Genomic DNA, 50,583 nt, shown 5'->3' on the forward strand with positions numbered 1-50,583 from the left:
ATAAGAACCAAGCTTATTTTTAGCACCCACTATAAGATGTTTTACCCGTATAAGATCAATAATTTTTTACTCGTTTTATACAAAAAAATCACATTATCAGTATTATTTTTTAATCACTTCGCTAATCCCCTTAAAGGGGATTAGTTTTTCATTTTTTCTTTACTTTAGATGTCATGAAAAAACCACCTATTGATATTCAATTTTCAACACACCCGTTGAAGTAAACAAACCCAAATCAATCTTCTTAGCTGTATTTAAAACAGGCGAAACGGTAAGTAATGGTTTTTATTGTACGTGAAATTACGATATTCTTCGGGTAATAACATTTTATTATCCGCTTGAATTTTCAGACCTAAATTCACATTAGATGTTCTGACTAAATCAGTATTAAATTCTGCACTTAAACTCTCAAATTTTAGTTTAAAATTTGAATTACTGGGCGATTGAGAGCCACAATCAAAAGGATAATCAATATTTTTGGTATATCTTTCATTCGTAAATTCGCTCACATTTATCTCGCCAAATGAAACCTCAATAGGATGACCGGTTCCATTTCCCCCATACACGTCGCATGTTCTTCCAATCACATTGACTTTAATCGCTAACGTATAGGTTTCTGAAATACAAAAATGACTAAAGAAAAAAACATTGAACGCTAAAAAAACAAACACCATTTTATTATTCTTTCAATATCAAACACCATAATTATTCAAACTCCAAAATAAATACCCCATCATATAGAGTTAAAAAAGCTAAAGTTTCTATTAATTGATAATAATCGTTTTAATCTATATACCACGAGCTTCATTAACTCGCGGTGAAATAATATTTTCTACTTTTAATTATATGCTAACGTAAAATTAGTCATTGCTTGGAATTTCCCTGGTTTTACAGGAATAATTTTACTCTGCGCATCAACTTGCTGAACGCCAATAAGTGATGCTTGAAATCTCAACGTATTACTTCCTTCAACATAGTTCTGTTTGGCACTAGAGTTAATTTTAATATGAGAACCTGATGCATTCATTATCTTTACTGCTGCACCGCTTGTATCGCCCGTAATTTGTATATAGCCTGTATTTTTTCCTGCGTCTGTTCCTTTGAAAGTGACTGCGACTTGGTTATCACCTTTTAGATTACAACCTTCTAATTTAATCTGGAATGGTTGCGCGGATAATTCGTCACCATTATCAAATATCATATTCGACACTTGACCCAATGGAACTTCTTGATTTTCCTCACCAGGGGCAATTGAGCATGGTGCTTCAATAATAGAACCAGAAAAAATCACAGTCCCACTACCAGCATCAACGTCCATAGCTGATGTACCCATTGCACTAAAAATGAGTGTTGATAGAATAGTTTTTTTCATATTATCCTCCTGTAATAAACATAGATAAAATAATTTATTAAAATAAATTAATAAAAATAAACAGTATCAGACGCAGATATTTTGTTTTTCAATTCAGTCGCATCATCTGAAGGCGATTTCTGTAATTCTAGGATGATGAATTTAATTATTCTCTCAAAAGGTATATCAAGAGCCACACTAATATTAAATAACATATCAAGACTAAATTTAGTTATTCCAAGCTCATAACGTGACATTTGCTGCTGTGAGATATTTATCTTTTTTGCTAACTCATGTGCAGAAATACCATTTTCTTTGCGTATTTTCCTTATAATTAAACCACAATAAAAAGATAATAAATTATCTCTCCCCTCATATTTAGAAGCACTTAATTTATTTTTATTCATAATAAAAATTCAAATCTCAAATTAATAAGAATTTAATTGAAATGTTTAATTTCTCGCTGAATGATTAAAATTATAAGAGTGCTATTTTTAAATATCAAATAATAGAAACATAACACTTCATAGAAATAATTATATTTACATTTCTTACAATTAGGTTATTTCACTTACATAACAGCCAATTATATAACTAATCCTCTGATTCATTTTTAAAAATAAATATCTGACATTAATTAACTAGTTTTTTAATCTATTTTTCAAATAAAAATAATACATTCATCTAAAATTAATCCTTTTTAACAACCACTCACATATAGTAACAAAAATCGCAATTTCAACTCAAAAAACCCACATATGGAGTAATCGGAAGTGTTAAAAACAAGCAAAATCTCAATAAAATAACTAATAATCAACAAGATATAAAAAACCCATTTTATGGGTATGATTTACGCAAAATAATCTAGATAAGCAAAAGAAGGGATTGTTTTATTGATTTAAAAACAAAGCGTGTCGGTCTAATGGGCTAAAAAAAAATGATAAATAGCATCCCACTGCGCATGCTGACAATGCCACGATTCACCTTACGACATCCAATTTTCATGTGGTCACCCCCATGTGAGTCAGAGATAGAGACACATTGTATCCCTTTCACCCTCCCAGACAGAATGGTGTATACTTGCTGACAAGAAATTTATTCACGGTTAATTAATAATGAAAGAAATCGAAAAAACACAGATCAAACTTCTGAGCGACCGCTTAGATCTTATTCGTCACCAGATGGCAAGTCTGCAACTGTCGACCCAAGCTGAAAAGTACGCTGAACTTGAAAAAGAAAAAGCGACACTGGAAGCCGAAATTGCTCACCAGAAGGAAAAACGTAGTAAGAAGCTCAGCAAAGAAGCGCAAAAGTTGATGGATATGCCATTCAAGCGTGCTATCACTAAGAAAGAACAAGCTGATCTTGGCAAACTGAAGAAATCTGTACGAGGTCTGATAATTGTCCATCCCATGACGGCATTAGGTCGCGAAATGGAATTGGATGATATGACTGGTTTTTCTAAGACTGATTTTTAGCTAAAAAATCTCCGCAACTAAAATCTGTTATGAACCACGAATACAAAGCGATTTTAACTGTACCTTTCACAGTTATCCGCCATTAGTGAATCATTTGCTGTATCTGCTTCTGACTGTGGATTCAATAGATAGATGTAAAAATTACGGGTGGCCCAGACCACCCTCGATATACTATTACGTTAATCTTATCTGTTTACCAAACCTGATTTTCTTTTTGCAGTGGCAGTACTAAATTCATGTCATTTTTAATATTGGTATCCAGAGTTCCGGCAATCTGCTTAAGAATTTCCCGATCACCATCAATCTTAGCTTTACCATTGGCGATTAAGTCATCCATATCCAGTGCAATGGTGTGGTTACCCAGTGTCCTCGCTTTAATCTAATCTGACACCATGCGATATAAAAAATCAGTATTTCTAGCAGCAGTGCTGCGATAACGTTAGGAGATGTGGTGCTCAGTTTATTCGGTACTCTCCCCCGTGTGCAGTGCGTATGCCCAAGACAAGCATATGAGGTATATGTTGCGATAAAGCACCGTTTCTTACTGGTAGCCTAACTGTTCCAACGTACCTACCAGCAGATAGTTGATATCTTTGTTACTCACGCTGTAAGCAACAATCTTGTTAAGTAAGTCTGCTTCGAAGCGATAATCGCTTTTGTTATAACTCTGAACCGCAAGCTTAACGGGGTTCAGGGCACCTTACATCCACTTTGACCATGAATATTCTCCGAGATAAATACCCTATATTACCAATTGAATACATGACTGAATCTGTAGGTATGTTTATTTTTCAATGAGTAACTGTAAATCAATGCAAATTAAAAAATTAGAATAATTATAGATATTAGGTGGTTATTTAACATAATACGATAATTTTTTATTATTATTGTAATTTTTACAATTGGAAGTGTATGAACAAGTTAACTACCGTAAGTTAAATGTATATTTTTCTTATTTTTCAATATGATAAACATGACTATAGTCACGTGGTTTATTTTATTTTTACTCGTATTACGCGATAATGTTAACGTTATCATTTGATATTACGAAGAGATTGAGAAGAAATAACACTGATATTTTTTATTGCCCAATAAAATGTAGATATTTTGTTAACACTCAAACTTTTTGTGTTATTAATTATTTCATTTTATGTCAATGTAATTTTTTATTACTGTAAAAAAGTAAGTGAATTAACGGAGATATGCTGAAAAAGAAATCAACATACTCAATATAAGTGTATTTGAGAAATAGTTGATGTTTGTTAAACCCAATAGAATAAATTAAATTAGTTTTACTTACCTAATATGAATAATCTATTTAATTATTTTTTGAATTATATTAATTAACATTAGAGATTCTGGTGATAAAAATGAACTTTACAGATGAAATGTTAAATGATGTTGCATCCTCATTTTTAAGGAGGATAAGAAAGCAGAATGGCATTACCGAAGGAGAATTGGCAGTATTACTGAAAATAAGCCAACAGCAAGTATCTAGATATGAAAATGGAAAGACGATGTTAACTATAGGACGTATTAATCAATATCTGAATGTTTTTGGTTTAAATTGGGAATGCTTTACCAATGAAATAATTAAAAGCACAGGAAAACCTCAAGATATTTAATATTATTTAATAATATTTTTTTATGAATACGGTTGCTCTGTATGAATAATTATTTTTTATTTTAAATAAATATATTAATTTGGAGTATATATGAATATTAATAAAAAAATTGCTATGTTGTCTGTTGCTATTTCCTCTATTATTTGTAGTGCTGCATTTGCAGAAAATGAGCCGCTTCCTGCGCAAGTAGTTAATGGTGGTAATATTACATTTAATGGGGAAGTAACATCGGGACCATGTGCAGTTTCCAGTGCAGATACTGATAAAATTGTTACATTAGATACTGTTAAGTCTACAGTATTTACAGCTGCTGACCAATTAGCAAACGCAAGTAAACCATTTAATATCAATTTACTTGAATGTGATACAGACGTTCGTAAATCAGTTCAAGTTACATTTAATGGGCAAACAGTAGAAGGTAAACCTGGTTTATTAGCTAATACTGCGGGTGTAGGTTCAGCTAAAAATGTTGCGCTACAATTATTCAACCCAGATGGTAGTGCATTAGACATTGGTGCATTAAGTTCTAAAGTCAATTTAGCTGAAACAACGACTATTCCATTATCTGTAGATTATAAATCAACAGCAGCCGCAGTTACAGCTGGTAAAGTTCAATCTGTTGCTAACTTCACATTGACATACAATTAATTTTATTTAAATGCAATAAACTGATGATTAATCATAATGGTTAATCATCAGTCATGGAGTTTTTATGTTAAAAAAAACATATTTATTTTTTTGTCTTTTATTTTTCACTCAATATGTTTATGCGGGAGGAGTATCCTTAAGCGCAACTCGATTAATCTACCCTTCGGATAAAAATCAAATATCACTAAAATTATATAATAGTGATAAAGATGGAAGTTATCTTATCCAATCATGGGTGTCAGATGAAAATGGAAATAAGGTGTCTGATTTTATTGTCACTCCTCCATTATTTGTTATAAAACCTAATTCAGATAGTTTATTAAACATAGTCTATAGTGGAGATAAAAATAAATTACCTAATGATAGAGAGAAAATATTTTTCCTAAATTCAAAAGTTATACCTTCGTTGACAGAAGAAGAACAGAAGTTAGATAATGCATTATTAATTTCCACAACAACAAAAATAAAATTATTTAGTAGACCTAGTTCAATTACCGAGAGCTCATTTAACTCTTATGAAAAATTAAAATGTTCTTATGAAAAGAACAAGTTAAAGATTGAAAACCCTACGGCTTTTTATATGAATTTAAGCTCATTATATATTAGTGGAAATGAAATATCTAAAGCCGAAACGATACCACCTAAGTCAGATATTTATTTAGATTTAACAAATGATAACAAAAGTAAAATTCTAAATTTCAATTTTATTAATGACTATGGCGTTCAAATAAAAAACAAAGAATGTGTTTTTTAATTAAATTTGGAAATATATCTATGTGCCAAATAAAAAAAATATTTTTTTTATTATTTTTAGCTAATGTCAATAATTCATATGCGCAAGATTATTTCAATCCATTATTTTTAGGTTCTGATGTCGATTCAATCCAAGATTTATCGTATTTATCGGCAGGTAATAATGTTACTCCGGGTAAATATTTTTTAAATGTTAATATAAATGATAATTTCATTAAAAATATTAACATTGTATTTATAGAAGAAAAAAACAAGAAAGTTACGCCATGTTTTACTACAGAAATTATTAATGCCATTCCTTTTAATAAGGATGTATTAAATAAATTAAAATCATTGCCAGATAATGAATGCATAGATATAAGTAAGTATATAAATAATTTTAGTTATGATGTTGATTTATCTAAATTAACATTAACTTTATCAATACCTCAAATTTATCTTAAATCTATTAGATCAACATTAGCTGATGAATCTGATTGGGATGATGGCATCCCAATGTTTATGATGAATTATAATTTAAATGGCTCATTTGCGAAAAATAAAAATATGGATGATTATTCATCACTTTTTTTAAATTTAAATAATAGATTAAATCTAGGGTCATGGCGGATACAATCAAATTTATATTATAACAAAAATAAAGTTGGCTCTCGTACATATGATGACTGGAAATCTAATAACTCCTCAATATCAAGAAATATAAATTCAATAAAAAGTAATCTCATTGTTGGTCAGAGTGTTTTAGGCTCAATGCTATTTGATTCAGTTTCATATACAGGCATTACGCTCGCTACAGCTAATGAGATGCTACCTGATAGTGAAAGAGGATATAGTCCAACGATTAAAGGTATTGTAGACTCAAGATCTAAGCTCACTATTAGACAGAATGGCAATATATTATATCAGGAATACATCAACCCTGGCCCTTATAATATTGATAATTTAAATTCAGTAGGAACAAGTGGTGATTATGAAGTCGAATTAACCGCAGCCGATGGAGCTATCGTAAAATATAACGTTCCTTATTCTTCGTTACCAAACTTATTACGTAAAGATAGTTTTAATTATTCTGTGAGTTTAGGACAATTAGATATTACGTCAGCCAAAAGAAATAAATTTTCTCAAGGTACACTAGGCTTAGGATTGCCTTTAGATAGTACAATCTATACCGGTTATCAAATTGCTGATGATTACTTTTCTGCTGGATTAGGTTTAGGAACGGATATGGGAAAACTTGGTGCATTATCAATTGATGCTATGCAAGCGCAAGCTAAAATATATGACAAAAGTTATACTGGTGGCTCATATCGAATTTTATACGCAAAATCATTCAGTGACTCAGGAACTAATATTCAATTAACAGGCTACCGATATTCGACATCTAATTATTATACATTTACTGAAGCAAGCTATAGGAATAACTATAAAAATAATTTCAGCGATGAACTATTTAATTATAATGAAAGAAAAAAGAATAGCTTTCAATTGAATTTATCTCAAAATCTAGGTGATTATGGTCAACTATATTTATGGGGTAATGTAAATTCATATTGGAATAGCAATTATAAGTCTAAAAACATCCAAGCTGGATGGAATAAAACACTTCCAGAATTTAACAATATAATTATATCTACTAGTTATAATAAAAATACCTATATAAACAACACTGAAGATATTTTATATTTATCAATATCAGTTCCATTATCTAATGCAATAGATAAAAATACAGTATATTTAACCAATAGCACAAACTATAACAAATCTAAATATAATAATTTGACTAGTTTATATGGTTCAGCTTTAGACAATAAATTAAATTACAATTTTTATCAAACTGTGAGTAATAATAGTGAGAATAAATCAAATTTAAATTTACGTTATAAAGCAAATATTGCCGAATTTAGTACGGGTACATCTTATTCTAGCACTACAAAAGAATTTGATTATGGAGTTACTGGTTCTATACTTGCTCATCAAGATGGAATTATATTTGCAAGAGAAGCAAATGATACCGCAATATTAGTAAAAGCAATAGGAGCAAGTGGCGCTAGGATTGATAAATCCGGAGAAAATATCACTATTGGTGATAACGGATATGCTCTTATTCCTTACGCTACCGCATACCACTATAATGATGTCGGGCTTTTCCCTGAAACATTTGGTATGGGTTACGATATAGATGGAAAAGTGATGAAAGTAGCGCCAACTAGAGGTGCTGTAAGTAAAGTTGTTTTTGATGTACGTAAAGGATATAACTTTTTAGTATCACTTAACTATCAAGGAAAAAAAATAAAGTTTGGAACTCTTGTTATAAATAATGATGATAAAATGACATCAATAGTAAATGATGATAGTACAGTTTATTTAACTGGCGTTAAATCAAACTCAAGCTATACCGTTAAAATAGATAAGAGTACCAGTTGTCAATTTACTATTAATTATAATAAGAATAATGCGATGAATAACATTAATAAAGAAAGCGTCATTTGCAAATAATGGAATACTCAGAATGAAAAAGAAATTTATTTTATTCATACTTTGCTTTTTTTGTTTTTCTGCATATTCTTCAGATGTAACATTAAATATTAACGGAGCTATATTAGGACAAAGTTGTAATATTTCCAGTAATGATTTAATTAAAAATGTTAATTTTCAAGATTTAAATCCAGGCGATTTTAATAATATAGGTGATGTGAGTCCTGAAAAATCAGTTTCAATACATTTAAAAAATTGTAGTGGTAATGTAAATAATATGATGTATCAATTTTCAGGGGAAGCAGATGCAAATGATACCACATTATTAAAGATTATAGGAAAATCAGGTAGCTCTATAGATGGGGTAGCTACAGGGCTCGCAATAGAAATACTAAATAAAAATAAAGATAGAATCAAATTAAATTCAAAAAAATTTTTGAATGAAACTATTACTACAACGAGTTATGATTTTACATTCTATTTAAGATATATATCAACAAACCAAAATGTTAGTTCAGGTGATGCATCTTCACTACTCTATCTGGATATCTATTATGAATAAAATAGTCTTGTTTTTTTTTACATTATTAATATTTCCAAGGTTAAGTATGAGTGATCGAATCACTATTAATATTAATGCGAATGTTATTGAGAAAAGTTGCACAATTTCAAAAAGTTTATCAAATTTAACAATTACATTAGGAACAAACGATTTAAGAGATAAAAAAATTGGAGTTCCATTTGGAGAAACTCCTTTTACAATAAGTCTAGAAGATTGTCCTACAAATATCTCTACTGCATATATTAAATTTACAGGAGAAAGTGATTTAGTAATGAGCAACTTGCTAAAAAATAATAATAATACAAATGAAGGAGCGAAATCAATTTCTATAGGGCTATATGATGTCAATAAAAAAAATATTGACATTAAAAACAATAAGACATCACTTAATATAAATTATAATGAAAATAATAATATATTCCATTTTTTTGCTTATTACATTAAAACTAGCCAAAATTCATCTCCAGGAAAAATAACAAGTATCGTAGACTTTGAGATATTTTATGATTAATAAAGTTATAGTACTTTTTTTTATTTTATTTTTGAATCCTGCATTTAGTGGGATCACTATTGTTGGAACTAGATTTAATATAGATCAGAATGATAATCATACTAACATTAAAATTATTAATGATAATGAAAACGAATATTTGATAAAGAGTGTTATTGATGATGATAATTTTATTATTTCTCCACCTTTGTTTTTGATCTCAAAGGATAATAGTAGAAATATAACCATTATCCCAACTAATAAATTAAACTATCACACTGATAAAATCATAAACTTAACAATTATAGCAATACCGAAATCAGAATTTGATGACAATATATCATCCATATCTTTAGCTATAAGAAGTCATTTTAAATTGATTTTTCGTCATACCGAGTTAAAAGAGAATGATTTTAAATCAATTAATATAGTAAAAGAAAATAATAAATACTTTTTATTTAATGAATCTAAACATGTATTTACCATCTCAATCTCGAAGAAAAAAACTACTGAAAATGAAAAAATATTTAGCATTTCCCCTAATGATAAATTTGAAATAAATAATATATGTGGAAATTCAAACCGTTGTGATTTTTTCATTCATTTCTATAATGAAAACAATGATGTAGTAAAGGTAACAAACTTATCATATAAATAAATTCAGGATTAAAATATGCAATTTTTTAATATAAAACATATGGTGTTTTTCATTATGCTATTACATATAAATTATTCTTTTGCCATGCCAGAGATTACTTATACTACAAATTCTTTTGGTTATGTTGATATTTCAGGACCTGCTGACAGAATAACTTATGGCTCAGTTATTGCAAACACGGGCAGCTGGAGCGCTTTAAAGATCTGTAATAATAGCGATATTAATTATACGCTAAGCAGAATAGATTATGAGCCTATTGCGCAATGGACCGGACAAACATTTCAATCTACGAGTGCACATCCAGTGATTTATTTATTTGAAACTGGAGTTACTGGATTTTCATTCGCTCCATTAGGGGGGTTTAGTTATACTACAAATGATTTTCGACCCTTGCCTGGTATAACAACTACTGTTTGGCAAGGAAGCATAAATAATAGCTTGCGTATATCGTCTCCTAAGCTTGTGACTATCGGGGCTTATATTTATAAAGGTCCTGATAGAATTGTAGGGAGTACTGTTTTACCGTCTATGAAAATGTATCGCTATGTTTGCTACGATGAAGCGGGAAAAGCACGAGAAGCAGCCAATGTACAGTATAATGCAGTGACTATTAATGGTGCCGTTACTGGTTGTGAGCCAACGAGCAAAGTAATGGCATTAGATATGGATAAGATCCCAGCGAGTTCTATTGAGAATTCTGATGCATCCTCAAATATACGAACGAAACAACAAACATTTTCATTGCAATGTGATCCGAATATTGACGTTCTTGTCTCTTTTGTTGATTTAACTGATACAACGAACAATACCAGTGTCGCACATTTAACATCTGATTCTACTGCATCGGGAGTTGGTTTTGCAGTTACTAGTGGAAGTGGCCAGCGATTTTTATTTGGGCCTGATGGTTCTGCTGCAGGCATTCCTGGGCAGAAAAAGTATTATGTACAGCGATCTGGAACTGCAAATAAAAACAACCCGATGAGCTTTACGATAGGTTTCAGCTATGTCAGAAAACCGGAAGAAACATTTAAGACTGGGTCGGCTAAAGCGATGATTGGTTTAACTTATTCTTATCAGTGATGTATGAGCCCTCATTTAGAAAACCGCTAAACGACATATCCTAACTAGTTTGAAATTGAGTATCAGAGAGCTTTAAAGAGAGAATGATCGGATATCATTAAATATCCGATTTAGATCGACAGCATAAAAACGCTCACCTGGAGAATTGTTCTCACTGGAGGGTATTTTTATTTAGCGAATAGACATTATTTCAGTTCTACTGAGAGGTTGTAATGCAAAGTATTACGATTAACTTGCCGATTACCTTCTTGCCGAACTTGTAAGAAAGACTCACAAGTTGAATTTTGAACAAACTCACCCTCTTCGTAGATAACTTTAACATGTTGAGTTATTGCTTGAGGAGTTACCTGATAAAGGTTGGCAATTTCAGCCTGAGATAATCACAGCGTATCCGATTCAAAGCGGCATTTGACGTGAGCCTGAGTATCTTCACTGCGGAATAAAACAAATTCACCCTGTGGTGCTTCAAGAAGATTTTCACTCATCACATTACCTCCATTTGGATATTCGGAAAAAGCTTCAAAACCAACAATATACTATGTTGCACACAAAGACAGGATGGCTAGCAAGAACCATTTTAGCTCTGCATGTCTTTATCGCGAAACCGCGAGCCAAAAAAGGTAGTGAATGCCTAGCAACCTTTATAGATTAAGACAAACTACAAAAAATGGTATTGATACAAAGGTAAGAGGAGAAAAAGTGGCGGAAGATCACAGGAGTCGAACCTGCCCGGGACTGCTGGCAGCCCCAACTGGATTTGAAATCCAGCCGCCTCACCGGAGACGACGATCTTCCTCTATTTGGTAGGTGTTCGATTATAAACTGAATTATTTATTTTCCAAGGTATTGTAAGAACAACCCTACAAATTATTGACGCACGCCAATAAGTCCTGTCTCCATTCTCAAAAACTGATAACAAAAAGCACAATTGTGATATTGAGGTTTATATATTTGTCCCCATATACTTATTCATGTCCACATACGGCGCGCTGATTTCAAGAGCAATCACCCCGCCAACACTTTCATTGTCAGCACAGTAAGCCTTGGCTCCCGAGCGCAAGCCTGCATTCAAGGATGTTTTTTTATGACAAATTCATTATTAGCCAATTCAGCATTACCTCGCTTTGAACACATTGAGCCTGCACATATTTTTCCAGCTGTCGAACAAACTTTAGGCGAATATCGCCAAACCGTTGAGAAATTACTCGCCGCGAACAACCATTACACTTGGGACAATCTGTGCCAACCATTAGAAGAAGCAAGCGACAAACTTTCCCGTGTTTGGTCTCCTGTTAGCCACCTACATTCTGTGAAAAATAGCCCTGAGCTACGTGAAGCCTATGAACAATGCCTGCCATTACTGTCTGAATTCAGTACATGGATGGGGCAACATGAGCCGCTATATCAAGCCTATAAATCCCTAAAAGAAGGGGATGAATTTAAACATTTAAGCCAATCTCAGCATAAATCTATCGAAAATACACTGCGTGACTTTGAACTGTCCGGCATCGGACTACCTACTGAAAAACAGCAACGTTACGGTGAGATCGTCGCACGTTTATCGGAGATCGCCTCTAAATTTAGTAACAATGTACTCGATGCCACTATGGGTTGGAGCAAGCTTATCAAAGATGAAAGCGAGCTTGCTGGCATGCCTGAGAGTGCAATCGCCGCAGCAAAAGCCATGGCGGAATCCAAAGGTGAAGAAGGCTACTTACTGACGTTGGATATGCCAAGTTACCTGCCTGTTATGACCTATGCGGATAACGCTGAACTGCGCCGTGAAATGAGCTATGCCTATAGTACCCGAGCTTCAGACCAAGGTCCGAATGCTGGTAAATGGGATAACAGCGAACTTATTGATGAATTAATGGCGCTACGACATGAACTGGCTCAACTGCTTGGTTTTAAAAACTTCGCAGAAAAATCTCTCGCAACAAAAATGGCGGAATCCCCAGAGCAAGTGTTAGGTTTTCTGAATGACTTGGCTAACCGAGCTCATCAACAAGGTAAAGAAGAGCTCGCTGAACTCACCGCATTCGCGAAAGAAAATTATGGTGTTGAAACGCTTGAGTCATGGGACTTAGCGTATTACAGCGAAAAACAAAAACAGCATAAATTCTCACTCAGTGATGAGCAACTGCGTCCTTATTTCCCTGAACAGCGTGTATTAAATGGCTTATTTGAAGTTGTTAATCGTATTTATGGTTTAACAGCAAAAGAGCGCCATGATGTTGAAACTTGGCATAATGATGTGCGTTTCTTCGAGCTGTATGATGATACCAACACACTGCGTGGTAGCTTCTATCTGGATTTATATGCTCGTGAACACAAACGCGGTGGTGCATGGATGGATGATTGCGTGGGCCGCATGGTACATAAAGATGGCTCACTACAGAATCCAGTTGCTTACTTAACATGTAACTTTAATAAGCCATTGGGGGATAAACCTGCGTTATTCACTCATGATGAAGTTATCACCTTATTCCATGAATTTGGTCATGGTCTGCACCACATGTTAACCCAAATTGATGTTGCTGATGTGGCAGGCATCAATGGGGTTCCATGGGATGCGGTTGAACTACCAAGCCAATTTATGGAGAACTGGTGCTGGGAACCGGAAGCGCTCGAGTTTATCTCTGGTCACTATGAAACCAATGAACCTCTGCCGGCTGAAATGCTAAAAAGCATGTTAGCCGCGAAAAACTACCAGTCTGCAATGTTTGTTCTGCGCCAACTGGAGTTTGGTTTGTTCGATTTCACCTTACATGCTGAATATGACCCAGCGAAAGGTGCGCAAGTGATGCCAACACTGTATGCCATCAAAGAAAAAGTTGCAGTGGTGCCATCTCCAAAATGGGGGCGCTTCCCTCATGCATTTAGTCATATCTTTGCGGGTGGTTACGCTGCGGGTTATTACAGCTATTTATGGGCGGATGTCTTGGCTGCTGATGCCTTTTCTCGCTTCTCAGAAGAAGGTATTTTCAATCGCCAAACGGGTCAATCCTTCCTCGACAATATTTTAAGTCGCGGTGGTTCTGAAGAACCGATGGTATTGTTCGAGCGTTTCCGTGGTCGTAAACCTGAATTAGATGCGATGTTGAAGAGCTACGGTATTCATGGCTAATCACATTGCTATCCAATTAATCTGTGAAGAGGGTGCCGATGCAGGCACCCTTGCTCAACTTGCTGAAAAATGGCAACTCACTCATACGCCTGATGCTTTAATGGCATTAGTGCTAACCCCTGAAAACCTACAACTACGAAAAATGGATGAACCCAAATTAGGCGGCATTTTTGTGGATTTTGTTTCAGGTGCTATGGCACATCGCCGAAAATTTGGGGGAGGACGAGGCGAAGCTGTTGCAAAAGCCGTGGGAATTAAAAAAGAATATCTGCCTGATGTTATTGATGCGACGGCGGGTTTAGGTCGAGATGCCTTTGTACTCGCAGCATTAGGTTGTAAGGTGCGAATGTTAGAGCGTCACCCTGTGGTGGCAGCACTCCTCGATGATGGTTTACAGCGCGGTTATCACGATCCTGAAATTGGTGAATGGTTGCAATCACGTATGTCACTGATCCACGCATCAAGCATTACAGCATTAGCTGAAATCACTGAGGCGCCTGACGTTATTTACCTCGACCCGATGTACCCACATCGACAAAAAAGTGCATTGGTGAAGAAAGAGATGCGGGTGTTTCAGTCATTGGTCGGGTCTGATGATGATGCTGATTCTTTATTGGCTCCAGCAATTGCGCTGGCTAAACGCCGTGTTGTGGTTAAGCGACCTGATTACGCTGAACCGCTTGCGGGGCAAAAAGCACCTTCAGCAGTCACAACCAAAAGCCATCGATTTGATATCTATCCCTGTATTAAACACAGCGATTAAAACGTAACGGCGAAGGGCGTTTGCACGGCTTATTACAAGTACATTAGCAACAAACTTGCGCGACCGCCCTTTCGCTTACGTTTTGGGTTAAACCTTACACAACACCTTGTGCAAACATAGCATCAGCGACTTTAACAAAGCCTGCAATGTTCGCGCCTTGGACGTAGTTGGTTTGTTTGGCTTCGCCACCGAATTCAACACAGTGGTGGTGAATGTCCAACATGATGTGGTGTAAACGCGTATCCACTTTTTCTGCTTTCCAGCTTAAACGTGCTGCGTTCTGCGCCATTTCCAGACCAGAAGTTGCAACACCGCCAGCGTTTGCTGCTTTACCTGGAGCAAACAGAACGCCAGCTTCCAGGAATAACTCAGTTGCAGGAATAGTAGTTGGCATGTTTGCGCCTTCCGCGACAGCTTTAACACCGTTTTGGATCAGCACTTTAGCCGCTTCCACATCCAGTTCGTTCTGTGTTGCACATGGCAATGCGATATCCACAGGAACACCCCAAGGTTGTTTGCCCGCTAAGTAAGTCAAACCAAACTCTTTCGCGTATTCTTCAACACGGCCGTAGTTGTTTTTGATAGCTTCTAAGCGTGCTAATTTTTCAGGTGTGAAGCCTGCTTCATCGACCACTGTACCGCTGGAGTCAGATGCAGTGATGACTTTCGCGCCTAATTCCATACATTTTTCAATGGTGTATTGAGCAACGTTACCTGAGCCAGATACTGCAACACGCATCCCTTCAAAACCTAAACCGTGACGTTTAAGCATGGCGTCAGTGAAGTAAACGAGACCGTAACCGGTTGCTTCTGGACGAATTAAGCTGCCACCAAATGACAGACCTTTACCGGTGAAAACGCAAGAGGTGTCATTAGACAGTTTTTTCATCATCCCAGTCATAAAGCCAACTTCACGACCGCCCACCCCGATATCCCCAGCCGGAACGTCAGTGTCCGCGCCTAAGTGACGATAAAGTTCAGTCATTAACGCTTGGCAGAAACGCATCACTTCACCATGGCTTTTTCCTTTAGGATCAAAGTCTGAACCCCCTTTTGCACCACCCATAGGGAGGGTTGTTAGTGCATTTTTTAGGGTTTGTTCGAAACCTAAGAATTTCAGGATGGATAAGTTCACAGATGGGTGGAAACGCATGCCGCCTTTGAATGGACCAATCGCAGAGCTGAATTGTACACGCCATGCGCGGTTTACTTGCACCTTGCCTTGATCGTCCATCCAACATACACGGAACTGGATCACTCTTTCTGGCTCAACGAAGCGTTCGAGTAGTGCTTGATCGCGATATTTTGAATTTTGTTCAATGAAAGGCCAGAGAGAAGTGAATACTTCACGTACCGCTTGTAGGAATTCAGGTTGTGAAGGATCTCTTTTTTGGACAGACTCCAAGAATGAAGATAGTGTTTGCGCCATCTTTTTCTTCCTTTTTAATGTGGATATTGTTGTGAGATGCCTCACTATTTCTTATCTTTTTTTTTAGAAAATGTGAGGTCGATTTGTGTTTGCCTATTGAATATATCATTAGTTTATATTCTTAATTCAAGGTTTTTTTTTACTCATTTGAAAAAAAAATTACTTGACCTGCCAATCACTCCCTTCAGACGATTATTTTGTCACAAAAAAAACGCCTGCATAGACAGGCGTTTTTAGTGAATAGTTTTTCAATTTGACTGTAATGAATTATTCTTCTTCATCATTCAGTGGAACAATCAGCATATCCACATGAACGGTATTAATCAGCTGACGAGCAGAAGACATCAACTTACTCCAGAAATCTTGGTGATGCCCGCAAACAACGAGGTCCATGTCGTATTTCTTGATAGCATCAACTAACACTTGACCTAAATCACCACTACCACTCAGTGTTTCTTGAATATCATAGCCGGCGCCCGCTGAAAGGTCTTTTAATGAATTACGAGTTTCATCAGTGATGCGTTGCTGCATATCACCTAAATTCACATCGATAAGACCGGTGTACAGATCCGAGTAATTAACATCAACATGGATCATGGATACTTTGGCTCCGTACGGTTTCGCCATAGAGACAGCCTTATCCAGTAAAACTTTACTTTCAGGTGATAAATCAACCGCGACAAGAATATGTTTATAAGCCATAAGTAAACTCCTTCCAAATGCTGATTTAACTGGTGGTTAACGACGTTCACCAATATCTTATGAATATACTATACCTGCTAATAGCGATAATGAAGTGTCGTTTTGATCACATCTAGCAGATTAATTTTTAAGGATTAAAAGACAGAACATTTGATAAAACAATAACATCATTCATTCAATATTAATATATATCGACTCAAAATTCGAATTCCAATGATGCCTGTAAGTGTAATCAACAATCGATAAATTAACAGCTTGCAGCGAACAGTTTTTTGAGCTCAAAATTAGAACTAACTGCACTTTTTTTAAGCAACAATTTGTCCTACAATGAAAATAAATGATGTGTGTGCAGTATTTTGGCGGTATTTCCTTTAATAACAACGGGGCAATTTAGGTTCGTTCTAAGGAGGGGATTATGTTCAGTATAATCGCATTGTTTTGGGCATTATGCATTTTGTGCATCTTGAATATGATGCGCTATTTTTCTTCCATTCGCGTTTTATTATCTATTCTGCGGGACTCCGATCCCCTACTTTATCAATCCGTTGATGGTAATGGCTTTTTTACCACCCATGGGCAACTCAATAAGCAACTGCGCCTTGTTCGCTATATCAATTCTAAGCAATACCTTGAGCACTACGATCCTGATGTAATATTCCGTTGTGAACGTATTCGTAAGCAGTTTATGTTAATCAGCAGATTGAGCATTTTAGTCGTCGTGAGCTTGGCCTATATGCTAATCGCTAACTAGTTTGGCGTGGCTTATTCCCTTTATTCAAACCAAAAAAATAGTGATGACCGAAGCCGGTCATCACTATTTTAGAATGCTGATTGCACCATAGAACGTTAAATAAACGCACTATCGCTGATTAAATAATCTTCAGAGCAATCCAGTACAAGACACCCGATAAAACGATAGAAACCGGAAGGGTCAGTAACCATGCCAATGCAATGCTCTTAATGGTTTTACTCTGAACACCGCCACCGTCAACAACCATTGTCCCTGCAACCGCAGAAGAAAGGACTTGCGTTGTCGAAACAGGCATTCCCGTATAACTTGCCACGCCGATAGATACAGCCGCAGTTACCTGAGCCGATACACCTTGCGCATAAGTCATCCCTTTCTTACCGATTTTCTCACCGATAGTCACTGCCACACGCTGCCAACCGAACATGGTACCGAGAGCCAGAGCTAACGCAACAGCGACGATAATCCATAATGGAGCATATTCAACGGTATACAGCAGATCATTACTCAGTTTTTTCAGTAAGCTTGCATCTTTCGCACTCGTTTCAGGTAATTTCGCCACCGCATTCGCAGTATCCGAAATACACATTAACAAGCGACGAGTTTGGTTGCGTTGCTCTGGTGTTAACTCATCATAGCTCTGAATGCCACTCAGCATCTTCTGAGCTTGGCTTAAGATGATCGGGGTACGTGAACTATCACAATGGAACTCGCCTTCTTCAGGCTTGCTCTCAGCGACCATTGGCGTATTTTCAATCGCATGGTTTAACGCTGGTTTATGTGTTTCATAGTATTGTTGCAGGTGAACCACCGCATCATGGGTTCTCGCGATATCATAACCGTTAGAATTCATGTTAACGACGAAGCCTGCTGGCGCAACACCGATAAGTACCAGCATAATCAGACCAATACCTTTTTGCCCATCGTTCGCACCGTGAGAAAAACTCACACCAACAGCGGATAGGATCAAAGCGGTACGCGTCCAAAATGGTGGTTTGCGTTTACCATCTTTCTTCTCGCGTTCAGCTGGCGTTAAGTGAATACGGCGACGTTTTTTGGTTCCACTCCAATAACGGCGTAGCACAAAAATCATCAGCCCAGCAATCACAAAACCGATAGCAGGAGAAAGAATTAAGGACATGAAAATGCTGATCATTTTAGGAATATTCAGCGCATCAACCACCGAAGATTCAGTCACAATTGCGTTGGTCAAACCAACACCAATAATTGCACCGATCAGCGTGTGAGAACTTGATGCAGGAATCCCTAAATACCAGGTTCCAAGGTTCCAGATGATAGCTGCCAAGAGCAATGAAAAGACCATTGCAAGACCGTGAGCAGAACTCACGTTAAGGAGAAGGTCTGTTGGTAAAAGATGAACAATGGCGTATGCCACGCTCAACCCTCCCAGCAAGACACCGAAAAAGTTAAATACCCCGGCCATGACAACCGCAAACTGAGCACGCATTGCTCGGGTGTAGATCACCGTCGCGACCGCGTTAGCAGTATCATGAAAGCCATTAATCGCCTCATAGAACAGCACAAATAACAGTGCTAGAACTAACAAAAGACCTGTGTAAAATTCTAAACCTGTAAAAAGATGTAGCATAGACGTTAAGCCATTATATGTTGGACATGAACGCGGCGCATTATCAGTGACAAACGCTAGCGGTGGAAGCGAAATCTGACCTTTTTTTGATTTAAATACTAATCAAAAAAGCATCAAATACAAACTATCCCTTTAATATCATTTGGTTACCATAATTAAAGTTATTCTGAATTTTTGAAACTTTTTTATGATAATTTGTGAATATAAGGGGGAAATAGTCTTTTTTCGCGATTTTTCCTAATTATAATACGTCTACCGTACTTTTCATTAATTCTTCGTTGATCCGTTGCATTACAACCGGTGCTAAATCGCGTAAAATAGCGGTATTAATTATCGTAATTACGATTAAAATCAAATATATAGAGAATTCCAATTGTGAGAAATATCGATGTTATTATTTTAGGTGCAGGTGCTGCTGGGCTATTTTGTGCTTCACTCGCGGGTAAGCGCGGTTTAAACACCCTTGTGCTGGATAATGGCAAAAAATTAGGGCGTAAAATTTTGATGTCCGGTGGTGGTCGATGCAATTTCACCAATATGTACGCCGATCACAATAACTACCTTTCAACCAATCCTCACTTTTGTAAGTCAGCACTTGCTCGCTATACACAATGGGACTTTATTGAACTAGTCGGTAAATACCAAATTCCTTATCACGAAAAAACGCTAGGGCAGCTATTTTGCGATAATAGCGCACAAGATATTGTCGATATGCTGCAAAATGAGTGTGATTTGCCCAACATTACGATAAAACTACGTAGTGAAGTCACTCAAGTAGACAAAACAGATGAAGGTTATGTTGTTACTGTAAACGGAACTCAAGTAAGTGCTCGCTCACTTGTAGTCGCAACGGGTGGACTCTCAATGCCAGGTTTAGGTGCAACACCGTTTGGCTATCGCCTTGCTGAGCAATTTGGGCATACAATCATCCCTACCCGTGCAGCTTTAGTACCATTTACCTTACACAAACCGCTGTTAGAAGCCCTACAAGCGCTTTCCGGTGTATCTGTCGCGGCAACCGTCACTTCCGCCAGCGGTGTCCTATTCAAAGAAAACATCCTGTTCACCCACCGAGGATTATCAGGACCTGCAATTTTACAAATTTCAAATTACTGGCAACCCGGTGAGTATGTGAGTATTAACTTACTTCCAGAAATTTCTCTGGAGGACTATCTCACTACAGAAAAACAGCGACATCCTAATCAATCACTGAAAAATACATTGGCTACACAGTTGCCTAAGCGCTTAATCGAAGTCTTACAACAATTAGGGCAAATCCCCGACTGTCCGCTAAAACAACTTAACCACGCACAAATCGATTCTCTCAATGACACATTGCATAACTGGCAAGTGCAGCCGAATGGCACCGAAGGCTACCGTACTGCAGAAGTCACCCTTGGTGGCGTCGATACTCATGAAATTTCATCAAAAACGATGGAGTCCCTCAAATCATCTGGACTCTATTTCATTGGGGAAGTCCTTGATGTCACGGGTTGGCTAGGTGGCTATAATTTTCAATGGGCGTGGAGCTCAGCTTCTGCTTGTGCAGAAAGCTTACCCCATCACATGAAGTAGCCCATTTTATTTAATCCATTGAAAAATAATGGATATTATTTATTTTCAACCAAATCAGTTAGTTGAGCAGCGAGTTTAAATAAATCTAAAATTGGTTAAAAATAACCCTTTACAAACGATAGTGATAACTATTATCATTATCACATCTTCCGCAGGTGACTAACTTAGTCAGTCTCTTGTAGGAGGTACGACATTGCTCACATTGCTTCCAGTGTTTACTTTAGCCAGCTTAATGCTGGCTATTTTTTTATCTATAACTTTCTACAAATCACCTCTATTTGAACCTTTCTATAACTTGCTGACCCCCTCATTTCCATACGGCAAATAATCATTATGATACGCCTCAATCTTATTCAAATTTTTTGGATCCTATGGTTAATGACCCCTACTTTTCTCTTTCTACAATTTGGCTAAACTGTCATCAACAAGTTAAGCAAGAGCCCAATGAAAATGGGATATCCGCTTTTAAGGAGATGACTCAATGATCTATTTACGCCAAGCAAATGAACGTGGACACGCAAACCACGGTTGGTTGGACAGTTGGCACACGTTCTCATTTGCTAACTATTACGATGAAAAATTTATGGGTTTCTCAGCGTTAAGAGTCATCAATGAAGACTACATCGCTGCGGGACAAGGGTTTGGTACTCATCCCCACAAAGATATGGAAATTCTGACCTATGTTCTTGATGGTGCCGTTGAGCACAAAGATAGCATGGGGAATATGGAGCAGATCCCTGCGGGTGAATTCCAAATCATGAGTGCGGGAACAGGAGTTCGCCACTCAGAATACAATCCTGATAACGAAAAAGAACTGCGTTTATACCAAATTTGGATTATTCCAGATAAAAACGGCATTGAACCACGCTATGAGCAAAAACGTTTTGACTCAAAAAGTGGTAAACAATTGGTGTTATCACCAGATGCACGCGATGGCTCATTGAAAGTAAACCAAGATATGACGCTATGGCGTTGGGCGCTCCCTGCTAATGAGCAAAGCACCTATGACATTGCAGAAAAACGCGTTATTTGGATCCAAGTCGTCAAAGGTAATATCGAAGTGAATGGTCAAAAAGCAACCACCAGTGATGGTTTAGCGATTTGGCAAGAAAAGCAGCTGACAATTAAAGCTGATGAAGAGAGTGAAATTTTAGTCTTTGACTTACCCGCTGTGGAATAAATCCTCCGGTAAGTAAACGCTAACACCAATGGGAAAGGCTCTACATGACTGTAGAGCCTTTTTTTATACCCTATGCCCGCTATTACAGTTTAGGACCGGCTTTAACCAGTGCTGCACCTGCTGGGGTATCAGTGTACTTATCGAAGTTCTTCACGAAACGATCGGCTAAATCTTTAGATTTCTCATCCCACTGAGATTTGTCCGCGTAAGTATTACGTGGGTCAAGGATATTAGTATCCACACCCGGTAATGCGGTTGGGACTTCTAAATCAAAGACTGGCAGCTTGATAGTATCCGCTTTTTCGATATCACCACTTAAGATTGCATCGATGATTGCACGCGTATCTTTAATAGAAATACGTTTGCCTGTACCGTTCCAACCTGTGTTAACTAAGTAAGCTTTCGCTCCTGCTGCTTCCATACGTTTCACTAACACTTCAGCATATTGAGTTGGGTGCAACGATAAGAACGCCGCACCGAAACATGCAGAGAATGTTGGCGTTGGTTCAGTTACACCACGTTCTGTACCTGCTAATTTCGCAGTAAAACCAGAGAGGAAGTGATACTGAGTTTGTTCCGGCGTTAAACGAGAAACAGGTGGTAACACACCGAATGCATCCGCCGTCAGGAAGATAACTTTTGTCGCGTGACCCGCTTTAGACACAGGCTTAACGATATTCTCGATATGATAAATTGGATAAGAAACACGGGTATTCTCAGTTTTAGAACCATCATTGAAATCAACAGAACCGTCTGCCAATACCATGACGTTTTCCAGCAATGCATCACGTTTGATAGCGCCGTAAATGTCTGGCTCAGCTTCTTTAGACAGGTTGATGGTCTTCGCGTAGCAACCGCCTTCAAAGTTAAATACGCCGTCGTCATCCCAACCGTGCTCATCATCACCAATTAGCTTACGTTTTGGATCGGTAGACAGTGTCGTTTTACCTGTACCAGATAATCCGAAGAAAATGGCAACGTCGCCTTTTTCACCCACGTTTGCAGAGCAGTGCATAGACGCGATGCCTTTTAATGGCAGCAAGTAGTTCATCATAGAGAACATACCTTTCTTCATTTCGCCGCCGTACCAAGAACCGCCGATTAACTGCATACGCTCAGTTAAGTTGAAAGCAACAAAGTTCTCTGAGTTCAGACCTTGTTCTTTCCAATTTGGGTTTGTGCATTTAGCACCGTTCATCACAATAAAGTCAGGTTCGAAGCCAACTAATTCTTCATCAGATGGACGAATAAACATGTTTTTAACGAAATGAGCTTGCCACGCAACTTCAGTGATAAAGCGAACTTTTAAACGAGTGTCTGCGTTTGCACCACAAAATGCATCCACAACAAACAAACGTTTGCCTGATAACTGCTCAGTCACTAAGTGTTTTAAGCTGCTCCACACTTCTTGACTCATTGGCTTGTTATCGTTTTTACCTTTACCTTGGTCAGCCCACCAAACGGTATCGCGAGTGATATCATCGCGAACGATATATTTATCTTTTGGGGAACGTCCTGTAAAAATACCGGTATCAACAGCAACAGCACCTAATGTAGTGACGGTACCACGTTCATAACCTTCTAGACCTGGTTTGGTTTCTTCCTGAAATAACAGCTCATAACTTGGGTTATAAACGACTTCAGCGACGTCATGAATGCCGTACTTTTCGAGATCCTTCAGGGTAATGCTTTTAGCGCTCATTATATTGCTCCTGGTAAACATAGCTATTCTGCCGACGATCATAAATCTTTACGACTAATTAACAGCGATAGCTATCAAAGAATTGAAAAAGCATAATTTTTTTTAATTCATAATGAGACTTAGAGCACGTTATAATCCTTTAAAATTATAAAAAAAGGGTGCAAAATTGCACCCTCGTCACATAATTAGGTTGCTAAATCGTATCAGTGAAGTTGCTGATTTTGCTCATTATTTAACCCGATGATATCGGATTCAATAAATACATAGTGTGAGCCACAATATTCACACTCCATATCAATTTTTCCATCTTTGTGCAAAATATCCATAACATCTTCATGAGTTAACGTCGCTAGCGAAGCTTCGCAACGCTCACGTGAACATGTGCAACGAAACTCAACAGATTGTGGATCATACAGTGTGACATCTTCTTCATGATACAGACGATGCAGTACCTCTTTCACGTCTAACTCGCTCAGCTCTTTACCTTTGATAGTCGCAGTCAGTTGCACTAAGTGATCAAAGAACTCATGGCTCGATTCTCCCGCAGCAGGAAGAACTTGCAGCAGCATTCCACCCGCGATTGCTTTACCATCTTGTTCACTAACACGGATGAATAAACGAGTAGGTAACTGCTCTGATTGACGGAAATAAGCATCAATACTCTCTTCAATGCTATTGCCTTCAATTGCTACGATCCCTTGATAACGTTCACCTTGTTTTGGTGTAATTGTAATGACAATAAACCCATTACCAATCATTTGTTGTAATGTGCTACCCGCCACAACAGGACCATCAACACGGGCGACACCGCGCATTTGTTGTAAGTTATTACCGTTAATTACCGCTAACTTAACAGGGCCATCACCTTGAATTTGAACGGTAATATCACCATCGAATTTTAACGTTGCAGTGAGTAAGCTGGTCGCTACCAGTAATTCACCCAGCAGCATTTTAACGGCTTCTGGGTAATCATGATTTTCTAAAATATGATGAAAAGTCTCATCGACAGTAATCATTTCTCCACGTACCGCATGCTGTTCAAACAGGAAACGGTGGAGTTGGTCTTGTTTAGCCATAATTTCTCTCTATTACTCAGGCAGTCTATTAAGACGATTCATGGGAATTAGTTTGTTTAAATTTTAGCAAAGTCCGACGCTCTTTTTTATCTGGGCGTCGGTCAGGATGTGGCATCGTAAGTGCATTCATTTTACGTGCCATTGCCATTTTTTCGCGTTGACTAAGGCTTTCTACTGTTTCACGGTAGAGCAATTGCGCTTCTGGAGCGCCTTTACGTTGGCTGCTGATTTCCAGCACTTCGATAGTCCGTTCGTCATTACCTTGTCGCAATTTTATCATCGCGCCGAGTTCAACAATCTTTCCAGGCTTACTTCTTTGCCCATTATAGTGAACCTTACCACCATCAATCATCTCACGGGCAATGGAGCGTGTTTTATAAAAACGTGCAACCCATAGCCATTTATCAAGGCGAACTTGCTCATCAGGCGCTTGTTTTGTAGATAACGACTTCATGGTGCCTCCTCACACTTAGTTTGAATGCCAAACCAAAATGAGGCTCCATCATTGGGAAAGGATAATACTATCTAGAATCGGAAGGATTATCGGCCTCATAGCATTTATCGTAATATTCAGTGATTTTACGCAAACGCCGTTTGTTATTCAAAACTCGAATAATAATTAATGTTCCATTTACTAAGGTGCAAATGATCAAGAAAAAAACCAGCATTGAACGACAAACATATTCAGATAAAACATCTTCATCCAAGCGCTCATGAATCACCACTTGCAATGTGCCATTCGCATCTGTCGAAATATTCGTAACCACCCCTTCAACATCAAATGGCGTATTAATCAGAATACTAGACAAACGCTTTAGCTCATTCCATCGCTGAACTTGGTTCATTTCGCTCAATGTCGTCACTGGCACTAAATCTACCAATGGAAGGTTTTCATCATTGATCAACAACACACCACCTGGTGGCGGGCTATTCAGTTTGCGGACTTCGGTATCAAGTTCTTTCTTGATAAAATCATATGTGGTGTCTTCAACTAAGTTTTCCAAGGCATCCGCACTTCCTGCACGTAATAAAACATGCGCACCGCTCAATTTACCTGAAGAAGCCTTACTCACCAATACAGGCCAATCATCCGCACTTCCGCCTAAGTTAGATAGTGCGCTTTTGAGTTTAATACAATGGTCTTTTTGTTCACACAATGCATTGGTTTTTAAAACAATTTCTGAAAAATCAAAGATAATATTCATCCCTGATTTCATAATTTCACGCTGTAGTCTTGGGTTAATTCCTGGGGCATCTTTATCTGGATGTAATTGATTTTTCACACTGTTCAGCAAATCAATTGCTCGATTGACAACCTCAGATTGCGGCTCTGTAATCAGATTAATATTATTCCAATACACACCAGAACAATCGAAAGGTACAAACAGCGCTTGGTTTGCATCATTTAAATTAGGCGGGCGATAACACATACCCATACCCTTGGCTAATAAGGTATCTCCCACTCTAATTTTTCGCGATGTTAAATCAGACGGATCGACAACAGTGACTTTTTTGGCGCCCTCAAGCCACGCAAAACCTAACTTAACGGGTAAACTGATCGACTGATAAGAGAACACTAACACTAAAACGCACAATGCACTGAAAAACATCAGTATATTCTTTTTAAAGCGTTTATAAGGGTAATAACGTTCCTCTTCATGAATAGAGAGGCAGCGACCGTATTTTAAAACTTCGCCCGTCGAATAGAGATCGATATTCGTGGGATGACCGAGTTCATATTTTAGGTAGGGTAGCCAATACGTTGGGTAGTGTAAATCTACCCCCCCAATCGAAATCGTTGATGAATATTTTTTGTCTAATTCTCCGTACAGTTCCCACCGTTTAGCCTGCCCATAGATGCATTGCACATCTTGATAGGGTTTAGGAAAAAGACGTAATCGAAATAACAAAAATACCCCGATAAGAAATACCACAGCCGTGAATGTGACTCCCCACCCATGAAAAATAGGGATAGAGATAATCGTTAGGTAACCAATAAAAAAGCTGAGACTGACAACGATGGCGCCTAACCATCCTGAAGAGTTGTGTAACCGATGCTCCTCTTTGCTTTCCTTACGCATTTTCAGCAGTTGGATGGTGTTAGGTTCACCTTCATGAATAGCTGCTTCAGGTTGAGTGCGTTGGTCTTCTAACGGTGTTTCCCACTCATAGTTAAATTCTTTCAAAGAGTGGTTATTGAGCCCCACAATTAAAGGCAAATGATCCGTTTCCACAATTTCCATGACATTTTGTCGTTGTAAAAACGGTTCTAATTGAGAAGGCAGCTGCACTTCAATCGTATCAATAAAATAACGCCAACCTTGACCTTGCTCTTGGCGTAAATTGAATCGTGTAACAGCATTACAGATGGTTGCAACGGTAGCATTTTTTTTGATTTGCCGTGCAGGCTGAGAAGGCGAATGAAGATTCTTTGAGGCACTGTGATTAAGGTACTGGGTAATAGTCTGGAAATCAGACTCAATCATTTTTTTGAACGCGGGTGTCGCTAGAGAGGGTATTTGATAGACACTCGAACGCCGTCCCCGCCGAAAAAACAGAACGGAAACCATTATAATTAGGCTAGCGATGATCAAAGCCAGTATAATGACGGTGTTTAGCATTTTTTTCTCAACAGAATTGCCTACCTGAAAAGCATAGCAACACAATGCCAATCACTATATAAGCCAATTCCTATTCTCTTCTATTTTTTGTTTTATTTTACAATATGTTGTAAATAAAATATTTTACTTATTAATCCGTGTGGTTTTCATAAGTAGATTATACTAACAGCATTTTATCCACCCTATAATCTCTATCATTTTTTTTTGATATGCGTCATAGTTAAAGACAATGTAAGCTTGCCCTCATGGATCCCATTCATCTGATTCGGAAATTGTTATGACAGAGTTAAAAAAACCAAAAATCCTGAATATTCAAGACATTGCTCAATCTAAATTATTCAGTATCCAATCTGTTGATCTCGAATTCAGTAATGGTGAAAAACGTGTTTATGAAAGAATGCGCCCAGCAAAACGTGAAGCGGTTCTTATTGTTCCGATTATTGATGACCATCTTATCTTGATCCGTGAATACGCCGTTGGTATCGAAAACTATGAGTTAGGTTTTCCAAAAGGAGCCGTTGACCCTGGTGAAGCCCCTCTCGATGCTGCTCAACGCGAACTCAAAGAAGAAATCGGTTATGGAGCTCGCCAGATTACACCTCTGGCAAAACTCACCATGTCTCCATCGTACTTTTCCAGCAAGATGAACATACTTATCGCTAACGACCTATTTAGCGAAAAACTTGAGGGTGACGAGCCAGAGCCTCTGCAACAGGTCAGATGGCCAATTGCACGCATGATGGAGCTCCTCGATCATCCGGACTTCAATGAAGCCCGCAATATCAGCGCACTGTTCTACGTTGAACGCTACCTAAAAAATCACGCTAAATAACCGCTCACATATTTCCTCTTAAACAATTGCACCCCATGCCAAACGGCAATGGGGTGCAGTGTATTTGCCTATCAGACAACGGGTTAAAATAGCTCTTGGCTCGCTCCACTTTCCGTTGAAATTATCGTACCCACTTCTTGAACTGCGCGCTCTTTTGGTTCCGTGCCCTCAATGAAGTACTCATTACGAGAAGGTCCGCCTGATGACAGTTTGCCAGTACGGGTATCGATAGAGACAGAAATGACCCCTTTTGGCGGCTGCATAACTTTCACAGGGACACCGTCAAGAGCTGCTTTCATAAAATCATCCCAAATCGGCTGAGCACTTTTCGCACCAGCTTCACCGCCACTGATCCCCGTACGACCTAATGTGCGCTTGTTATCATCAAAGCCAATCCATGCGGAAGCCACGATATCAGGACCATAACCGGAAAACCACGCATCTTTTGAACTATTCGTGGTACCCGTTTTTCCGCCGATATCCCGACGACCTCCGAGGTCGCGACCCGCTCGCCAACCCGTACCCGACCAACCTGGTTCCCCATAAATATTAGTCACCATGGCATCACGAATTAAGAACGCCAGCGGTGTACTGATAACGTGCGGGGCATACTTGTCTTCTGGGCTAAGCTGTTCAGCGGTTGTAGAGAGCGCCATAGTCGGCTCTTGATTCACCGCGCTACTCTGCGACTGGGTAACTTCTTCTGTCGTGTCATCGCCTTCAGAATCGCTCAGCGCAATCGTACGCGCTGTGTCGCCATAAATCACCGGAATGTCTGTACACTCAGGGCAAGCAATTTTAGGCTTAGCTTCGAAAATCACTTCACCATTATGATTCTCAATTTTTAAAATGTAGTAAGGGTCAATAAGGTATCCGCCGTTTACCATAACCGCATAACCTCGCACCATTTGCATTGGTGTAAATGATGGCGCACCGAGGGCTAATGCTTCAGTACGGTTGATGTTCTCTTTCGGGAAACCAAAACGGAGTAAATAATCCGCAGCATAGTCAACCCCCATCGCACGCATCGCACGTACCATCACCACGTTTTTCGACTGACCTAAGCCTTGACGCAAGCGGATAGGACCATCGTAGCGTGGCGGTGAGTTTTTCGGGCGCCAGTCTGAACCAGCTCCCGCATCCCAGCGGCTAATCGGTACATCGTTAAGTAACGAAGCAAGCGTTAAGCCTTTATCCATTGCAGCGGTATACAAGAATGGCTTAATGTTTGAACCCACTTGGCGCAATGATTGCGTCACGCGGTTAAATTCACTCATATTGAAGTCAAAACCACCCACAAGAGCGATCACCGCACCATCATTTGGATTCAACGCAACAAACGCCGCATTGACATCAGGAACTTGCGCTAACCACCAGCTATCTTTTACCTGACGAACCCAAATTTGTTCACCAGGCTGTACCACTTTATTCACCGCAGATGGTGTGCCACCTTGCTGAGTATCTGAAATAAATTTACGCGCCCAGCGAACTCCTGCCAGTGTGATTTGAATTTCAGAGCCATCGGCCAGCATCACGTTAGCATCGCTATTCGTAGCTGCGGTGACCACCGCAGGAATGAGAGAACCGTAATTGGGTAACTTTTTCAGTTTTTCTATGATTTGTTCTTTATCCCACGCGGTTTGGCTTCCGCTCCAGAGCACTTCAGCAGGTCCGCGATAACCATGGCGAATATCGTAATCTATCAAATTATTACGTACCGCTTCTGTTGCCGCTAACTGGTCTTTACGCACAACCGTGGTATACACCTTGTAGCCATCGGTATAAGCATCTTCACCATATTTTTCATACATGGTTTGACGTGCCATTTCCGCTAAATAAGGCGCTGAAAAATCCACTTTAGGTGCATGATAAGAAGCAACAATTTTCTCACTCTTCGCTTGTTCATACTGGTCTTGCGTAATGTATTTCTCTTCTAACATTCGCATCAGCACGACGTTACGACGGTTTACCGCGCGTTCATAAGAATAAAGTGGGTTAAATGTTGATGGCGCTTTTGGCAAACCAGCAATCATCGCCATTTCACTCAGCGTCAATTCATTTACGGTTTTACCAAAATAAACATAAGCGGCTGCCCCCACCCCATAGGCTCGGTTACCTAAATAAATTTTATTTAGGTACAGCTCCATAATTTCATCTTTGGTAAACAATTGTTCAATACGAATTGCCAGAAATGCCTCTTTGGCTTTACGCATTAGCGTTTTTTCTGGACTTAAATAGAAATTTCTCGCCAGCTGCTGAGTAATTGTACTCGCACCTTGGGATGCATGACCCGATGAAGCCATCACAGTCACCGCACGGAAAATACCAATTGGGTCAATGCCATGGTGCTCATAGAAACGGCTATCTTCAGTGGCAATAAACGCATGCACCAACATCGGAGGAATGTCAGCTAATGGTAATGGAATACGACGTTTCTCACCATATTGGGCGATCAGTTCATTATCTGCACTGAATACCTGCATTGGCGTTTGCAGACGAATGTCTTTCATTGTTGCAACGTCAGGTAGCTCACCTTCGACATATTTATACATGCCATAAATCGAGGCGCTTCCCAAAAAAATGCAACAGAAAACCAGAATTAAAAAATATTTTACGAACTTCACCGAAGAATTCCCATACGCAACTGACAGGCGGGTTTAGATATCACTGCCGCATAGTATAAAGCTTATACAGCCCAATAGAAAACGTAATTTAATTGTTAATGATAAGGATATTATGTATGTATTCACCAAAATGGCACATTGGAATTGAGCTATCGCAACACCACATCCAATTAGTCGCTGCGAAAAAACATCGCAAATTCTGGTCGTTATGTGAATGTTGGCAACAAGAGCTACCTTTTGACAGCTCATTACACGTACTTGACGAATACCGAGTAATTCTACGCAATATTTTGCGCCAATGGCGTCAGAAATTACCTAAAAACTGTTCCGTTTCGATTGCATTACCCTCATTACGCTCGCTTAAGAAACAACTCTCGCTTCCCAACCAAATGAGCTTACAGCAACCTGAACTTAACTGGTATTTACGTGCTCAAATTGACCAACTCTTCCCGATGCAAGCACAAGAGCTGACAGTAGATTATCGGATCATTGGGCAACAAGTTTACTTTCATGCCGTTCGCCAATCTGACATTACCTTTTGGCAAAATTTATTACAGGAAACGGGTTACCATCTGGTTGCTATCGATATTGCGCCGATTGCGCTGCGCTATCTTGCAAAATATGCACAATTACCCGATGAGTGCTGGATTGTTTATTATCGCCAAAATGAGTGGCTCTGGTCAGGACCCGTCAGCCAACCTGCAAACTATAACCATATTCAAAATAGTCAATTAACACATATCCATCAAATTCAGCCCTTATTGACCGATAATCCCGATGCACTAGCATTACCAATTTACTGTATTAGCGATCAAGATATTCCAGATGCACAAAATCAATGGGATTTACTGCAAGCTTTTCACCACTACCCCATCAAGTTACCTCATCAATTAGGAAGTTTTGTGATTGCGGCCGGACTCGCATTACGCCATGGGGACCGTTGATATGCACCAAGTTAATTTTCTCCCTTGGCGCATGAATCAACTCATTCATCAACGCCGCTATTTTTTTATCATCATCTTCACGAGCTGCATGACAACTGCCACTATTTTTGGTTATTTAGTGGGTTTGCTTCTGCTAGATATTTCACAAAACCACTATCGCCTTGCTGCTCATCAGCAACATCAACAACGCACTGAGCAGCTAAAAATACAGTTACAAACACAGCAACAACAATTAGAAAAGCTCACTCTTCGGCAAATCCAACGTCGAACTTATACTCAACACAATCAACCTCTACTTGATTTATTAACCTCACTGTCCAATTTAACGCCCCCTAAAAGCTGGTTATCTTCCTTCCAGCTACAAGCGGGACATCTAGAAGTCAACGCACTCAGTTATCGTTTTGAAGATCTTAATGTACTTTTGGCTCAATTTAGCCAAACGCCACAGGTTAGCAATGTGCAGCTACGCAAACTACGGCGAGTTGATACCCTACATCAGTTACATTTAATCGCTGATTATCAAGGGGTTTCGAATGAATAGCAGTCTGGATAAGCAGAAAGATCAGCACGTTGAATATGGGCGCTTTTGGTATCGACCACGGTGGCAGCAGTATCTTGTACTGCCTTTGACTCTGGCTACACTGCTTGCTAGCGGCTATATTTTTATTTGGAAAGATAAGCAAAATCAATTAGCAAACTTACGGCAAGATAATGTCGTTTTCGCACATAAAAACCAAGAAAGTAGCCAGTTTTTCGCCCAAAATCCGACACGCTTTTGGATAGAACAAGAAATGGCTTCATTGGATTTCGATGAAGAAACCATTCCCGACTCCCAATACCTCGTTCTTCATTTACAACGGCTAGTTTCTCACGCTAACGTGATTTTAAATCAGCTTCAGCCAACGGATCCAACGAATTCTCATTACCAACTTGAGATCCAAGGAAAATTTAAGGATCTCCTTGAATTCATGCGCTCACTCATGATCTTTCTACCTCAGCCGCACTGGCAATTCTCTAACGTTATCTTCACCACGAAAAACCAGATACTCACAGCCCATTTATCTCTCTCATTTATCAAGGATGAACAACAGCACAATGAGCAACACTAATTTTTTCACTATTCTGTTAACGCTATGCATAACACTTTCGGGATATGCTCAATCCCCCCGAGATCCCTTTGAGCCAATCCTGCCGACATTGGAAGATACGCAACTTTTAGATGCCATCATCCCACCTAAAGCAGAGATCACACTGACAGAAAAAATATTTCCGCTCGTCTCTATCGATGCCAACAGCACTTACCAACAAATTACTCAGCCAAATATGCACCTACTTTCAAGTAACGGTAAGGCTCATGTCGATACCATCACCAACAGTTTAATCATCACGGATACCCAAGAACGCTTCGCATTAATTGAAACATGGCTAACGCAAAAAGATATTCCCCAGCAACAAGTGCAAATCACGGCTCACATAATTAGTAGCTCACGTACAGCCTTGCAAGCACTGGGGTTAGAGTGGGGAGTCCACAATGATTCAGCAACAGATGGGCATCATAGTCGTTATAACCGATACAGTAGCCAGTCGGGGCAAATGGCGTTAAATGTTTTACGACTTGGAGAGGGATTACTCGAAATGAAGCTCAATGCCTTAGAAAAAGAGAATTTACTGTCTATTATTGCGAGCCCACGCTTAGTTGCCTCCCATAAGAATCCCGCAAGCATTCAACAAGGGAGCGAAATTCCTTATGTCACCACTTCAGAGAAAAAAAGCCACGTACAATTTAAAGATGCGGTATTGGGTATGGAAGTGACACCAACAATTTCTCGTAATGACAACGTCGAAATGGTATTAAAAATCAGCCATAACTCCCCAGATACTGCCTTAACAACCAATCCTAATCAGCATTTAGCCATTAATAAGCAAGAGATAGCAACCTCAGTCACCATCAAAAATAACAACACATTAATTCTTGGCGGTATTTTTCAGCAAAAGCAGGAAAAAACAGATTCAGGGGTCCCTTTTCTGTCACAAATCCCATTATTAGGAAACTTATTTATCAATAAGACACAACATGTTGATAAACGTGTTTTAGTGGTATTTATTACACCAAAACTTATTAATATTTAGCGTAAAAAATAACACTCATACATTCAATTAGTTGAATGTTCAAAGCATCAAAGTGCCGTGAAATTATTACTTTTTGTGCCATAAACCTACCGGATAAATTTGACGCTGAGGTCGTTTTAGCATACAAGGTTATCCATTGAGTGTTCTAACTATCGGTAGATGAAAGAACAAACTATCAGCCGCTTATAAAATAGCTACATAAATTTTACTTTATAATTAACAAGTTAGATTGTTTTTACGGACTAATCGACCTGTTAATAAGCTCACTAAACAGTGCATAATGTAATGTAGACGGCTCAAATATATAGAAACCCGCAACGAAGAATATGGCACTTTGTTTTCTAAGTGCCATATTTATATAGTTGCAATTCAGGTTGATGTATTGAGATAATTTTCTTATCTGATCTCACATCATCACTTATGAGGTTTCAGTTTAGGTCCCGCCGCTAATTCGATTGGCGGGGCGGGTGATCATTAACGAATAATCGTAGTAATACCAAAAAACATGGCAGAGAAACGCAATATCTTTCTGGTTGGACCAATGGGAGCCGGAAAAAGCACTATTGGTCGTCAGTTAGCTCAACAGCTTAATATGGAGTTTTTTGACTCCGATCACGAGATTGAAAAACGCACTGGCGCAGATGTAGGTTGGGTATTCGACCTAGAAGGTGAAGAAGGCTTTCGCGATCGCGAAGAAAAAGTCATCAATGAACTCACCGAAAAACAAGGCATTGTCTTAGCGACAGGTGGTGGCTCTGTTAAATCCAAAGAGACACGTAACCGCTTGTCTGCTCGTGGGGTTGTCGTGTATCTCGAAACCACCATTGAGAAGCAATTATCCCGCACGCAGCGCGATAAAAAACGTCCTCTATTACAAGTGGATGAACCTGCTCGCGAAGTTTTAGAGAAATTAGCTGATGAACGCAATCCTATGTATGAAGAAATAGCAGATATTACTATTCATACAGATGAGCAAAGCGCCAAAGTTGTTGCTAACCAAATCATTGAACTGTTAGAAAAAAACTAATTTTTATACATCAAAAGTCATGAATTCAAGGTAAAGCAAGATGGAAAAAGTCACTGTTACGCTGGATGAACGCAGTTATCCAATCAATATTGCACCCAGTTTATATCAACAGCAGGATGCATTTTGGCCACTAACTGCAGGCCAGCGAGCAATGATAGTGACGAACGAAACCCTCGCCCCACTTTATCTGCATAAGATCCAAACTGTTCTTGAAGTCTCAGGCGTAAAAGTTGATTCCATCATCCTGCCTGATGGCGAACAGTATAAATCTTTATTCATCATGAATGATGTTTTTACCGCATTACTCGAAAAGCACCATAACCGAGATACAACCCTCATCGCCTTAGGTGGGGGAGTTATCGGTGACTTAACTGGATTTGCAGCAGCGAGCTATCAACGAGGCGTACGTTTTATTCAAGTGCCTACAACATTACTTTCCCAAGTAGACTCTTCGGTGGGTGGAAAAACAGCTGTTAACCATCCGTTAGGGAAAAATATGATCGGGGCATTTTACCAGCCGGCTTCCGTGGTCATTGACCTTGATTGTTTAAAAACCTTACCTAAGCGTGAGCTCTCTTCAGGTCTAGCTGAAGTTATCAAATACGGCATCATTCTTGATGGTGAGTTTTTTAGCTGGCTCGAAGAAAACATTGATGCGTTAATGGCGCTGGATAACCAAGCCATGGCGTACTGCATTCGCCGTTGTTGTGAATTGAAAGCACAAGTTGTTGCCGCCGATGAAAAAGAAACTAGTGGGCTGCGAGCATTATTGAATTTAGGGCACACATTTGGTCATGCGATTGAAGCCGAAATGGGCTACGGCGTATGGCTTCATGGTGAAGCTGTTGCCGCAGGGATGGTCATGGCCGCGAAAACCGCTGAACTTATCGGTCAATTTACGCCAGAGCAAACTGGTCGTGTCATCGCCCTGTTAAAACGCGCAGAACTTCCAGTCACCGGACCAGCAAAAATGCAGCCCGATGACTATTTACCTCACATGATGCGAGATAAAAAAGTCATGGGAGGCAAATTGCATCTTATCCTTCCAACCACAATTGGTCATTCAGAAATGCGTTCCGATGTGGATGCCTCAACGGTTACTGCCGCCATTTCGGCTTGCATACCATAAAAATCACCGAACTAAGTAAAAAGCATTAATTAGCTCCTGAATATTTTCAGGGGTTTTAAAATGTTACTGGCAGATATCCACTAAAGCCGTTAAATTATAACGCTATGCCTAGCACCTATAACGAATCACAAACAAGATAGTCGCAGTCTCATTGAAATTGGAATGAAATTGCTAAACAATCTATTCTTTAAATGTGAGCAGAAGCAACTGCTTAGTCGTGAACAGGTCGTAATGATAAGAGACATTTTATCTCTACTACAGGCGAACTAATTTCGGGAGAGGAAAATGGACGAATTTAAACCAGATAATCAGCCTCAAGTGCAAAATGATTTAAGGCCTGATACATCAGATAGACCAACCGGACGCTCGCGCCCTGCTGCTGCGGCTAAGCCAAAAATCGCGTTATCACGTCAACACATCATGATTGGTGTAGGCGTTTTAGTGCTATTGCTGCTGATAATTGCCATCAGTTCTGCATTGAAAGCACCAACAGAACACGAGAAATTACAAACAGATAGTGCTAACCAACGTAATATTGATTTATCAGGTTCTTCATCACTAACGAATTCAAATACCCAAACTCCAACGCAACCACAAACAGGTCAAGCGCAAGAGTTAAATGGTCAGCAAATCAACCCAATGCCAACGCAAGCCGACACTCAGACACAACAAAATGGTCTTGGTGAGCGTATTGAAATTCCTGGTGATGTTGCCGATGCTCTCAGTCAAGGTCAAAGCCTGCCATCTGACGGCACTACCACGCCACCACAAAACGTGACTCCATTGACGCAACCGCAAGTTAAACCTGTGGAAAAACAGCCAACAGTGAAACCTGTCACACCAGAAAAAACTCAGCCTAAAACGACTAAGCCGGTTGAACAAAAACAGCCTGCCCAGCCAAAAACAACCACGAAATCGACGACTAGCACAAGCTCAAATAGTCATGCAGCTGCACCATCTGGTAGCTATACATTACAATTAAGTAGCGCAAGTCGTTCAGATACACTGGAAGCTTTCGCAAAAGAGAATAAACTTGCTAACTATCAAGTGTATAAAACCATTCGTAATGGACAAACTTGGTATGTTTTAATCCACGGAAACTACAGCTCAGTGAACGAAGCAAAAAATGCAATTGCGACCTTACCTGCCGCAGTGCAAGCGAAGAAACCGTGGGTGCGTAATATGAAACAAGTTAAACAGGATCAAAAATAACAACGTTTTTCCCCGGGCGCATTATGTTGTCCTGAAAGAGCCGCCAAGTGGCGGCTCTAAACGATTGTAATAATAAGACGGCATGAAAAAGAAACGCGCTTTTTTAAAATGGGCTGGGGGTAAATACCCTCTTGTGGATGAGATCAAAAAACACCTTCCACAAGGTAATTGCTTAATAGAACCTTTTGTTGGTGCAGGATCGGTGTTTTTAAATACTAACTACGATTCATATGTACTGGCAGACATAAACAGTGATCTCATCAACCTCTACAATACGGTTAAATATCGCTCTGAGGCTTTTATTGAAGAAGCTCAGCGGCTGTTCACACCTGAATTTAATACTTCAGAACAGTATTATTTAATGCGTAAAACATTTAACCAATCAGATGACCCTGCTAAACGCAGTATTCTCTTTTTGTATCTTAATCGCCATTGTTATAACGGACTATGCCGTTACAACTTACGAGGGGAATTCAATGTCCCTTTTGGGCGCTATAAAAAACCGTATTTTCCAAAAGACGAGCTCTTGTGGTTTGCAGAAAAAGCCCAGAAAGCCACGTTTGTAACACAGTCTTACAGCAAAACATTACTCGACGCCCCAATGGGCTCAGTGATTTACTGTGATCCGCCTTACGCTCCGCTATCTGAAACTGCGAATTTTACGGCATATCACACCAACTCATTTAGTGCTCAAGAACAACAAAATCTCGCTTTGTTAGCACATAAGCTATCATCTGAGCGCGAGATCCCAGTTCTTATCTCAAATCATGAGACCCCGATGACCCGAGAGTGGTATCATCAGGCACAATTACATATCGTGAAAGTACGTCGCACCATTAGTAGAAATATTTTGAACCGTGCCAAAGTCAACGAGCTTTTGGCTTTATATGCGGGAGCATCTAAAAAATAATAGGTGCTGTCAGATAACGACGAATAATCGGAGACAATTATGAAAGATTTTCTCATTGCCCCATCTATTTTATCTGCTGACTTTGCACGTTTAGGCGAAGATACCGCCAAAGTTCTTGCTGCAGGCGCAGACATTATCCATTTTGATGTCATGGATAACCACTACGTGCCGAACCTCACGTTCGGTGCGCCAATCTGCAAAGCGCTACGCAATTACGGTATCACCGCGCCAATTGATGTTCATTTAATGGTTAAACCTGTCGACCGTATCATCCCTGACTTTGCAAAAGCGGGAGCAACTCACATTAGCTTCCACCCAGAAGCCAGCGAACACATCGATAGAACGCTACAACTCATCAAAGAGAATGGTTGCACCGCAGGTCTGGTATTTAACCCAGCAACCCCGCTAAGCTATCTGGATTATGTGATGGATAAAGTCGATATGATCCTACTGATGTCGGTTAACCCAGGATTTGGTGGTCAATCTTTTATTCCACAAACCCTGAACAAATTGCGCCAAGTTCGTAAACTAATTGATGAAAGTGGTTATGATATTCGCTTAGAGGTCGATGGTGGTGTGAAGGTGAATAACATTGCAGAAATTGCCGCAGCAGGTGCAGACACCTTCGTTGCTGGCTCCGCAATTTTTGACCAGTCCGATTATAAAAAAGTCATCGATGAAATGCGCCAAGAATTAAAAAAGGTATCTCAATGACACATGCGGTTTTAGAAAGTATTAAAGCAATTGCGTTTGATTTAGATGGCACCCTCGTTGATAGCGCCGGCGGTTTAGCGGACGCCATCGATAAAACGCTGGAAGAACTTAACCTGCCACCAGCAGGTAAAGAGCGCGTCTCCATCTGGGTAGGCAACGGCGCCGATATGCTCGTCGAGCGCGCGCTAAAATGGGCGGGAATGACGGTTACTCCAGAGCGACAAAAGCAAGCTCGTATACGCTTCGATGAACACTATGCAACAACCGTTAATACCGGCAGCCAGCTGTTTCCTGAAGTCAAAGAGACCCTCGAAACGATTGCAAAATACAATATGCCAATGGCCATTGTGACCAACAAACCGACCCCGTTTGTGGCGCCACTATTAGAAAAATTGGGTATTGATAGCTACTTTTCATTAGTGCTTGGTGGTGACGATGTTGTGAAAACTAAACCACACCCAGCGCCACTCTATTTAACAATGGGTCAGTTCGGTTTACGCAAAGAAGAATTGCTTTTTGTCGGCGATTCCCGTAATGATATTATCGCAGCCCACAATGCTGGCTGCCCAAGCGTAGGGCTAACCTACGGCTACAACTATGGTGAATCAATCGCAATTACCGAGCCCGACTACGTGTTAAGCCACTTTTCTGAGCTACTTTCCGTTATTGATTTAGCAAAATAAAATCCCCAATAATTCGAGCTACCCATTCACTACGTCGCTCGAAACCTAAAAGGGTATAAAAAAATACTACAAGGACATACAAAGAAATGAGTACACCCACTGAGAAATCTAAACAACCCCATAAACCTATTGTATTCAGCGGCGCACAGCCTTCCGGTGAATTAACCATCGGTAACTACATGGGTGCGTTACGTCAGTGGGTTAAGATGCAAGATGATTTTGACTGCATTTACTGTATCGTTGACCAGCACGCCATTACCGTTCGCCAAGACCCAACTGAACTGCGTAAAAGAACTCTCGATACATTAGCGCTCTACTTAGCTTGTGGTATTGATCCGAAGAAAAGCACCATTTTCGTTCAATCTCATGTACCACAACACGCACAATTAAGCTGGGCATTAAACTGCTACACCTATTTCGGCGAACTCAGCCGTATGACCCAGTTCAAAGACAAATCTGCTCGCCACTCAGAAAACATCAACGCGGGTCTGTTTGACTACCCAGTTCTGATGGCCGCCGATATTCTGGTTTATCAAACTAACCAAGTTCCTGTCGGTATTGACCAGAAACAGCACCTTGAACTGAGCCGCGATATTGCTCAACGCTTCAATGCAATTTACGGTGATATTTTCACCGTACCAGAGCCATTTATCCCAACCGATGGCGGTGCTCGTGTAATGGCATTACAAGAGCCAACGAAGAAGATGTCTAAGTCTGATGACAACCGTAATAACGTCATTGCACTGTTAGAAGATCCGAAATCGGTAGTGAAGAAAATTAAACGTGCCATGACTGACTCTGAAGAGCCACCACGTATTTGCTACGATGTTGAAAATAAAGCAGGGGTTTCTAACCTATTAGACATCCTTGCAGGTGTGACAGGCAAAAGTGTGAAAACACTGGAAGCTGAGTTTGAAGGTCAAATGTACGGTCATCTGAAAGGCGCTGTTGCTGAAGCAGTTTCTGACATGCTAACGAACTTACAAGCGCGCTACCATGAGTTCCGTAACAACGAAGCGTTACTGAACCAAATTATGGATGAAGGTGCTACCAAAGCGGCAGCTCGCGCCCAAGAAACCTTAGATAAGGTTTACGATGCAATCGGCTTTGTAAAACGTCCACAGCTGTAATCGTACATCGCTATTCAATAGCAAAAAGCCAATTAACTCACTCACGGTTAATTGGCTTTTATTTTATCTGTAGTCCACTTACTTCGCAGTGTACAACTTACCGTCTTTAATCAGCCCCTGCTTTAATAGCTCGCCATCCTGTCCGCGCTCTTCAAAAACACCTTCCGCGACCCCATTCACAAAACTCGTTTTAAGATGCAGATTATTTTTCGGTGTATCGTAGTAGGATTTATAATCGCCGTTTAGCCTGTCATTGCTATATCCCATCTCAGTATCTAAATTCCCATTAGGATGGTAAGACTTAATGACGCCATCTACTTTGCAATCTTTTATCGGAATAAACATTTTTGGCTGACCGTTTTTATAATAAACCGTAATGCTCTTATCTAAGCAGTTGTTTTTCACCCACGATTTAAACTGAATGACACCATTTCCATAACGTTCGATATAGTCCCCGTCCGGCGCCCCTTCAGGAATGTTCAGCTCTGGCATTCTCAAGCTTTCTAGCTCTTTAAACTCTTCTAACTGGATGCCATTGTTATCATACAGAGGTGCGGATTGAGAAAGGCATCCAGATAACATAAAGGCAACAGAAAATGCCATAGCGATATTAATAGTTTTCATAACAATCCTTTTAACGGAATCACGGGTTCACACGGAGACATCATACCTATTTAGTATTCCTGATCGTTCATGTTTAAGATGAATAAATGAAGAGGAACGCTCCGATTTTGGCTAATCCGAAGCATACTAGAAACCCACATTCAACTCACTTATCAATGCTTTGATTGTTCTATTTTCAGAACAATCAAACCTATTTTTGCCTCTACTCACCCTGCTTTAGCTCTTCTATTATTAGTTCATCGAAATGATGAGTTCATAGAGCTGATCAGTTTATAAAACCAGTTTGGAGTCACACCATGAAAAAGATTATTGGTATTTATCAATCCCCACGTAGCCACTGGGTTGGTGATGGTTTCCCTGTTCGCTCGATGTTTAGCTACAACAATCACGGGAAATACTTGAACCCATTTTTACTGTTGGATAGAGCGGGTCCGCACCCATTCCCTGCATCTGAAGGGGATAATCGTGGTGTTGGCGAGCATCCGCATAAAGGCTTTGAAACCGTCACCATCGTATATGACGGCGAAGTCGCTCACCACGACTCTACGGGTGAAGGTGGCGTGATTGGTCCAGGCGATGTGCAATGGATGACCGCTGCATCAGGAATACTTCATCAAGAATATCAGTCTGATAACTTTATGAAAAATGGCGGAACCTTAGATATGGTGCAACTGTGGGTCAATTTACCCGCTAAAGATAAACTTGCCGCACCGGGATACCAGTTATTGGCGAGCGATACCATTCCAACCATTAGCCTCGCAAATGAAGCAGGTACGTTACGAGTCATTGCCGGTGATTATTTAGGAAACACGGGTGCCGCACGCACATTTACCGCCCTTGATGTGTGGGATCTGCGTTTGAATAAAGGCAAGGTCATAGGATTACCGACTAAATCAGGTCGCAACGTTGGATTGGTCATGCTCAAAGGCAGTCTCTTTGTGGATGGGCATACCGCATTGAATGAAGGCGAATTGATGATTTTGGATGCTACAGATAGCAATGTGCTGTTAGAAGCCACTACCGATGAGGCTTTAGTGCTGCTGCTCAGCGGTGATTCTATCGATGAGCCAGTGGTGGGTTATGGTCCATTTGTCATGAATACTAGCCAAGAAATCAATGAAGCAATTAATGATTTCAATAGTGGTAAGTTTGGGCGCATCCCGAATGCCAGCTAGTCATAATGTCCTCTGAATTTTCAGAGGACATTATTTTTCTCCTGCCACCCTATTTTCCGCTAAATACGTTAAAAATAGCTGTACTGCGGGTAACAGCCCTTTACGCGATGGGTATATGGCATGAATAATATCTTCAGGAAACTGCCAATGAGGCAGCACCTCAACCAGCTCCCCACTTTTTAACTCTTTTTCAACCACGCCCTGTGGCAAACGAGCAATACCTAACCCTTTTACTGCTGCCCGGTACAATGTCAAAATATCGGTCGTTGCCAATTTTGGGGTCACATGAACCGTCACACTAAGATCATCGCTGTTTTTCAATGAAAGAGTATAACGCTGGGAATGCTCAGTATTGGCAAGAATAGGATAATCCACCAGCTGCTCTGGCGTTGAAGGGTAACCTTTTTCGTTAAATAAGCTTGGGTTTGCAACTAAAATTCGCCGAGAATACCCCAGCACTTTCATCATCAACCCTGAATCATCAAGAGGGAGCGAACGTACTCGCAGCGCTAAATCCAGCCCTTCACTAATGACATCAACAGGACGATTTACCGCGAGAATTTGTACATCGATATCTGGGTATTTTGCCATAAAATCAATTAATGCATCTTGCAAATATACCTGTAATAAAGTCACTGGACAGGAGAGTTTTATCGTCCCTTTTGGGTGAGTTTGAACTGAACAGATCAGCTCGTGAGCAATATCCGCTTCTTCCACCACATTCTTACATTGCTGATAAAAAACCTGTCCAATTTCAGTTACATGAAATTGCCGAGTTGAGCGGTAAATCAAAGAGACATTTAGTTTTTGTTCTAAGTCTGCAATACGGCGGCTCAACTTGGATTTTGGAATGCCTAACGCTGCACCCGCCTGAGAAAAACCACCATATTCAACAACTTTAACAAAATAGTAGAGGTCATTTAAATCGTACTGCATGCGTTTTCCTCCATTCGAATCATGGCGGGTAAATAATCAGTGACGTCGACCAAATAACCGATGGCTGAATTCTTCAATCTTATGATGCTCTAAGCGATTTTGCATCGTAAGGCTCCAGCTCGCCGATAGCCCCGCAGCTGAGAGTAACCGCTGATACAGTTCTTCGTCATACGGTGCATGGAACGCAATCATGATGGCTTCTTGCAGAGAAACATCACTATTACGGCTAAGGAGCCTCAGAGGCGTCTCTGCGCTTACACTGCCACCTTTGATTACACGATACAACCAGCCACAGCGACCTTCGTCTTGCATGACCGGAGCAAAGTTTTCCACTCCCGTTAATCCATTTAGTTTATAGCAAGGGGAACGGGGTTGAGTGATTTGAATACGTGCATCACCCCAAGCATAGATATCACCGATAAAAACATTTTCTTCGGTCATTCCCTGAGTGGATAAGTTTTCACCAAAAGCAGAAGGAAGGAATAAATCCTCTAATTGCGGGTATCGCTGTCGCCAAAATTCATAATGTTCTTGCGGGTAATGGCATAGCGCTCTATCAGGTCCACCGTGAAAACGCGTTTCTGCTTGTTCATCCCCTTCAATTCCTAAACTATTTAAAGTTAATACCCCATCCGCAGCTCGCTTATGAATAGCACTCACACCACAATGGGCAGTGCTTTGAATGGTACCAATAAAAACTTGAGGATGTATCTGCACGGTTTGGCTCCCTAATGAACCCATCTGAACGAGTTTTCATCATAAAGAATGACCATAGAGATAACAACGTTATCCCCGAGACAAAAACAAAAAACGCGGCTCCGAAGAACCGCGTTAAGCGAAAATTTGATTAATCAAAAATCTTATTTGGTTTTTTCTGCGAAGCGTTTTGCTGCTTCATCCCAGTTCACAACTGACCAGAATGCCTTGATGTAATCTGGACGGCGGTTTTGATATTTCAGGTAATAAGCATGTTCCCAAACATCTAAACCAAGGATTGGATAGCCCGAAGCGCCAGAGATAGCTTCACCCATCAATGGGTTATCTTGGTTTGCAGTGGAGACCACCGCCAACTTACCATCATCTTTTAATACCAGCCATGCCCAACCAGAACCAAAACGGGAAGCCGCTGCTTTTTCAAAAAGGTCTTTAAACGCATCAACGCTGCCAAAATCACGCTCAATCGCGACTTTCAACTCGCCATTCAGTTCTGTGCCTAGTTTTAAGCCTTTCCAGAACAGGCTATGGTTTGAGTGTCCGCCCGCGTTGTTACGTACGAAAGTACGTTGATCGGCAGGAATTTGGTCTAATTTTTGAATTAATACATCGATATCTAGACCTGCAAGCTCAGGTAATTTTTCTAATGCTGTGTTGGTGTTATTCACGTAGGTTTGGTGGTGCTTGGTGTGATGGATTTCCATGGTTTGTTTATCAAAATGAGGTTCCAGCGCATCATAAGCATAAGGTAAAGCAGGTAATGTGTAACTCATATTGTTAGCCTCCAGTGACTTCTTTTCTATCTCACAGACTGAATTAGGATTTCAGTAACTGCGTGTTTGTAACCACGCAACCATTATAGTTATTTTAGTGTTAATGAAAATCATTATCATATCCATGTGAATTCTGTGGATTTTTCCATCGGCTATCATCACGAGTTTATTCAGTAACTAATACCACTATAGTTCGTCTTTGTTTTTCTTTAATTCCAATGTTAGTTATATTTTTGAATTTTTATTTCAATCATGGATTTAGCATCAAATGATCATACTGCAAATCCCATTACTATTAATACGTGATCTTCCGCGCAAAAGAAAAACAAAATAACCCGCCATACTTCAGTTAACCGATTTTTGACATACTATTAACATCTGCAAGGAGATAATAATATGACACAAATAACTAAACATCCCGTTCCTGCTAATATTGCTAAAAATGCCCTGATAAACGAACAACAGTATAACGATGAGTACCAACGCTCGATTCAAGACCCCGAAGGATTTTGGGGCGAAAAAGGGAAAATCGTTGATTGGATTAAACCTTACACTCGGGTGAAAAATACTTCATTCGATCCCGGACACGTGAACATTCGCTGGTTTGAAGATGGCACCCTAAACCTGAGTGCCAACTGCTTAGATCGTCACCTCGCCACTCGAGGAGATCAAACTGCTATCATCTGGGAAGGCGATGACCCAACCCAATCAAAAAATATCACTTACCGTGAACTGCACCATGATGTGTGCCAATTCGCAAACGTCCTGAAGAAGCAAGGTATCCGTAAAGGTGATGTCGTCGCTATCTATATGCCAATGGTGGTTGAAGCAGCGGTAGCAATGCTGGCGTGTGCACGTATTGGTGCTATCCATACTGTCATCTTTGCTGGGTTCTCACCTGAAGCTGTTTCTGGGCGTGTTATTGACTGTAAAGCTAAGCTTATCATCACCTCCGATGAAGGCTTGCGTGCCGGTCGAGCCATTCCGTTGAAAAAGAATGTTGATGACGCATTGCAAAATCCACAAGTGACTACGGTCGCCAATGTGATTGTTTATCGCCGTACAGGTAATGCACCAAGCTGGGTTGAAGGTCGTGACCTTTGGTGGCACGACGTTATCCAAGGTGTCAGCGCGGATTGCCCACCGGAAGAGATCAATGCAGAAGATCCGCTGTTTATTCTCTACACTTCCGGCTCAACTGGTAAACCTAAAGGGGTTCTCCATACTACGGGCGGTTATCTGGTCTATGCCACGCTGACATTCAAATACACCTTTGATTATCATGAAAATGAAGTCTACTGGTGTACGGCGGATGTGGGCTGGGTTACGGGTCATAGCTATCTGCTTTATGGACCGCTATCCAATGGTGCAAAAACCTTAATGTTTGAAGGTGTGCCAAACTATCCGGCAGTTAACCGTATGGCACAAGTCGTTGATAAACACCAAGTCAATATTCTTTATACCGCACCAACCGCTATCCGTGCACTGATGGCTGAAGGTGATAAAGCGATTGAAGGTACTCAACGTGATTCTTTACGGATTTTAGGATCGGTCGGTGAGCCTATTAACCCAGAAGCGTGGGAATGGTTCTACAAGAAAATGGGGAACAGCCGTTGCCCTGTTGTGGATACATGGTGGCAAACAGAAACAGGCGGCTTCATGATTACGCCTCTGCCGGGGGCAACTATGTTGAAACCAGGTTCTGCAACACTACCATTCTTTGGTGTTCGTCCTGCATTGGTAGATAACCTTGGTGAGCCTATCGAGGGTGCAACCGAAGGTAACTTAGTCATCGTAGACTCATGGCCAGGTCAAGCACGAACTCTGTTTGGTGATCATGAGCGTTTCGAGCAAACTTATTTCTCCACGTTTAAAGGCATGTACTTTAGTGGTGATGGTGCGCGTCGTGATGAAGATGGCTATTACTGGATCACGGGTCGTGTTGATGACGTACTCAATATCTCAGGTCACCGATTAGGGACAGCGGAAATTGAATCAGCTCTCGTTTCACATCCGAAAGTTGCTGAAGCTGCAGTGGTAGGTATTCCTCACAGTATCAAAGGTCAGGCGATCTACGCCTATGTAACCTTGATCTCTGGCGAAGAACCATCCCCAGAGTTGTACACTGAAGTGCGTAATTGGGTTCGTAAAGAAATTGGTCCGATTGCCACACCAGACGTTTTACATTGGACAGATTCTTTACCGAAAACGCGTTCCGGTAAGATCATGCGCCGTATCCTACGAAAAATTGCATCAGGTGATACCAGTAATTTTGGAGATACTTCCACACTGGCAGATCCAGGTGTTGTCGAAAAACTGCTCGAAGAAAAACAGTCAATGAGTATCTCGTAGCTATATAAATAGTTGTGTAGATAGCTCATGGCACTACAGGTCGCCTACGGGCGACCTAAAATCAATACTCAGCATCACTCAATCAGCAGAAATAGAGTCTGACCGAATACCCAGTTAATTCCTTGGGTAGCCATGTGTCGCTCTAAAATCCGCCTTTTGAGCTATCAGAGTATGCCAATAATACAATAACAGAGGAGAACTCTGATGAATGCTACTGCTTACGAAAAGGTCGAGGCGAACCCTCTCTTTCAAGAATTAGTGAGAAAACGTAGTCGCTTTTCATGGTTGTTATCTGCAATAACGTTAGTTCTGTATGTTGGTTTTATCTTTCTTATCGCGTTTGATCCAAGCTGGCTAGGTACCCCAATTGCTGAAGGTTCCTACATCACCCGCGGTATTCCTGTGGGTGTTGGGCTGATTGTAATCTCGTTTATCTTAACGGGTTTGTATGTCATCCGTGCTAACAGTGAATTTGACCGCTTAACCGCCGAAATCTTAAAAGAGGTAGAAAAATGAAAGTCTTGCTCTCGCTTATTCTGTTTTTCACCTCATCAATGGCGCTCGCTGATGCCCTGACAGGCAATGTTGAGCGTCAACCTGTCAATATTCAAGCAATCGTGATGTTCTTACTGTTTGTTGGCTTTACGCTCTACATCACTTACTGGGCTTCAAAAAGAACTCGCTCTCGCTCTGATTACTATACCGCTGGCGGAAAAATTACAGGTTTCCAAAATGGAATGGCGATTGCGGGTGACTTTATGTCCGCAGCCTCATTCTTGGGGATCTCCGCACTGGTTTATACTTCAGGATACGATGGGCTTATCTACTCCATCGGTTTTTTAATTGGCTGGCCAATTATTCTGTTCTTAATTGCCGAGCGCTTACGAAATTTAGGTCGCTATACTTTCGCGGATGTGGCTTCATATCGATTACAACAAAGACCTATCCGCATTCTGTCTGCAATGGGTTCCTTGGTGGTTGTGGCGCTGTACCTAATCGCTCAGATGGTTGGGGCAGGAAAGCTGATTGAGTTATTATTTGGGCTTAACTACCACATTGCTGTCGTGATTGTTGGGATATTGATGGTGCTGTATGTGCTATTCGGCGGGATGCTCGCAACCACATGGGTACAGATAATCAAAGCCATTTTACTGCTAGCAGGTGCAACCTTCATGGCGGTTATGGTCATGAAACATGTCGGCTTCAACTTCAATACGTTATTTAAAGAAGCCGTTGAAGTACATAAAAATGGTATCGCCATTATGAGCCCCGGAGGACTGGTTTCTGACCCAATATCCGCCTTGTCTCTTGGGTTAGCCTTGATGTTCGGTACAGCAGGTTTACCTCACATCATCATGCGCTTCTTCACCGTTAGTGACGCAAAAGAAGCACGCAAGAGCGTATTCTACGCGACTGGATTCATCGGTTACTTCTACATTCTGACATTTATCATCGGTTTCGGGGCTATCGTTCTGGTTAGCTCAAACCCTGACTTTAAAGATGCCGCTGGCGCTTTAATCGGTGGAACCAACATGGCAGCGGTACACCTCGCTGATGCCGTCGGTGGAAACTTCTTCCTTGGGTTTATCTCTGCGGTTGCTTTTGCCACTATTCTCGCGGTTGTTGCTGGTTTAACGTTGGCGGGTGCGTCTGCGGTTTCCCACGACCTGTATGCGATGGCGATTAAAAATGGTAAAGCCGATGAGCGCGATGAATTGCGCGTATCAAAAATTACCGTGGTGATCCTCGGTTTTGTAGCGATTGGGTTAGGGATTTTGTTCGAGAAACAAAATATTGCCTTCATGGTGGGCTTGGCCTTCTCTATCGCGGCAAGCTGTAACTTCCCAATTATCTTGCTATCAATGTATTGGAGCAAGTTAACCACTCGGGGTGCGCTTGCAGGTGGTTGGTTAGGCTTGATTACCGCAGTCGTACTCATGATCTTAGGCCCAACAATCTGGGTGACTATTCTTCATCATGAAAAACCAATTTACCCTTATGAATACCCTGCATTCTTCTCATTAATTGTCGCATTCTTTGCTTCATGGTTATTCTCAGTTACCGACCATTCAGAAAGAGGCAAAATGGAAAGAGCACGTTTCAAAGAGCAGTTTGTACGCTCGCAAATTGGCTTAGGTATCGAGCAAGGAAAATCTCACTAGTTTCTCCTCTGAAAACAAAAAAGCGACTCCAATGAGTCGCTTTTCTTTTGTATAAATCAACTTATTAAATAGCAGCCCGTTTTTCTATTGATAACCAATACTCTATCAAAGAATAAAAATCTTGTGGCTGACTTTGCTTTGCAGACATCAGTTTTTGATATTCAACTTTATCTTTAGGCGTATAGCGGGAAAGTAACTGTTCAAGCGCAGGGCGTTTATCTACAAATTTAATACCGACTTTAAACGTCTTATATAAACCTGTTGCAATCCCAAGACTTAAAGCAACAACAGCGATAATTGCTATCGCGTTATTCTCTAATCCTAGATGGTTTTTTATCATAACTAGCAACGAGAAAGGTACAAAAAACATCACTAAAAGTGAAAGAATGATGGCACCATCTTGCCCATTGTTAAACTCGTTTTCTTGCTGTTTATTGACAGAAATAATCTGCTCTAAAATCTGGCTATTGTGACTTTTCATTTTATTCATATAACCCACCCGTTTGATGAATACTCATCTATGTAGTTACTAGATTTAACAACCTAATATCTTAATTGCTTAAAAATAACCATTTTTAATAGTATAAGAAGAATAAAATGAAACATCAATTTAACAATATTTACCTATTATATTTTACATCGATAAATAACGAAGACTGATCTAAACAAAAAATAAAGTATAAATAACAAGTTGGATGTTCAAATGATAATCAATTAGTTTCAATAAACGATTATTAATTTTAATCAATTATAAGAATAGTGGTTTTTGCTGGTTTTTTTATAGCTGGGATCACAGTGACTTTTCATGATAATGGGCCCCCCCGAAAAATAAGCTGGCTCTCTTCCATTTGAGTGCCCCA

The 50,583-nt window shown here is 39.9% G+C and carries 47 protein-coding genes, 1 tRNA gene and 1 pseudogene; 30 read left to right on the forward strand and 19 right to left on the reverse strand.

Features of this window, described 5'->3' with window-relative positions; genetic code table 11:
* Nucleotides 1–254 precede the first annotated feature (254 nt).
* The 3 genes from PR766_RS16815 to PR766_RS16825 form a co-directional block, all read right to left on the reverse strand.
* Entirely contained in the window at nucleotides 255–674 is a 420-nt protein-coding gene (locus tag PR766_RS16815; protein ID WP_230086771.1) for a fimbrial protein, read from the reverse strand.
* 164 nt (nucleotides 675–838) lie between these two features.
* Complete coding sequence (locus PR766_RS16820; RefSeq protein ID WP_154636076.1) at nucleotides 839–1,372, reverse strand: fimbrial protein; 534 nt, start codon at nucleotides 1,370–1,372, stop codon at nucleotides 839–841.
* Between the two features lie 47 nt (nucleotides 1,373–1,419).
* Entirely contained in the window at nucleotides 1,420–1,758 is a 339-nt protein-coding gene (locus tag PR766_RS16825; RefSeq protein WP_006663492.1) for a helix-turn-helix domain-containing protein, read from the reverse strand.
* Between the two features lie 708 nt (nucleotides 1,759–2,466).
* Here PR766_RS16825 and PR766_RS16830 point away from each other — a divergent pair.
* The gene (locus PR766_RS16830; RefSeq protein WP_006657463.1) at nucleotides 2,467–2,829 is read left to right on the forward strand and encodes a YibL family ribosome-associated protein; all 363 of its coding nucleotides are present in this window, start codon (nucleotides 2,467–2,469) and stop codon (nucleotides 2,827–2,829) included.
* 193 nt (nucleotides 2,830–3,022) lie between these two features.
* Here PR766_RS16830 and PR766_RS16835 read toward each other — a convergent pair whose 3' ends face one another.
* Nucleotides 3,023–3,166: a hypothetical protein gene (locus PR766_RS16835; protein ID WP_006657462.1), complete on the reverse strand. Its 144-nt coding sequence runs from the start codon at nucleotides 3,164–3,166 to the stop codon at nucleotides 3,023–3,025.
* Between the two features lie 1,033 nt (nucleotides 3,167–4,199).
* On the opposite strand from PR766_RS16835, the gene PR766_RS16840 reads away from it, so the two are divergent.
* From PR766_RS16840 to PR766_RS16875, 8 genes are all read left to right on the forward strand, one after another.
* Nucleotides 4,200–4,454, forward strand: a complete 255-nt coding sequence (locus PR766_RS16840) for a helix-turn-helix domain-containing protein (protein WP_006657461.1) — start codon at nucleotides 4,200–4,202, stop codon at nucleotides 4,452–4,454.
* 90 nt (nucleotides 4,455–4,544) lie between these two features.
* Nucleotides 4,545–5,102, forward strand: coding sequence for a fimbrial protein (locus PR766_RS16845; protein WP_154636077.1), 558 nt, complete (start codon nucleotides 4,545–4,547; stop codon nucleotides 5,100–5,102).
* A gap of 64 nt (nucleotides 5,103–5,166) precedes the next feature.
* On the forward strand, nucleotides 5,167–5,856 hold the full coding sequence (locus PR766_RS16850) for a fimbrial biogenesis chaperone (protein ID WP_006663494.1): 690 nt from the start codon (nucleotides 5,167–5,169) through the stop codon (nucleotides 5,854–5,856).
* 20 nt (nucleotides 5,857–5,876) lie between these two features.
* Nucleotides 5,877–8,351: a fimbria/pilus outer membrane usher protein gene (locus PR766_RS16855; protein ID WP_154636078.1), complete on the forward strand. Its 2,475-nt coding sequence runs from the start codon at nucleotides 5,877–5,879 to the stop codon at nucleotides 8,349–8,351.
* 13 nt (nucleotides 8,352–8,364) lie between these two features.
* On the forward strand, nucleotides 8,365–8,892 hold the full coding sequence (locus PR766_RS16860) for a fimbrial protein (RefSeq protein WP_154636079.1): 528 nt from the start codon (nucleotides 8,365–8,367) through the stop codon (nucleotides 8,890–8,892).
* A 46-nt stretch (nucleotides 8,893–8,938) separates the two neighbouring features.
* Entirely contained in the window at nucleotides 8,939–9,403 is a 465-nt protein-coding gene (locus tag PR766_RS16865; RefSeq protein ID WP_230083696.1) for a fimbrial protein, read from the forward strand.
* Nucleotides 9,396–10,040, forward strand: a complete 645-nt coding sequence (locus PR766_RS16870) for a fimbrial biogenesis chaperone (RefSeq protein WP_154636080.1) — start codon at nucleotides 9,396–9,398, stop codon at nucleotides 10,038–10,040. Before PR766_RS16865 ends, PR766_RS16870 begins: the two co-directional genes overlap by 8 nt.
* 15 nt (nucleotides 10,041–10,055) lie before the next feature.
* Nucleotides 10,056–11,120, forward strand: coding sequence for a fimbrial protein (locus PR766_RS16875; RefSeq protein ID WP_154636081.1), 1,065 nt, complete (start codon nucleotides 10,056–10,058; stop codon nucleotides 11,118–11,120).
* Nucleotides 11,121–11,311: 191 nt separating this feature from the next.
* Here PR766_RS16875 and PR766_RS16880 read toward each other — a convergent pair.
* Both PR766_RS16880 and PR766_RS16885 read right to left on the reverse strand, forming a co-directional pair.
* Nucleotides 11,312–11,605 (reverse strand): annotated as a pseudogene (locus tag PR766_RS16880) (hydroxyacid dehydrogenase); the annotation flags it as partial.
* Nucleotides 11,606–11,820: 215 nt separating this feature from the next.
* Nucleotides 11,821–11,915 (reverse strand) — tRNA-Sec (locus PR766_RS16885).
* Nucleotides 11,916–12,204: 289 nt separating this feature from the next.
* Here PR766_RS16885 and prlC point away from each other — a divergent pair.
* Together prlC and rsmJ are read left to right on the forward strand one after the other, a co-directional pair.
* Nucleotides 12,205–14,247, forward strand: coding sequence for an oligopeptidase A (prlC, locus tag PR766_RS16890; RefSeq protein WP_154636082.1), 2,043 nt, complete (start codon nucleotides 12,205–12,207; stop codon nucleotides 14,245–14,247).
* On the forward strand, nucleotides 14,240–15,010 hold the full coding sequence (rsmJ, locus tag PR766_RS16895) for a 16S rRNA (guanine(1516)-N(2))-methyltransferase RsmJ (protein ID WP_006663502.1): 771 nt from the start codon (nucleotides 14,240–14,242) through the stop codon (nucleotides 15,008–15,010). Before prlC ends, rsmJ begins: the two co-directional genes overlap by 8 nt.
* Nucleotides 15,011–15,104: 94 nt before the next feature.
* On the opposite strand, the gene gdhA is transcribed toward rsmJ, so the two are convergent.
* Together gdhA and uspA are read right to left on the reverse strand one after the other, a co-directional pair.
* The gene (gdhA, locus tag PR766_RS16900) at nucleotides 15,105–16,439 is read right to left on the reverse strand and encodes an NADP-specific glutamate dehydrogenase (RefSeq protein ID WP_006663503.1); all 1,335 of its coding nucleotides are present in this window, start codon (nucleotides 16,437–16,439) and stop codon (nucleotides 15,105–15,107) included.
* Between the two features lie 267 nt (nucleotides 16,440–16,706).
* Complete coding sequence (uspA, locus tag PR766_RS16905) at nucleotides 16,707–17,141, reverse strand: universal stress protein UspA (protein WP_006657449.1); 435 nt, start codon at nucleotides 17,139–17,141, stop codon at nucleotides 16,707–16,709.
* Nucleotides 17,142–17,556: 415 nt separating this feature from the next.
* Between uspA and uspB the strand changes: the two genes are divergently transcribed.
* Complete coding sequence (gene uspB, locus PR766_RS16910; RefSeq protein WP_006663504.1) at nucleotides 17,557–17,892, forward strand: universal stress protein UspB; 336 nt, start codon at nucleotides 17,557–17,559, stop codon at nucleotides 17,890–17,892.
* Between the two features lie 118 nt (nucleotides 17,893–18,010).
* On the opposite strand, the gene pitA is transcribed toward uspB, so the two are convergent.
* Entirely contained in the window at nucleotides 18,011–19,498 is a 1,488-nt protein-coding gene (gene pitA / locus PR766_RS16915; RefSeq protein ID WP_006657447.1) for an inorganic phosphate transporter PitA, read from the reverse strand.
* Nucleotides 19,499–19,873: 375 nt separating this feature from the next.
* Between pitA and PR766_RS16920 the strand changes: the two genes are divergently transcribed.
* Both PR766_RS16920 and PR766_RS16925 read left to right on the forward strand, forming a co-directional pair.
* Nucleotides 19,874–21,073 (forward strand): NAD(P)/FAD-dependent oxidoreductase, encoded by a 1,200-nt coding sequence (locus tag PR766_RS16920; RefSeq protein ID WP_006657446.1) that lies wholly within the window; start codon nucleotides 19,874–19,876, stop codon nucleotides 21,071–21,073.
* 481 nt (nucleotides 21,074–21,554) lie between these two features.
* Nucleotides 21,555–22,253 carry a pirin family protein gene (locus tag PR766_RS16925; protein WP_006663505.1) on the forward strand — a complete coding sequence of 233 codons (699 nt, stop codon included), beginning with the start codon at nucleotides 21,555–21,557 and terminating at the stop codon, nucleotides 22,251–22,253.
* Between the two features lie 82 nt (nucleotides 22,254–22,335).
* Here PR766_RS16925 and pckA read toward each other — a convergent pair whose 3' ends face one another.
* The 4 genes from pckA to PR766_RS16945 form a co-directional block, all read right to left on the reverse strand.
* Nucleotides 22,336–23,955, reverse strand: a complete 1,620-nt coding sequence (pckA, locus tag PR766_RS16930) for a phosphoenolpyruvate carboxykinase (ATP) (RefSeq protein ID WP_006663506.1) — start codon at nucleotides 23,953–23,955, stop codon at nucleotides 22,336–22,338.
* A 203-nt stretch (nucleotides 23,956–24,158) separates the two neighbouring features.
* Nucleotides 24,159–25,031: an Hsp33 family molecular chaperone HslO gene (gene hslO, locus PR766_RS16935; RefSeq protein WP_006657443.1), complete on the reverse strand. Its 873-nt coding sequence runs from the start codon at nucleotides 25,029–25,031 to the stop codon at nucleotides 24,159–24,161.
* 28 nt (nucleotides 25,032–25,059) lie between these two features.
* Complete coding sequence (gene hslR, locus PR766_RS16940; protein WP_006657442.1) at nucleotides 25,060–25,485, reverse strand: ribosome-associated heat shock protein Hsp15; 426 nt, start codon at nucleotides 25,483–25,485, stop codon at nucleotides 25,060–25,062.
* Between the two features lie 67 nt (nucleotides 25,486–25,552).
* Nucleotides 25,553–27,652 (reverse strand): IgaA/UmoB family intracellular growth attenuator, encoded by a 2,100-nt coding sequence (locus PR766_RS16945; protein WP_036959999.1) that lies wholly within the window; start codon nucleotides 27,650–27,652, stop codon nucleotides 25,553–25,555.
* A gap of 277 nt (nucleotides 27,653–27,929) precedes the next feature.
* Between PR766_RS16945 and nudE the strand changes: the two genes are divergently transcribed.
* Nucleotides 27,930–28,484 (forward strand): ADP compounds hydrolase NudE, encoded by a 555-nt coding sequence (gene nudE, locus PR766_RS16950; protein ID WP_006657440.1) that lies wholly within the window; start codon nucleotides 27,930–27,932, stop codon nucleotides 28,482–28,484.
* A gap of 83 nt (nucleotides 28,485–28,567) precedes the next feature.
* Here nudE and mrcA read toward each other — a convergent pair whose 3' ends face one another.
* Nucleotides 28,568–31,108: a peptidoglycan glycosyltransferase/peptidoglycan DD-transpeptidase MrcA gene (gene mrcA / locus PR766_RS16955; protein ID WP_036974276.1), complete on the reverse strand. Its 2,541-nt coding sequence runs from the start codon at nucleotides 31,106–31,108 to the stop codon at nucleotides 28,568–28,570.
* Between the two features lie 116 nt (nucleotides 31,109–31,224).
* On the opposite strand from mrcA, the gene pilM reads away from it, so the two are divergent.
* The 11 genes from pilM to trpS all read left to right on the forward strand — a co-directional run bounded on the left by pilM (nucleotide 31,225) and on the right by trpS (nucleotide 40,987).
* Nucleotides 31,225–32,052 carry a pilus assembly protein PilM gene (gene pilM, locus PR766_RS16960; protein ID WP_154636083.1) on the forward strand — a complete coding sequence of 276 codons (828 nt, stop codon included), beginning with the start codon at nucleotides 31,225–31,227 and terminating at the stop codon, nucleotides 32,050–32,052.
* A 1-nt stretch (nucleotide 32,053) separates the two neighbouring features.
* Nucleotides 32,054–32,593 (forward strand): PilN domain-containing protein, encoded by a 540-nt coding sequence (locus tag PR766_RS16965; protein ID WP_154636084.1) that lies wholly within the window; start codon nucleotides 32,054–32,056, stop codon nucleotides 32,591–32,593.
* Nucleotides 32,586–33,161 carry a hypothetical protein gene (locus tag PR766_RS16970; RefSeq protein ID WP_154636085.1) on the forward strand — a complete coding sequence of 192 codons (576 nt, stop codon included), beginning with the start codon at nucleotides 32,586–32,588 and terminating at the stop codon, nucleotides 33,159–33,161. Before PR766_RS16965 ends, PR766_RS16970 begins: the two co-directional genes overlap by 8 nt.
* On the forward strand, nucleotides 33,148–34,182 hold the full coding sequence (locus tag PR766_RS16975; protein WP_006657435.1) for a transporter: 1,035 nt from the start codon (nucleotides 33,148–33,150) through the stop codon (nucleotides 34,180–34,182). The genes PR766_RS16970 and PR766_RS16975 overlap by 14 nt, the downstream gene beginning before the upstream one ends.
* Before the next feature lie 505 nt (nucleotides 34,183–34,687).
* A complete protein-coding gene (gene aroK, locus PR766_RS16980) occupies nucleotides 34,688–35,209 on the forward strand; it encodes a shikimate kinase AroK (RefSeq protein WP_006657434.1) in 522 nt (173 codons plus the stop codon).
* A gap of 40 nt (nucleotides 35,210–35,249) precedes the next feature.
* Entirely contained in the window at nucleotides 35,250–36,338 is a 1,089-nt protein-coding gene (gene aroB, locus PR766_RS16985; protein WP_154636086.1) for a 3-dehydroquinate synthase, read from the forward strand.
* 285 nt (nucleotides 36,339–36,623) lie between these two features.
* Entirely contained in the window at nucleotides 36,624–37,550 is a 927-nt protein-coding gene (locus tag PR766_RS16990; protein ID WP_006657432.1) for an SPOR domain-containing protein, read from the forward strand.
* An 82-nt stretch (nucleotides 37,551–37,632) separates the two neighbouring features.
* The gene (gene dam, locus PR766_RS16995; RefSeq protein ID WP_006657431.1) at nucleotides 37,633–38,460 is read left to right on the forward strand and encodes an adenine-specific DNA-methyltransferase; all 828 of its coding nucleotides are present in this window, start codon (nucleotides 37,633–37,635) and stop codon (nucleotides 38,458–38,460) included.
* A 39-nt stretch (nucleotides 38,461–38,499) separates the two neighbouring features.
* Nucleotides 38,500–39,174 (forward strand): ribulose-phosphate 3-epimerase, encoded by a 675-nt coding sequence (rpe, locus tag PR766_RS17000; protein WP_006657430.1) that lies wholly within the window; start codon nucleotides 38,500–38,502, stop codon nucleotides 39,172–39,174.
* Nucleotides 39,171–39,857 carry a phosphoglycolate phosphatase gene (locus tag PR766_RS17005; protein ID WP_154636087.1) on the forward strand — a complete coding sequence of 229 codons (687 nt, stop codon included), beginning with the start codon at nucleotides 39,171–39,173 and terminating at the stop codon, nucleotides 39,855–39,857. The genes rpe and PR766_RS17005 overlap by 4 nt, the downstream gene beginning before the upstream one ends.
* 86 nt (nucleotides 39,858–39,943) lie before the next feature.
* Nucleotides 39,944–40,987, forward strand: coding sequence for a tryptophan--tRNA ligase (gene trpS, locus PR766_RS17010; protein ID WP_006657428.1), 1,044 nt, complete (start codon nucleotides 39,944–39,946; stop codon nucleotides 40,985–40,987).
* A gap of 78 nt (nucleotides 40,988–41,065) precedes the next feature.
* Here the strand turns inward: trpS and PR766_RS17015 are convergent, their stop codons facing one another.
* Nucleotides 41,066–41,611: a toxin-antitoxin system YwqK family antitoxin gene (locus PR766_RS17015; protein WP_154636088.1), complete on the reverse strand. Its 546-nt coding sequence runs from the start codon at nucleotides 41,609–41,611 to the stop codon at nucleotides 41,066–41,068.
* Between the two features lie 296 nt (nucleotides 41,612–41,907).
* Between PR766_RS17015 and PR766_RS17020 the strand changes: the two genes are divergently transcribed.
* A complete protein-coding gene (locus tag PR766_RS17020) occupies nucleotides 41,908–42,786 on the forward strand; it encodes a pirin family protein (RefSeq protein WP_154636089.1) in 879 nt (292 codons plus the stop codon).
* Nucleotides 42,787–42,816: 30 nt separating this feature from the next.
* Here the strand turns inward: PR766_RS17020 and PR766_RS17025 are convergent, their stop codons facing one another.
* The 3 genes from PR766_RS17025 to sodA form a co-directional block, all read right to left on the reverse strand.
* Nucleotides 42,817–43,722 carry a LysR substrate-binding domain-containing protein gene (locus tag PR766_RS17025; protein ID WP_154636090.1) on the reverse strand — a complete coding sequence of 302 codons (906 nt, stop codon included), beginning with the start codon at nucleotides 43,720–43,722 and terminating at the stop codon, nucleotides 42,817–42,819.
* Nucleotides 43,723–43,758: 36 nt separating this feature from the next.
* Nucleotides 43,759–44,439, reverse strand: coding sequence for a 6-hydroxyaminopurine reductase (yiiM, locus tag PR766_RS17030; protein WP_230086772.1), 681 nt, complete (start codon nucleotides 44,437–44,439; stop codon nucleotides 43,759–43,761).
* Nucleotides 44,440–44,582: 143 nt separating this feature from the next.
* Nucleotides 44,583–45,209 (reverse strand): superoxide dismutase [Mn], encoded by a 627-nt coding sequence (gene sodA / locus PR766_RS17035; protein WP_006657422.1) that lies wholly within the window; start codon nucleotides 45,207–45,209, stop codon nucleotides 44,583–44,585.
* Nucleotides 45,210–45,605: 396 nt separating this feature from the next.
* On the opposite strand from sodA, the gene acs reads away from it, so the two are divergent.
* From acs to actP, 3 genes are all read left to right on the forward strand, one after another.
* Nucleotides 45,606–47,561: an acetate--CoA ligase gene (acs, locus tag PR766_RS17040; protein WP_006657421.1), complete on the forward strand. Its 1,956-nt coding sequence runs from the start codon at nucleotides 45,606–45,608 to the stop codon at nucleotides 47,559–47,561.
* A gap of 204 nt (nucleotides 47,562–47,765) precedes the next feature.
* A complete protein-coding gene (locus PR766_RS17045; RefSeq protein ID WP_006657420.1) occupies nucleotides 47,766–48,077 on the forward strand; it encodes a DUF485 domain-containing protein in 312 nt (103 codons plus the stop codon).
* Nucleotides 48,074–49,723: a cation/acetate symporter ActP gene (actP, locus tag PR766_RS17050; protein WP_006657419.1), complete on the forward strand. Its 1,650-nt coding sequence runs from the start codon at nucleotides 48,074–48,076 to the stop codon at nucleotides 49,721–49,723. The genes PR766_RS17045 and actP overlap by 4 nt, the downstream gene beginning before the upstream one ends.
* 64 nt (nucleotides 49,724–49,787) lie before the next feature.
* Here the strand turns inward: actP and PR766_RS17055 are convergent, their stop codons facing one another.
* Nucleotides 49,788–50,213 carry a hypothetical protein gene (locus PR766_RS17055; RefSeq protein WP_036979091.1) on the reverse strand — a complete coding sequence of 142 codons (426 nt, stop codon included), beginning with the start codon at nucleotides 50,211–50,213 and terminating at the stop codon, nucleotides 49,788–49,790.
* Nucleotides 50,214–50,583 lie beyond the last annotated feature (370 nt).

It is taken from the genome of Providencia sp. PROV208 (genome assembly GCF_028479465.1).
In the GTDB taxonomy this organism is placed as follows: Bacteria; Pseudomonadota; Gammaproteobacteria; order Enterobacterales; family Enterobacteriaceae; genus Providencia; species Providencia alcalifaciens.

Excerpts from the sequence above, each read along its gene's own strand:
- PR766_RS16815 (WP_230086771.1), bottom strand. The coding sequence starts at position 674 with ATGGTGTTTGTTTTTTTAGCGTTCAATGTTTTTTTCTTTAGTCATTTT.
- PR766_RS16820 (WP_154636076.1), bottom strand. The coding sequence starts at position 1,372 with ATGAAAAAAACTATTCTATCAACACTCATTTTTAGTGCAATGGGTACA.
- PR766_RS16825 (WP_006663492.1), bottom strand. The coding sequence starts at position 1,758 with ATGAATAAAAATAAATTAAGTGCTTCTAAATATGAGGGGAGAGATAAT.
- PR766_RS16830 (WP_006657463.1), top strand. The coding sequence starts at position 2,467 with ATGAAAGAAATCGAAAAAACACAGATCAAACTTCTGAGCGACCGCTTA.
- PR766_RS16835 (WP_006657462.1), bottom strand. The coding sequence starts at position 3,166 with ATGGATGACTTAATCGCCAATGGTAAAGCTAAGATTGATGGTGATCGG.
- PR766_RS16840 (WP_006657461.1), top strand. The coding sequence starts at position 4,200 with ATGAACTTTACAGATGAAATGTTAAATGATGTTGCATCCTCATTTTTA.
- PR766_RS16845 (WP_154636077.1), top strand. The coding sequence starts at position 4,545 with ATGAATATTAATAAAAAAATTGCTATGTTGTCTGTTGCTATTTCCTCT.
- PR766_RS16850 (WP_006663494.1), top strand. The coding sequence starts at position 5,167 with ATGTTAAAAAAAACATATTTATTTTTTTGTCTTTTATTTTTCACTCAA.
- PR766_RS16855 (WP_154636078.1), top strand. The coding sequence starts at position 5,877 with ATGTGCCAAATAAAAAAAATATTTTTTTTATTATTTTTAGCTAATGTC.
- PR766_RS16860 (WP_154636079.1), top strand. The coding sequence starts at position 8,365 with ATGAAAAAGAAATTTATTTTATTCATACTTTGCTTTTTTTGTTTTTCT.
- PR766_RS16865 (WP_230083696.1), top strand. The coding sequence starts at position 8,939 with ATGAGTGATCGAATCACTATTAATATTAATGCGAATGTTATTGAGAAA.
- PR766_RS16870 (WP_154636080.1), top strand. The coding sequence starts at position 9,396 with ATGATTAATAAAGTTATAGTACTTTTTTTTATTTTATTTTTGAATCCT.
- PR766_RS16875 (WP_154636081.1), top strand. The coding sequence starts at position 10,056 with ATGCAATTTTTTAATATAAAACATATGGTGTTTTTCATTATGCTATTA.
- prlC (WP_154636082.1), top strand. The coding sequence starts at position 12,205 with ATGACAAATTCATTATTAGCCAATTCAGCATTACCTCGCTTTGAACAC.
- rsmJ (WP_006663502.1), top strand. The coding sequence starts at position 14,240 with ATGGCTAATCACATTGCTATCCAATTAATCTGTGAAGAGGGTGCCGAT.
- gdhA (WP_006663503.1), bottom strand. The coding sequence starts at position 16,439 with ATGGCGCAAACACTATCTTCATTCTTGGAGTCTGTCCAAAAAAGAGAT.
- uspA (WP_006657449.1), bottom strand. The coding sequence starts at position 17,141 with ATGGCTTATAAACATATTCTTGTCGCGGTTGATTTATCACCTGAAAGT.
- uspB (WP_006663504.1), top strand. The coding sequence starts at position 17,557 with ATGTTCAGTATAATCGCATTGTTTTGGGCATTATGCATTTTGTGCATC.
- pitA (WP_006657447.1), bottom strand. The coding sequence starts at position 19,498 with ATGCTACATCTTTTTACAGGTTTAGAATTTTACACAGGTCTTTTGTTA.
- PR766_RS16925 (WP_006663505.1), top strand. The coding sequence starts at position 21,555 with ATGATCTATTTACGCCAAGCAAATGAACGTGGACACGCAAACCACGGT.
- pckA (WP_006663506.1), bottom strand. The coding sequence starts at position 23,955 with ATGAGCGCTAAAAGCATTACCCTGAAGGATCTCGAAAAGTACGGCATT.
- hslO (WP_006657443.1), bottom strand. The coding sequence starts at position 25,031 with ATGGCTAAACAAGACCAACTCCACCGTTTCCTGTTTGAACAGCATGCG.
- hslR (WP_006657442.1), bottom strand. The coding sequence starts at position 25,485 with ATGAAGTCGTTATCTACAAAACAAGCGCCTGATGAGCAAGTTCGCCTT.
- PR766_RS16945 (WP_036959999.1), bottom strand. The coding sequence starts at position 27,652 with ATGCTAAACACCGTCATTATACTGGCTTTGATCATCGCTAGCCTAATT.
- nudE (WP_006657440.1), top strand. The coding sequence starts at position 27,930 with ATGACAGAGTTAAAAAAACCAAAAATCCTGAATATTCAAGACATTGCT.
- pilM (WP_154636083.1), top strand. The coding sequence starts at position 31,225 with ATGTATTCACCAAAATGGCACATTGGAATTGAGCTATCGCAACACCAC.
- PR766_RS16965 (WP_154636084.1), top strand. The coding sequence starts at position 32,054 with ATGCACCAAGTTAATTTTCTCCCTTGGCGCATGAATCAACTCATTCAT.
- PR766_RS16970 (WP_154636085.1), top strand. The coding sequence starts at position 32,586 with ATGAATAGCAGTCTGGATAAGCAGAAAGATCAGCACGTTGAATATGGG.
- PR766_RS16975 (WP_006657435.1), top strand. The coding sequence starts at position 33,148 with ATGAGCAACACTAATTTTTTCACTATTCTGTTAACGCTATGCATAACA.
- aroK (WP_006657434.1), top strand. The coding sequence starts at position 34,688 with ATGGCAGAGAAACGCAATATCTTTCTGGTTGGACCAATGGGAGCCGGA.
- aroB (WP_154636086.1), top strand. The coding sequence starts at position 35,250 with ATGGAAAAAGTCACTGTTACGCTGGATGAACGCAGTTATCCAATCAAT.
- PR766_RS16990 (WP_006657432.1), top strand. The coding sequence starts at position 36,624 with ATGGACGAATTTAAACCAGATAATCAGCCTCAAGTGCAAAATGATTTA.
- dam (WP_006657431.1), top strand. The coding sequence starts at position 37,633 with ATGAAAAAGAAACGCGCTTTTTTAAAATGGGCTGGGGGTAAATACCCT.
- rpe (WP_006657430.1), top strand. The coding sequence starts at position 38,500 with ATGAAAGATTTTCTCATTGCCCCATCTATTTTATCTGCTGACTTTGCA.
- PR766_RS17005 (WP_154636087.1), top strand. The coding sequence starts at position 39,171 with ATGACACATGCGGTTTTAGAAAGTATTAAAGCAATTGCGTTTGATTTA.
- trpS (WP_006657428.1), top strand. The coding sequence starts at position 39,944 with ATGAGTACACCCACTGAGAAATCTAAACAACCCCATAAACCTATTGTA.
- PR766_RS17015 (WP_154636088.1), bottom strand. The coding sequence starts at position 41,611 with ATGAAAACTATTAATATCGCTATGGCATTTTCTGTTGCCTTTATGTTA.
- PR766_RS17020 (WP_154636089.1), top strand. The coding sequence starts at position 41,908 with ATGAAAAAGATTATTGGTATTTATCAATCCCCACGTAGCCACTGGGTT.
- PR766_RS17025 (WP_154636090.1), bottom strand. The coding sequence starts at position 43,722 with ATGCAGTACGATTTAAATGACCTCTACTATTTTGTTAAAGTTGTTGAA.
- sodA (WP_006657422.1), bottom strand. The coding sequence starts at position 45,209 with ATGAGTTACACATTACCTGCTTTACCTTATGCTTATGATGCGCTGGAA.
- acs (WP_006657421.1), top strand. The coding sequence starts at position 45,606 with ATGACACAAATAACTAAACATCCCGTTCCTGCTAATATTGCTAAAAAT.
- PR766_RS17045 (WP_006657420.1), top strand. The coding sequence starts at position 47,766 with ATGAATGCTACTGCTTACGAAAAGGTCGAGGCGAACCCTCTCTTTCAA.
- actP (WP_006657419.1), top strand. The coding sequence starts at position 48,074 with ATGAAAGTCTTGCTCTCGCTTATTCTGTTTTTCACCTCATCAATGGCG.
- PR766_RS17055 (WP_036979091.1), bottom strand. The coding sequence starts at position 50,213 with ATGAATAAAATGAAAAGTCACAATAGCCAGATTTTAGAGCAGATTATT.